Origin of the sequence: Paenarthrobacter sp. PPS72 (assembly GCF_048537125.1) — a bacterium.
GTDB classification, from domain to species: domain Bacteria; phylum Actinomycetota; class Actinomycetes; order Actinomycetales; family Micrococcaceae; genus Arthrobacter; species Arthrobacter nitroguajacolicus_E.
Window position 1 is genome coordinate 1 of record NZ_JBLYIE010000022.1, and the last position, 57,020, is coordinate 57,020.

A 57,020-nucleotide genomic window follows, 5' to 3' on the forward strand; every position below is an offset into this window, starting at 1 on the left:
AACGGAGTTCTAGACAAACCCCATCTTTCCCGATCCGACAGGCATTCTCTGTTTAAAACGCCGCTACAACCTCAACCCGACCGGTGGATCGAGGCTAAGTGCCGGTCGACTGGCTGCCCCCAGCCTGGATTTAGTGCAGCAGTGGAAGGAGTTGCTCCGATAACAGCACTGTCCCCAGCCCGATCATGATGATCCCGCTGACCAGCGTCACCACCCGGGCGGCACCGGGCCGGGAGGCCAGCAGCGTCCTGGAAGTCAACGCGACCGCGGTGTAGACCACGCCGGCGAGGATCACGAAGGTCAGGCCAAGCAAGCCTGACTGGACCGGAACAGGCAGTGCTGCCTCGGGGCTGACGAACTGCGGCACCAGCGCAACGAAGAAGAGCAATCCCTTCGGATTGATGCCGCTGGTGCCCATGCCCTGAAGGAAGGTGCGGAGCTGGTTTCCGGACTGCACGACGCCGCCTTCCGCACTGAAGCTCGCGCCTCGCCATGAGCGGAGGGTTGAGATGCCGAGCCACAGCAAGTAACCGGCGCCGGCGATGGTCAACCACCCCAAGAGTCCCGGGACGCCGGCGAGCAACGCGGCCAGACCGGCTGCCATCAGCACGGTATGGATGACATATCCGCTGCAGAGTCCGGCAACGGCAGGGACAAAACTGCGTTGGCGCAGGCCGGCGGAGATCGAGTAGGCTCAGTCGACGCCAGGGGTGCACGCCAAGCTGACGGCCACGAGAATGAAGGCGAGGAACAGCTGCGGATTCACGATCTCTCCAGAGTTAGTTGGTAGGAAAACTCTAGGGAAAAGTCCCCCATAAGTGTTCCCTGATTTCGCTCTGGAATCGCATTCGGGGGTAAGATTATTGCGTGATTGACGGGATCGACAAGACTATTTTGCGCCACCTCCAACAGGATGGGCGGATGACGGCCACGGCGCTCGCTTCCAAGGTCGGTTTGACGGTGGCTCCGTGCCACCGCCGGCTACGTGATCTGGAGTCATCGGGGGTGATTCGGGGTTACCGTGCCGACATTGACCCCGCGGCGGTGGGGCTGGGCTTCGAAGCCATTGTGTTCGTCACCCTCAAGCAGGTGGAACGCACCATCATGGCCGAGTTTGAGGAGCGCGTAACAGCGAGCCCGAACATCGTTGAGGCCCAACGGCTCTTCGGTTCTCCGGACTACCTGCTGAAGGTCATTGCCGCCGACCTGCCTGCCTATCAGCGCTTTTACGACGACGAACTGGCGGCTCTTCCCGCGGTGGAACGGCTGACGTCAACGCTGGTGATGAAGAACCTGAAGACCAACATCGGGCCGTCAGTCTGAAGCGTCCGTGAAGGCAGGGTCAGCTCGTGGGCCTTACGTGGACGATGATGACCTGGGAATCCTTGGAACCGTCGAAGCGAAGATCGTAGTTCACTTCCAGCCCGGTGCTGGTCCCCGAGGTGAGGGAGTAGTCGCTCTTGAAGTCCGGATCCTGTCCGGCAGAAGAAATCCAACGTTCGGCATCGTCGGAATCGATGCCGTAGTTGTCCACACCATCACGGATAAGAGTGGTGAACTCCTCCCGCGAACCGGCGGTGAGGAAGTAGGTGACCTCGGTGAAATCGGGCCTCGCAGCTGTGGTCTTGAAACGGATGCGGTCCGTTTGGGCGCTGATCTCTCCGCCGGGACCGACAATCGTCAGGTTGATCTTGCCGGACTCCTGCGTGTTGATCTCAGGACCGTAGCTGTCGCCGGAAACTCGGACAGCGGATTTCTGCAGTGAACCGCTGCTCATGTCCAACTTTGCCTGCTTGTCCGTCCTGATCCGGTCAACACCTGCGGCGTCTAGGGTGGAAAATTCCGAGGTGATCACTGTGCTCCCTTGGGAAGATGGGGACGTTTCTGACGACTGGGACTGTGGAAAGGTTCCCGGCACCTGGCATGCCGTGGTGCCTAGAATTCCGAGCGCCACAATTACCGGGACTGCGAGCTTCAGGAACCCGGGGGCCGGACGGAACGCAGGCAGGCTCATTGGTGGACCTCCGCGTCGAAGCCATCAAGGAAGCGGTCCATGATGCCGGGAATATTGTTGGTGGGCCGATACTGCTCAACGCGGTCGTTGAAGTCCGAGCCCACGATGTCCCTGGCCTGCTGGGGATCGTTGGCCAGCAGGTCCTGGTAAGCCGGGAGGGTGTCTTGCTGGATCAGGGCCCAGCGCTGGTCGGCATCGGCGATATTGCCGTCCGGGAACCCGGTGGTGAAGTCCGTGCGGAATTGCGTCGGGTTGTCCCAGTTGGTGAAGGGAAGGTTCTCCGGCCCCGGGCTTTCCACACTGAACTCGTAAGGGAAGACTTCGGGGTAGCTCTTGGCACCTGGAATGGATGGCTCACCGGCCAAGGTCACCATGTACGTTACGGCCTCGCCGCCGGGGTGGTTGCGCATGTCGGTGTAGTCATCGGCGATGACTTCGTTCTGCTCCCGGTACAGCAGGGCGGTGTTTCCCTCCTGGACCTGTTCCGGGTCCCCGGAATCGATCTGGGCCCAGGCCTCGGCCGTGCCGGGGTCGATGGCGCCGGAGTCCCGGAGCCGGTTGATCTCCTCAAGGCCACCATTCATGTACGCCTGGTGCTGGCGGGCCTGGTCCAGGAAAATCTCTTTGTTCATGTCCAACATGGACGTCTCGTAGAACTCGATTTCGGCGTCACTCATACCGGCCAGTTGCTCGATCTGGTCCAACACGGGCAGTGGGATGTCTGAGGCAGGATTGTCCGCTATTTGCTGGGCCAGATCGCGGAGCATGGCCATATCTTTGAAGCCTCCGGCGAAGGAGGGCCCAATCATGTTTGCCATGCCGGCCCATTGAAGATCCGGGTTGGCCAGGAAGGCCTGCCCGTAAAAGTCGTAGACCTTTTTGATGGTTTCCCAGTTGTACTCCGTGCCTTTGCTGGTGTCCCAGGTGGAGGGATCGATGCCCATCCGGGACATGGCCTGCTGGTTCCAGTAATCACTGAGGAATTGGGAGTATTCGGGTGACTTCTTGTCGATTAGCCCCGAATCGGCGGCCGCATCCATGGCGGCTTTTGCTGCCTCAGGATGTTCCAGCGCCCATTTCTTGAATTCGTTGCTACGGAGGTACCCGGCCCGTTCCTCAGGCGTCATGCCGTTCAGCAGGTCCGTTAATTCCTGTCCGTTCCCCCCGGATGAGCCTGGCCCGCCGCTTCCGGCTCCGCCGGATCCCCCGGTGCTGGCAGCGTCCTGTTCCTGGGCGTTCTTCAACAGGCTCTGCGACGCGGCGTTGATGCCGGACGCTGCGCTCTGGAGGGCCCGCAGGTGCGAGCCGTTCCACTCATGACGGAAGCGGTCGCCGTCGTTCCCTCGCCAAGGACTGTTGGTAATGGCGCCTGACAACTGTTGTCCCAGCTCGTTGAGCCGGTCCGCGCTGCGGGCCAGTTCCTTGGCCAACTGCCGCAACTGTGCGACGTCTGCGCCGTAGAAATTGCCCGCCACCATGCCCCCAGGATTGTCTGCCGTTGATCTGCCCCCATCCTAAGCTGGCCCGCGTCAGGGGCACATGGGCACAACTGCCCTATGTGGACAACGGCCTGTGACCAGCTACTCCGCGAGCAGGCCGGTTGTCCGATAGGGAATGACTTCCCGGAGGAACATGCTGGTGGATGTGCGGACGATCCCGGGGCACAGGCGAATCTCCTCGGACACGCGGTAGAGGTCGTCCGGGCTCTTGGCCACCACCCTGATGATGAGGTCGGTATCACCCGCCGGTGCGTGGCATTCAAGGACCTCGGGGATGTTCCGGAGGGCAGCAATGGCTTCATTCAGATGACTCTGGTCGAGTTCGGCGCTGACTGCGGCGGCAACACCGCGCCCAAGTGCCGAGGGCAGCACGCGGCTGCTGTTCGGGCGCAGGGCCCCGGCGGCCGTCATTCGCTCCAAGCGGGACTGCACAGTTCCGCGCGCCAGATGGAGCTTCTGTGCCAACACCATGATGGGCACGCGGGGATCTTCATCCAGCGCGGCAAGGATCCGCCGGTCTGTGGCGTCAAGTTCCTGCAAAGTGACCACTTCCTGTCCAAGTTTTCCTTGCAGACTGGTCAGATCGACCATTCCTTTTACTGTCCGTTGCACCAACTGTATGCGTACTGCTCAAATGGTGACAACGAAGCAGGGCGAGGCTACCGCCGGACCCCGCAGGCACCAGGCACCCGGAACACCACCCGGACCCCTGCATAGGTTTCCCGCAAGGAAGCAGCCGCTGATTGACTCTTGTTCACAGCATTGTCATTCTGCACTAGCCCGTTCGTGCGGGCAGCACAGTAAGAGCCCCTGAGCCACCGGATCGTTGCGGTAGCTGAGGGGCTCTTGCGTTGCCGGCTCGTCGCCGCCGCCCCGGCTCGTCGCCGCCTCCCCGGCTCGTCGCCGCCTCTGAGGTGCGGCCTCCGCAGCGCAGCGTGACGCAGCCCGTCGCGGCGGACCCGCATAGGCTTGGACCATGACTTCCGCTGGCCGTTTCGCCCCGAGCCCTTCCGGTGAACTGCACGTCGGCAACTTGCGCACCGCCATATTGGCCTGGTTGTTCGCGAAGTCGAGCGCGAGGAATTTCCTGTTGCGCGTGGAGGACCTGGACCGTGCCCGTTCCGGAGCCGAGGCGGAGCAGCTCCGCGACCTGCAGGCAATCGGCGTCAGCTGGGACGCCGCCGTCGTCCGCCAGACTGAACGCGCCGCGCTGTATGACGAAGCCATAAGTCACCTGGCCGCCGACGGCCGGACGTACGAATGCTTCTGCACACGCCGGGAAATTCAGGAGGCCCCGACAGCCCCGCATGCGCCCCAGGGCGCATATCCAGGGACGTGCCGGCGCCTTTCCCGCGCCGAACGAGAAATCCGGCGGGCGTCACGTCCAGCCTCAATCCGCCTGCGTTCGGACGTTTCGGAGTGGGCTGTTGAGGACCAGTTACACGGCAAATATGCAGGTGTGGTGGATGACTTTGTGCTGCGTCGAAATGACGGGGTGACGGCCTATAACCTGGCCGTCGTAGTAGACGACGCTGCCCAGGGAATCGACCAGGTGGTGCGCGGCGACGACCTCCTTCCGTCCACCCCGCGGCAGGCCTACCTGGCCACGCTGCTGGGCCTTGCGATCCCTGAATATGCGCACGTTCCGCTGGTGGTTAACCACGACGGCGCCAGGCTGGCAAAGCGGGACGGCGCCGTCACGCTGGGCGACCTTGCCGCCGTCGGAATTCCCCCGCAGCGGGTGCGGGACCTGATACTCGAATCCCTGGGGCTGCCTGCCGGGACCTTGGAAGATGTGCTGCCCCATTTCCACCCTGACGGCCTTCCAAAGGAACCATGGGTGTGGATAACGCCACGGCACTGAGCGTCCCAACGCATAGGCTGTCTGGATGCATTCACAGGTGATCGCCCCAGGTTTTGAGTCCGTCGCCGAGCTCTTCGGCCGTTTCCTCGACCAGGATCCGGACTATTCGCGGCCTACCATCGTGGCGTCAAGGTGCTGGACCTCAGCGGCGGACCACACATTCGCCCGGATTCGGTGACCGGCGTATTTTCATGTTCCAAGGGCATGGCGGGCCTGGTGATGGCCCTGCTTGTTCAAGACGGCATGCTCGACCTTGACGCTGAGGTGGTCAAGTACTGGCCGGAATTCGGCATAGAGGGCAAGGGCTCCATCACGGTAGCCCAGCTCCTGTCCCACCAGGCCGGTCTTCTGGGCGTGGAAGGCGGGTTGTCGCTCGAGGAAGTCAATAACTCAGAGCTCGCCGCGGCAAAGCTCGCTCAACTGGCACCGCTGTGGAAGCCGGGCGCTGCCTTCGGATATCACGCGTTGACCATAGCCATCTTCATGGAAGAGTTGTGCCGGCGCATCACCGGCTCCACGTTGCAGGAAGTTTTTGAAAGACGGATCAGGGCGGTGACAGGAGCCCACTTCTATCTCGGGCTGCCCCAGGAGGAAGAAGCCCGATTCGCGCCATTCCGTTGGACAGCCGACCCGTCGTGGCCATGGGTGGACCCGGCAAGCCATTTCGGCTTGGCGGCAAACTCTGCCGTGGGCGACATCCTGGATCTTCCGAACATCCGGGAAGTACGGGCCGCGGGGCTGAGCTCGGTGGCCGGCGTGGCCAGCGCGGAAGGCATGGCCAGGATTTACGCCGCCGCCCTGACCGGCGTGGTGGGCGAAGGGGCGGCTGGAGCGTCCGGTGACCGGGCCGGCGTCGTGCCTCTCCTGACCGAGGAGACCATCCGAAAGGTATCGGCGGAACAGGTGTTCGGGATCGACCGGGTCTTCGGCGAAACCGGCTGCTTTGGCACGGTGTTCATGAAGTCCCATGCCCGGATGCCGTTCGGCAGTTACCGCGCGTTCGGGCACGACGGCGCCAGCGCCTCTTTGGGGTTCGCGGACCCTGTGTATGACCTCGGCTTTGGGTACGTGCCGCAGCAGGCGGAGCCCGGGGGAGTGGGCTGCCGGAACTTCAAGTTGAGCTCGGCGGTGCGTGAAGCCGTTGACGGGTTGGCCGCCTAGCTGCGCTGGGTGGGCTGGTCGCGCTGCGCGGCCTAGCTGCGCTGGGCGGGCTGCATGGACTGCGCGGCCGGGACTCCGGCTGCCATCCCGGCCCACAGGGTGTCGGTGGTCGCGAGCGCTACATCGTCCACCGATGCTCCATCCAGGTGCTTGCCCGCGGCAAGGAGGGCCGCCCCATGAAGGCTCACGAAGCAGACCATGGCCAGTGTTTCGGGGTCGCCTGCGGCCAGAACGCCGGCCTCCTGTGCCTCAATAATCATGGCCTGGGCAACACGAATTCCTTCCCCGCCGGTGTTCCGCAGCTCGGTGCTGGAATCCGGGTGGTGCTTGGTGGAGTACATCACCGTCAGGAGGGCCGGGTGCGCGACGGCGAAGTCGACATAGGCCTTTCCGATACGAACGAAGCGGCTCCGGAGGTCACTGCCTGCCCGAGCGGCATCCATGATGAGGCCGTTCATTGACTCGAAGCCGGTCAGTGCCATGGCATCGATCAGCGCTTGCTTGTCGCGGAAGTGCTTGGCGGGGGCGCCGTGGCTGACGTTCACGTCGCGGGCCAGCTGCCGCAGGGAGAGTCCCTCCACGCCTGCTTCTTCGATGGTTTCCATGGCACGTTCCAGGAGGGCTTCCCGGAGTTTGCCATGATGGTAGGGCTGCTCACTCATGCGACAAGTCTAAGCCAATGTAGTCATTGACAACAATGTAGTCACTGCCTACGATGTTGACAGTGACTACATCACGTTGAGGCTCAAACCGATTGGATATCCCATGACCATGACTTACACCGGCACCACCGCACTGATCACCGGCGCCAGTTCCGGACTCGGTGCTGAGTTCGCTCGCCGGTTCGCTGCCCGTGGCTCCCACCTTGTCCTGGTTGCACGGCGCGGGGACCGCTTGGAGGAACTGGCCAGTGAACTGCGCTCCAACAAGGGAGTCACCGTGACGGTGCTGCCCATGGATCTGGGCCGCGCAGGGGTTGGCCGTGAACTTTTCGAGGAACTGGCCGGCCGTGGAATTACCGTGGACACGCTGATAAACAACGCAGGTTTCGCTACCCACAACCCTTTAGCCGAGGAAGATCCGGAGACCATTGCGGCGGAGATTTCCTTGAACGTCGCAGCCCTGGTGGATATCACCCGGGCCTTCCTGCCGAATTTGCTCGCCTCCGGCAAGGGCGCCTTGGTGAATGTCGCCAGCACAGCCGCTTTCCAACCAATTCCGGGCATGGCCGTGTATGGAGCCACCAAGGCCTTCGTCCTCAGCTTCACCGAGGCGGTGGCTCACGAGAACAAGGATTCCGGGCTCAACGTCCTCGCTCTATGCCCCGGGGCGACGCGAACCGAGTTCTTCGACGTCCTCGGCGGCGAATCCGCAGCTGTGGGCAAGATGCAGACCTCCGCACAGGTTGTGGGCACTGCACTGAAGGCCCTCGACCGCAAGGGAACACCTGGCAGCGTCGTCTCGGGCTGGACCAACCGAATTGCGGCCGGGTTCGCGCAGCGCCTGCCACGCGCCGTCACCGTCGCCATCGCTGCACGTGCGGTCCAGGACTGGTAGAGAGTTCCCGATCGGCAAAACGCGCTTTCTGTCACGTAACCGTGTTCGGTCACGTGGCAGCGGATAGCCTGAGCATGGGACCAATCCCCGTTGCTCCCATGCTCAACCCGGAGGCCAGCATGCCCGAACCACGCTTCACTGTAGAGACAGCCCAGGTCCTGGCGGAGGTGGCCCACAATCGGCAGAAGGACAAGCTTAAGCGTCCCTACCGGGAGCACGTTTTGGCCGTGGGTGATGCGCTCGCCGACTTTGACGAGGACATCCAGATCGCCGGCTATCTTCACGACATCGCCGAGGACACGCCTATCACCCGGCAGGCGTTGCTGGACATGGGAGTTACTGAACGGGCAGTAGACATCATCGAACGTCTCACCCGCCGCTTTCACGACGACCCCGATGATTACGACGCCGGCATCCGTTACGTCGCGGAGGACCACGACGCCACGTTGGTGAAGATCGCGGACAACGCCCACAACTCGCTCCCCGAGCGGGTTCAGGCCCTCGCCGAAAAGTGGCCGGACAAGCCGCCCGTCACGCGCTACGCGGATGCCCGCCCGGTGCTGTACACGGCCGTTCCCCGCGAAGAGGTCCGGATGATATTGGAGCGCGTCAACCCTTACCTGCTCCGGGAACTCGACGAGATCGTTCCCGAATAACCCGTACGGACCGTTGCGAGGCCTGTTCTGCGCGCCTGGAGTGGGAAATAGGGCGCAGAGCGGGCCTCGCAACCAGAGCGTGGTGAGTTGTGGGGCCTGTTCTGCGCGCCTGGAGTGGGAAATAGGGCGCAGAGCGGGCCTCGCAACCCGGGCCTCGCAACTCACGTTCCCGACTAGCAGCCCTTAGCCCGCAGCGGTTTCCAGCCGCCGGAGCGCCGCTGCCCGGCCCTTGTGCCCGCGTCGTTCGTCGTACGCAATCGACAGGCCCAGGACCAGCATCATGACCAGCATGCAAACCGGCACGGAGGCGCCCGCGGCCGCCAGGGCGATGCTTGCAGCCAGCCCAAGGACCACCAGCACGGAGCTCCACAGGTGTTCGCGGTCCAAGCCGAGCATGATCCCGTACAGAGAGCTGAGCGAGACCTTGAACAGAATGATGGGGATGGCGATCGAGGCGACGGCGGCCGCTGCCGGGATGCGGGCTTCGTCATCGATGAAGTATGCGGCAACGTGCAGTCCCGCACCTGTGGCGGCGATGGCAGCGAAGATGAAGATGTGCCCGTAGCCGAACACCCACGACCGGTGCCGCTGAACGTGCAGTGCCGGGCCTGAGGGCAGGATGAAATAGATCCACCACATGGCGAAGGCCAGCCCGGTCCCACTCAACCCCACCAAGGCAGCATCCATGGACCATTGGTGGTTGGCCACGATCGCGCGCAGGGTTTCAATGGCACCAATCAAACATTCACCCAGGGCGATGATGGCCAGGAGCCCGTACCTTTCCGCGATGTGGTGCGCATGCCACGGAGTGCGGATCTTACGTTCCGCGAAGTAAGGGGCCGCCATCTCCAGGATGAACAGCGGGGCTGCCATGAGGAAAGTGTTCAGGACGCTCGCATCGACCAGGAGGACCACAACCCAGCCTACTTGGACGATCGCCACGTACTTTGCGTAGCGCAAACACGTTTCCCGGCGTTCGGGATCCTGGCGGGCAGCGCGTAGCCACTGGAAGATCAGCGCCACACGCATCACGATGTAGCCGAGCACCATGGTGACGTTGTCCACGTGCCTGCCCTCGATGATGGACTGGAACACGGGCTCGATGCCCATGGCCAGGATGAGGACGCCCACCATCTGCACCATCGTGACCACGCGGAACACCCAGTCATCGGTGTCGTAGGCGCTGGCAAACCAGGTGAAGTTGATCCATGCCCAGATCACGGCAAACATGGCGAAGGAGAAGGCGAGGAGCCCCGGCCAGAAATGCGCTTCCGCCACCGCACGGGCGAACTGGTTGCCGGCAACACCGAAAGCGATGACGAAGGTCAGGTCGAAGAAGAGCTCCAACGGAGTTGCTGTGCGGTGCTTTTCATGGGGATCGCGGCCGCCCATGCGGGAAAGCGCATGGCGAAGGGGATTCGAGGACATGGCTCAAAGACTACCGTTGCCCTGCGTCCACACCGAGATCGCCGGAATGCGTCGAGATCCCCCGGAACATTCCGGCGACCCCGCAGCGTTCCGGCGAACTCGAGGAAGAAGCAGCCCTACACTCGGCCCAACACATCGATGTCTTCCAGGAAGTCCTGGTGCACCTCAGCGCTGACGGTGGTCCGGGTATCACCAATCGCGTCGAGGTAGTCCTGGGTGACCGGACCTTTACGCCCGTTGGAAGCGGGACCGGAGCCGCCGTCGTCGTACACTGCTTTTTCCAAGGCCCGCTGGGACGCGCTGCGGGCAGCGAACTCGATGTCGGCGGGTGAGAAGCCCTCGGTCCGCTCCACCAGCTGGGCGATGTCAACCGAGTCCACCACGGTGGCTGGGATGAACCGCTGCCACATCGCTTCGCGGGCATGGACGTCCGGAAGCCCGATGGGGATGACGTAGTCGAACCGGCCGTGCCGCAGGAACGCTGTGTCAAGGGCGCGGATGAAGTTGGTGGCGCACACCAGCAAGCGGCCCGGCTGTTCGCGGAAGGCCGGGATGATCTTGAGGAGTTCGTTGGTGACGCCCTGCAGTGGCGACGGCGGATCCCCGGCGCGCTGGGACGCGATCTCCTCCACTTCGTCGATGAACACCACAGCGTGTTCCAGCTCGGCGATTTCCAGGAAGGTCTGGCGCAATGCGCCGGCCAGGCCCTTGGGGTCAGAGGCCAAGCGCGACGGGAAGACCTCTACGAACGGCCACTCGAGCCTTGACGCGATGGCTTTGGCGAACGTCGTCTTGCCGGTACCCGGAGGGCCAAAAAGCACGACTGCCCGCGGCGGGACCACGCCGTATTCGTCGGCGAGGTCGGCCTCGGCCAGGGGAAGGACCAGGCGCCGTTCCAGCAGTTCCTTCTCGCGGCGCATGCCCGCCACGTTCTCCCACAGGTCCCGTGCCAGGATGCGCCCACCCAGCAACCCCAACGCGCCCAATTCCTGCCGCTGTACGGGAATGGTCCGCTCGAAATAGCGCAGGTTCTTCTTCACTACGAAGCCGCGCCCCAGGAACGCTTCGACACGGGTTTCGGTCTCGGGCATGAGCGCGGAGAGTTTGTTGAGGCCGTGCGGGGCCATGCGGTTCTCGACGGCGGACAGCAGCGAGGTGCCGATGCCGCGGCCGCGGAACTCCGTGAGCGTGGCCAGGAAAACAATCCAGCCTTGGTCGTGCGCGGCGCGTCCAACCGCGGCACCCACCACCTGGTCACCTTGGACGGCCACCACGGCGTGGTCCTTCTCGCAGGACGCCAGGACCTCGGACAACGCATAGACCGGCTCCACGCCGTCGGCTTTGAGTGACTCCCAGAGGTGCAGGATGCCGTCCAAATCGGACGAATGGAAGTCCCTGATGCGCCAGTTGCTCATGGCTGTATCTCCTGAGTCTGCTAAATGAGTCGCCGTTGATCTCTTGGAGTTGAGCATAGGCGAACCACCGCCGCAGGAGGTTGCGGGCCCGTTGCGTTACGAAACGCGGGTGCGTTACGGGAACCTAGTGAGTGGGGCGCAACCGCAGACCCTGCATGCCGCCGTCGACCGCCAGCGAGGTCCCGGACGTCGAACCCGACCGGGGGCTCGCCAGATAGGCGACGGCGCCGGCCACCTCGGCGGGATCCACCATCCGGCCGTGGGGCTGACGGGCATTGAGGGCGGCGCGCTCAGCTGCCGGGTCAGCGGCTGAGTCCAGCAGCCGGCCCACCCAGGGAGTATTCACGGTGCCGGGGTTCACGCAGTTCACACGGATTCCCTCGCGCACATGGTCAGCCGCCATGGCGAGGGTCAGCGACAAGACGGCTCCCTTCGACGCTGAGTACAGGGCACGCGCCGGAAGCCCGGCAGTGGCCGCGATGGAACAGGTGTTCACGATCGCGGCCGCCGGGGACTCGCGAAGGTACGGCAGGGCTGCCCGGCTGACACGGGCGATTCCCACCACGTTGACGTTGAGGACGCGCAGCCATTCGTCGTCGTCGTTAGCGGCGATGTCACCCTGCGCGCCGATGCCGGCGTTGTTGATCACAATGTCCAGGCGGCCGAACTGCTGAACAACGTGCTCGACGGCGGCACGCACCGACGCGTCATCGGCAACGTTGCACTGCACTCCAAAGTGCGGGCTGGTTTCGGGGGCAAGGTCCAGGACTGCGACCCGCGCACCTCCGGCAGCGAGACGGTCCGCGATGGCCGCCCCGATGCCGGAGGCGCCGCCGGTCACGAGTGCGGTCAGTCCTTCGAATTCGTTGCTTTCCAAGGGTGCCATGGCGGCGTCAGGCGTTGATGTGGGCGGGGGTGGTTGCGCCGGAGGCGGAAGCGGCCTGCGCGCGGACATACTCCTGCCGTTGGCGACCCAATCCCTCAATTTCCAACTCCACCACGTCACCGGGTTGGATGAAGGGGAACCGGCCGGACAACGCCACACCCTCGGGGGTGCCCGTGATGATCACGTCGCCCGGTTCCAGGACCATGTACTGGCTGAGGTGGTGGACGATCGTGGCGGGATCGAAGATCATGTCCGATGTACTCGAGTCCTGGCGGGCTTCGCCGTTGACCAAGGTCTGCAGGCGAAGATTGCCTGCATCGATGTCCGTGGCCGGAACCAGCCACGGGCCCAGGGGAGTGGAGCCGGGGAGCGACTTGCCCTTGGTCCACTGTCCGGCAGCACCGGGAATCTGGTACTCACGTTCGGAGAGGTCGTTGGCCACCGCGTAACCGGCGATGCACGCTTCGGCTTCAGCAACGGAGGAAAGGTATGACGCTTCGCGGCCGATGACGATGGCCAGTTCCACTTCCCAGTCGTATTTTTCTGACGACGGTGGGATGGGCGCGGCGTCGAACGGGCCGGCGATGGTGTTGGTGGGCTTGAGGAACACCACGGGAACCTCGGGCGGCGTCGCGCCGGATTCGGCAGCGTGCGCGGTGTAATTGAGGCCGATGGCCACCACTGCTCCCGGGCGTGCGACGGGCGCGCCGATGCGCAGGCCTTTGGGCGGGATTTCGGGGAGTTCCCCTCTATTCAAGGCTCCGCGGGTGCGTTCGATGCCATCCGAGGCGAGGAAACCGCCGTCGATGTCGTTGGTCAGGGCCGTGAGGCTGAAGTACTTCTCAGCGCCGTCGGCGTCGTGGGCGATGACGACCGGTTGTTCGTTTCCGGCCGTACCCAGCCTGGCGAATTTCAAGGTCATGGCTTCCTCCGTGCGTTCGGGACTAACATCCGAGCTCTAGTGTGGTGTTTCCACCCATAATACGGAAATGTGACCCATTGACAAGGCAGACATCGGATGTTTAGGCTCTGGGGAGAATCGTGACGCACCTCAGGAGCCACATGAGCATCATCACCGCAATGGATACCTTCGACATCCGCTTCCCAACATCCTTGGAACTTGACGGTTCCGACGCCATGAATCCGGACCCGGACTATTCCGCTGCGTACCTGATCATTCGCACGGACGCCCGTGACGGGCATGAGGGACACGGCTTTGTTTTCACCATTGGACGGGGGAACGAGGTGGAAACGGCGGCGATCAACGCCCTGAGGGACCACCTCGTGGGCCGCCCGGTGGAGGACCTTCTCAATGACATGGGGGCCACCTGGAAACTGCTGGCCCACGACTCGCAGCTGCGGTGGCTGGGGCCCGAGAAGGGCGTCATGCACATGGCCATCGGCGCCGTGGTCAATGCACTGTGGGATTTGAAGGCTAAACGAGCAGGACTGCCCCTTTGGGAATTACTTGCCGGAATGACACCGGAAGAGCTGGTGGCACTTGTGGAATTCCGCTACCTCACGGATGCCCTCACGCCAGATGAAGCCCTGGACATCCTCCGCGCCGCCCAACCCGGCAGGGAAGCCCGCAAAGCGGCGCTTCGCGTTGAGGGCTACCCCGCATACACCACGACGCCGGGCTGGCTGGGTTACAGCGACGAGAAACTGACACGGCTGGCCAAGGAAGCCGTGGCTGACGGATTTGCCCAGATCAAGCTCAAAGTGGGCGCCTCCTTGGAGGACGACATCCGCCGCGTGCGCACTGCGAGGGCTGCTGTTGGCCCGGACATCAAGATCGCCGTGGACGCCAACCAGCGCTGGGACGTCCAACAGGCCATCGACTGGATGGCCCACCTGGCCCCCTACGACATCGCCTGGATCGAGGAACCCACCAGCCCCGACGACATCCTGGGCCACGCCGCCATTGCCCGCGGCGTCGCACCGATTCCCGTGGCCACCGGTGAGCACGTCCAGAACCGGGTGGTATTCAAACAGCTGCTTCAAGCAGGGGCACTCCAAGTCCTGCAGATCGACGCCGCCCGCGTGGCCGGGGTCAATGAGAACCTCGCCATTCTCCTACTCGCTGCCAAGTTCGGTGTGAGGGTTTGTCCGCATGCCGGCGGCGTGGGCCTCTGTGAAGCCGTGCAGCACCTGTCCATGTTCGACTTCGTTGCGGTGTCCGGCACCAAGGAAGACAGGACCATCGAGTTCGTAGACCACCTCCACGAACACTTCGTCACTCCCGTGGCGGTTCACGACGGCGCGTATTGGCCGCCGTCGAATCCCGGCGCAGGAAACGAAATGCTCCGTGAAACACTGGCCGCGTACAGCTTTCCGAACGGCCCCGTATGGAAGGAATCCCGTTGATCCAGCACGCACCTTGGTTTGAAGAAGCCCGATTTGGGATGTTCGTCCACTGGGGCATCTACGCCCTGCCTGCCCGGCACGAGTGGGTGATGAATCAGGAAGAGATCACGGTGGAGGAGTACTCCAAGTACTTCCGGCGCTTCGATCCTGACCTCTACGATCCCCGTGAATGGGCACGGACGGCACGGGACGCCGGAATGAAGTACGTTGTCCTCACCACCAAGCACCATGACGGTTTCTGCCTGTGGGATTCCGCCCTGACAGACTACAAAGCCACCAACACGCCGGCAGGCCGGGATTTGATCGCGCCGTATGTGGAAGCGCTCCGGGCCGAAGGGCTGAGGGTCGGTTTCTACCACTCGCTCATCGACTGGCATCATCCGGACTTCACCGTGGACGGCGTACATCCCCAACGCAACGCCGCCGACGTCGAAAGCTTGAACGCCGGACGCGATATGGCGCGCTATCGCGAGTACCTGCATGGTCAGGTGCGTGAGCTCCTCACTAACTACGGCACCATCGACTACCTGTTCTTCGACTTCTCCTACACAAGTGGACACCAGGAAGAATTCTGGGGCGGCAAAGGCCGGAAAGACTGGGATTCGGAGGCCCTGCTCGCCATGGTGCGCGAGCTGCAGCCAAACATTGTGGTCAATGACCGGTTGGAAATCCCGGGGGACCTTGTCACCCCGGAGCAATACCAGCCCGCCGGCCCCATGATGGTGGACAGCGAACCTGTCACCTGGGAGGCCTGCCAGACCTTGAACGGCAGCTGGGGCTACGACAGGGACAACCTGAACTACAAGCCCGTGGACCTGCTCATCCGCATGCTGGTGGACGGCGTGTCCAAGGGTGGCAACCTGCTGCTCAACGTGGGCCCCACGGGCAGGGGAGGCCTTGATCCGCGGGCCCTGGCTTCGTTGGAGGGTATTGGTGAATGGATGAAGCTGCACTCGCGGTCCATCTACGGTGCAGGCGCTTCGTCATTCACCGCTCCAACGGATGTCCGCTACACCCAGCGTGGCCACCGGCTCTACGTTCACTTGTTCGCATGGCCGTTCGAGTACGTCCATTTGCCTGGCCTTGCTGGCAAGGTGGAATACGCCCAGCTGCTGAATGACGCTTCGGAGGTGTTCTTGAAAGAGGTGGATCCCGGGCAGCAGGCCATGAACATGACCCCGGGCGGACAGCCACCCGGAACACTCACCATCAAGCTGCCTGTCCAGCGGCCACACGTGGCCGTCCCCGTGCTGGAGCTGTTCCTGACGCCGTCGGCCGGCGAGACGGAGGCCGTGAATGGTTGAGAGCATCGCCCTGCACACCAAGCTCAAGCCAGGAACCGAAGAGGAGTACGCCGACGCGCACGCCCACATTCCCACGGAATTGGTGGCAGCGCTCAAGGATGCCGGCGTACGGAACTGGCGTATCTGGCGCAGCGGGCTGGATCTTTTCCACGTGGTGGACGTCCAGGACTACCAAGCAATGCGGCACGCGCTCGCCGATCACCCGGCCAACGTGCCGTGGCAAGCCCGAATGGCTGAACTTTTGGAGGTCCAGGACGATTACTCGGGGGAGGATGCGGGTATCCAGAAAGTATGGGAGCTGCCATGAATGCTGAATCACTGACGTCACTTGATCCGGGCATGCAGGGAAAACCGGGCAAACTCGGGAAACTGGGCTTCGGCGGAGCAGGCATCGGAAATCTCTACCGGGCCATCCCTGACGGCGAGGCGCTGGCTACCGTGCTTGCCGCCTGGGACGCCGGCATCCGCTACTTCGACACCGCTCCCCATTACGGCCTGGGCCTGTCCGAGCAGAGGCTGGGTGCCGTCCTCCGGGACAAGCCCCGCGACGAATTCATCATCTCCACCAAAGTTGGCCGCCTACTCGAACCCAACACCAGCGGCGGCCAGGACCCTGAAGGTTTCGAGGTCCCCGCCACCACGCGGCGAGTATGGGACTTCTCCGAGAAGGGTATCCGTCGCAGCATCGAGGACTCCCTGGAGCGCCTCGGTCTGGACCACGTGGACATCGCCTACCTCCACGACCCCGACGTCCACAATCTCCAGGCCGGAATCTCCCAGGGCCTTCCAGCACTCGAAAAGCTGCGCGCCGAGGGCATGGTCAAAGCCATTGGTGTGGGCATCAACTCGGCCGAGGCCGCCCTGGAGTGTGTCGAAGCCGCCCAGCTGGATCTCGTGATGCTCGCCGGTCGCTACACCCTGCTTGAGCAGCCCGGCGTACCGCTGCTCCAACGCTGTGTGGAGCGCCGCACCGGCGTCGTAAGCGTAGGGGCCTACAATTCGGGCCTTCTGGCCCGCCCCGACGTCCCGGAAGATGCGCACTACAACTACGATCAGGCACCGCCGGAGGTGCTGGAACGGGCGCGCGCGCTCGCGTCCCTCTGCCGCGACTTCGGCGTGGAACTTCCGACGGCGGCACTCCAGTTCCCGTTGCGGCATCCGGCCGTGGTGAACGTGACAGCCGGGGCCACTTCCCCTGAACAGGTAGCCACGAATGCGGCCCGCATGGAGGAGCCCGTGCCGGACGGGCTGTGGGACGCGTTGGAGGAACACCGCGCGTGATTGATTCGCACCTGCACCTGTGGACCTTGGACTCCTTTGTCACCGGGGGAGTGCGCCACTATTCATGGCTCGGCCCGCAGCACGGTCCCCTCTTCCGGAGCTTTGGCGAAGATGAGGCGCATGAGGCGTTGGACGCCGCCGGGGTTCGGGGTGCAGTGCTGGTCCAGGCCGACGATACCGTTGCCGACACCGAGAATATGTTGGCTGTTGCCTCGCGGAATCCTTGGGTCTTCGGGGTGGTGGGATGGGTCAAGCTGGATGCGCCGGCTGAAGCTGATGAGCAGCTGCACCGTTTCACGGCCCAGCCCGTCTTCAAGGGTGTCCGGCATCTGGTGCATGACGATCCCAGGGATGATTTCCTGGATCTTCCCGCTGTCCGGGAGTCCTTGGCGTTGGTGGCTCGCCACGGGCTCACCTTGGATATACCGGATGCTTTCCCCCGGCATCTGGCTTCCGCGGTTCGGCTTGCCCGCGAAATGCCGGAACTGACTGTTGTGCTGGATCATCTGGGTAAGCCGCCGTTGGCTGATGCTGGGCTTATGGACTCGTGGGGCGCTGACTTCCGTGCGCTGGGGCGGGAACCGAATTCGGTGGCCAAGCTCTCCGGGCTGCATTTGCCGGGCGTTGAGTACACCATGGATGCTTTGGTGCCCCTGTTCGAAACAGCACTGGAGGCTTTCGGGCCGGAGCGTTTGATGATCGGTTGCGACTGGCCGGTAAGTACGCTTGGGGCACCGTATGGCCGGACGCTGGATGTGTTGTTGGAACTCGTGTCCACCTTGAGCCCCTCGGAGCAGGACCTGTTGCTGGAGGAGACGGCCATCAGGACCTACGGCTTGGCTGTCACCCCTATCGCCGAAGGTTAGAGTGCCTGCCGCAGCCAGTTCTCCACGCCGCTGATGTGCACGGTGACCAGGGCCCGCACCAGTTCCGCGTCACCGCGTTCAAGGGCGTCCGCGATTGCGCGGTGCTCAGCCAAAGTGTGCGCAACGGCCTTTTCCTGAGTCAGGCCACGCCAGATCCGGGCACGCACGGTGCTGCTGGACAGGGCTTCCAACAGGCTCCCGAGGTAGTCATTTCCGGCGGCCTCGGTGATGATGCTGTGGAACTCCAGGTCATGGGCCACGAGCTCCTCGACGTCCGTGTTCTCGTCGATGCCGGCCATGGTGCCTCTCAGCGCCAGGAGCTCGTCCGAGGTGATTTTGCCTGCCGCCAAGTGTGCCGTGGCCGGTTCCAGAATTCGTCGGACCTCAAAGAGTTCAAGGATGGACCGGTCCTGGTGCAGGTCCACCACGAATGCCACCGCTTCGTTGAGCAGCTTCGCATCGAGGCTGGTCACGTAGGTGCCGTCGCCGCGGCGCACATCCAGCACGCGGATCAGCTCCAGAGCCTTCACTGCTTCGCGCAACGAACTCCTTGAAAGACCGAGCCTTTCGCTCAGTTCCTTTTCCGGCGGAAGTCGATCGCCGGCCTTGAGTTCACCGCGGATCAGCATGTCTTTGATCTTGCTGATCGCCTCGTCTGTGACAGCCATGGACCAATAGTAGCCACGAATGATCGGATGTCTGTGTCCGCCGCGTCCCCACCCAACTGAGTCGCAGCAGAACGCGTTTTGAACCCCCTAAACGCGCTTAGCTGCGACTCAGTTGGGGCGTTAATCGACGACGGCGGCACCTGGGTTCCGTTTGTTACGGAACCTGGGTGCCGCCGTCGTGAGCTGGCGCTTGTTACTTGCTACTTGTTACTTATCGCCGCCGGGCAGCGGGCGGTTGGCAATGACCGGCGCGCTGCCGGTGTAGCCGTCGCGGGTGGCAGCGAGTTCATGGATCTGCTTGCGGCACAGGAACCAGCCCCACACCATGAGCCCGCAGGCAATTCCTGTGACCAGCATGGTCAGCGGGGACTCGATGAACACCATGATCAGCACGGCAGCCAAGAAGATCAAGGACAACCAGCCGGTGTACGGGGCGCCGAACATCCGGAAGGACGGGCGCTTCAACCAGCCCTTGTCAGCCCAGCGTTTGAGCTGCATCTGGCAGAGGACGATGGTGGCCCACGTGACGATGATGCCCACGGAAGCGACGTTGAGGACGATCTCGAAAGCGTCGGCCGGAACAAGGTAGTTCAGAGGGACGCCCAGGAGCGAAACACCGGCGGTGATGGCGATGCCACCGTAGGGGACGCCTGCCTTGTTCATGCGCTGGGCGAACTTCGGAGCGGAGCCGGCCACCGACATGGAGCGGAGGATACGGCCGGTGGAGTAAAGGCCGGCGTTCAGCGAAGACAGGGCTGCGGTGAGGACCACGAGGTTCATGATGACGTCCACGCCCTCCACACCGATGGAGCCGAAGAACGTCACGAACGGGCTGACGCCCTTCTCGTAAGAGGTGTACGGCAACAGGAGAGCCAGCAGGATCACGGAGCCAACGTAGAAGAGGGCGATGCGGATGACCACGGAGTTGATGGCCTTGGGCATGATCTTCTCCGGGTTGGCGGTTTCGCCCGCGGCAGTGCCGATGAGTTCAATCGATGCGTAAGCGAAAAGCACGCCCTGCATGAGGATGATCATGGGAAGGACGCCGTTGGGGAAGACACCGCCATTGTCTGCGATGAGGCTGAAGCCGACTTCCTGGCCCTCCACCGGAGTGCCGAAGATGACGAAGTAGGTGCCCACCAGGAGGAAGGCCACGAGCGCTGCCACCTTGATCAGCGCGAACCAGAACTCCATTTCACCGAAGACCTTCACGGAGACCAGGTTGAGGCAGAGCACAACAACCAGTGCAATGAGGGCCCACGCCCACTGTGGAACGGCACCTATCCAAGCGACGTATTTACCGAAGAACTCCATGTAAAGCGCCGCTGCGGTGATGTCGACGATGGTGGTGGTGGCCCAGTTGATCCAGTAGAACCAGCCCGAAACGAACGCTGCCTTCTCGCCGTAGAACTCACGGGCGTAGGAGACGAAGGATCCCGACGACGGGCGGTGCAGAACCAGTTCGCCGAGTGCTCGGAGGATCAGGAAAGCGAAGAAGCCACAGACTGCGTAGGCGATGACGAGGGAGGGACCGGCTGCGTTGAGCCGGCCACCGGCGCCCAGGAACAGTCCGGTGCCGATTGCGCCGCCGATCGCGATCATCTGGATCTGGCGCGGCTTGAGGTCCTTGTGGTAGCCGGAGTCCTCCTTGTGGAGGGCTTTCTCGCTGGCGTGCGCTTGGGCCGGGACCGTGTGGTCCGTGATGGGGTTGGTCATTGGAATCCTTAGGGGTGTCCTGTTGGGGGTGTCCTGGGTGCGTCCGGTCGGGGGTCCGGGCATGCAGGACAAAGCCTCGTGGGGGCGTGCCTCATGGGGCGGATCGGCTGGGTGGAGCGTTTACAGGCCAGTTTCGGCCTATTTGCTGAGATTTGCCAGACGTTCGGGGCTAAGCAGTTCCTCAAGTTGGGTGGCGGTCAAGAGGCCGTGCTCCAACACAAGTTCCGCAACGCCCTTACCTGTTGCCAGCGCTTCCTGGGCGATAGCGGTAGCGGAGGCGTAACCGATATGGGGGTTCAATGCCGTGACGAGACCGATCGACTGCTCCACGGTAAGCCGTAGCCGTTCGGTGTTTGCAGTGATGCCCCGGACGCAGCGTGCCGTAAGGGTGCGGCACGCTGCTTCCAGGTGGGAGATGCTCTTGTGCAGGCTGTGCACAATGATCGGTTCGAAGGCGTTCAGCTGAAGCTGGCCGGCCTCCGCGGCCATGGTGACTGTGACATCGTTTCCGATGACTTCGTACGCCACCTGGCTGACCACTTCCGGGATCACCGGATTGATCTTGCCGGGCATGATCGACGAACCGGACTGCACGGCCGGAAGGTTGATCTCGCCCAAACCCGCACGCGGTCCGGAGGACAGCAGGCGGAGGTCGTTGCAAATCTTGGAGAGTTTCACTGCCACGCGCTTCAGCACGCCGGACAGGTGAACGAATGCTCCCACGTCCTGTGTGGCCTCAATGAGGTCGGCGGACGTGAGGAGGGGAAGGCCCGTGATTTCGGCCAAGTGCCGGCAGGCGGCTTCAGCGTAGCCGGCCGGGGCGTTCAAGCCCGTTCCGATCGCGGTGGCACCGAGGTTGATCTCGTGGATCAGCATGTGGGACTCGTCCAGGCGCGCGCGGTCCTCGCCGACAGTCACGGCGTAACCGCCGAACTCCTGGCCAAGGGTCATGGGAACCGCGTCCTGCAGCTGCGTGCGCCCCATCTTCACCACAGTCCGGAACTCCCGGCCCTTCTCAGCGAAGGCCAACTCGAGTTCTTCGAGGGCCTCCAGGAGTTCCTTGACGGAGAAGATCGTGGCGAGGTTTACCGCCGTCGGGTAAACATCGTTGGTGGACTGGCTCAGGTTCACGTGGTCATTCGGGTGCAGCTTGGAGTAGGCGCCCTTGGGGTGGCCCAGAATCTCCAGGGCACGGTTGGCGATCACCTCGTTGGCGTTCATGTTGGAACTGGTGCCCGCGCCGCCCTGGATCACGTCCACCATGAACTGCTCGTGGAGCATGCCATCCATGACGTCCTGGCAAGCCTGCTCAATGGCGCCGGCTTTCTCGGCATCCAGCAGGCCGAGCTCGTGGTTGGTGCGGGCCGCAGCCTGCTTCACTGCAGCCAAGCCCCGGACGAGGTGCTTATTGGTGGAGAGGGGCTGTCCGGTGATGGGGAAGTTCTCGATTGCGCGGAGGGTGTGAACGCCCCAGTAGGCATCCGCAGGCACATCGCGGTCGCCCAAAAGGTCGTGTTCGGAACGGAGGGGGATCGCCTGATCGACGGTGGTCATAGCTGTCCTTGGTTTAGTTGCTGAAAATTGAGGCTGCGCGGAGCTCGCCGACCGGGAGGCCGCCGCCCAGCACGGGTGGGCTCTGAAGCGTGTCCAAGCTGCCGCCGTCGACGCCCAACCGGCGGAGAACCTCAACGGTGACGGGCATGCGGGCGCGGTCGCCGCCGTCGGAAATCTTCACGGCCATGCCGGTTCCGTTCGGGAGGCCGACAAGCTGGAGGCCCTCAAAGCCGTCCTTCGCGAGGAGTCCCGGGACGGCCCGCATGAGGGCGGTGACATCGCGTCCTTCGCCGGCCACCATTTGGGGGTAGCGGCGCATGGCGTGGGCAACCTTGCCCTCGTAGGTGCTTTCGTCGGCAGCAGCGAGGCGACCATAGGCGCGCGCCATGCCGCGAAGGGAGTGGGCGAACAGCGGAGTGCCGCAGCCGTCCGTGCTGACTGCCGCAGCTTCCTCGCCGGTCAGTTCCGTGATGGTGTCGCGGACCAGGACCTGCAATGGGTGTTCGGGGTGCAAGTACCCCTCCACAGGCCAGCCGTTGATGACGCAGACGGCGGTCATGGAAGCGTGCTTGCCCGAGCAGTTCTGCGCAATTTGCGTCGGGCCGTTGCCTTGGCGGAGCCACTCTTCGCGTTCAGCCACGCCGTAGGGGAGGTCCGTGCTGTTGCCCAGGGCCGCTTCGGTGAGGCCATGCAGCTTCAGGATCTCGGTGGCGCCGTCGCGGTGCATTTGTGCACCGGAGTGGCTGGCAGCGGTCAGCGCGAGGAGGTCCTGCGGGATATCCAAACCGGCTTTGAGCAGTGCAACGGCTTGCAGCGGCTTCAGGCTTGAGCGCGGGTACATGGGGGCGTCCGGTTCGCCGGCCGCTACGGCTGTGCTGCCGTTTTCGTGCAGCGCGATCAAGGATCCATAGTGGATGCTCTCCACCAGGCCATCGCGGGTTACCTCTACAAGGGGGACGTGGTTTGGCGTTTTGAGGTGCTGGGCCGGCGCTTCGGGGGCTGGCATGGCGGCGGTTTCCTTTGAGTGGGTCATTTGCTGAGGATCCTGTCCAGTGCCACGCTGACGGCCTGCAGGTGAGCGGCCATTGCTTTGCTTGCGGCGTCGGAGTCTCCGGCTTCGATGGCGTTGAGCACGGCAACGTGCTCTTCATCAGAACGGTGTTGCCGGTCTGCAACGAGGTTCAAGGTTTCGGACTGGTGTGCCAAGGCTTCACGTATATCCGAGACGACGCTGGCGAACACCCGGTTTCCGCTGGCGCGGGCCACCGCTGAGTGGAAGCTCGCGTCCAGGTTCACCCAGGCTTCGGGGTCGTTCTCAGTGAGCATTTCCTGGACGATCTCCTTGAGGTGCTCCAGCTCTTCCTCAGTGCGGCGCTGCGCGGCAAGCCCGGCTGCCGGGATCTCAATGTGCGGGCGGGCTTCGTTAAGGTCACGCGCACTGTACTGACCCAAGGTAAGGTCGTTAGCAACCTTGTTGGCCACAATGAAGGTGCCCTTGCCGGTCTTGGTCACGGTAAGTCCCAAGGTGTTACAGGATCTCAGCGCTTCCCTGATGACCGAGCGGCTTACGCCATACTGCCCGGCGAGCGTGGCTTCCGAGCTGAGCTTGGTGCCGATGTCGAACTGCCCGCCTTCGATGGCACGCCGGAGTGCCGCAAAGACCGCCTCCGCTGCGGAAATGCGTGAGATAGGCGTATGCCCACCCTGGGGTCCTTGCTGTCCGGCTGTCCGGCTGTCTGACAGGTTCACGTTTCGAATATGGCACGGGTCACAAGTGCGTGTCAACGCTGAAAGGTTTGCTTCACGGTTTAGGGGTCGACGGCGGCGCTGGCCGCTGGCGTTCAGCTCACCTTCGCATGGTTCTCAATGGAGCGGAGGATGCTGATCAGCTGCCCGATCTTGTCGTCACCGAACAGCGCATCCGGGCCGGACGGGGCCAGCTCGTTATATGGGGAGTTGAACAAGGCTTTAGGGCTGACCTTTCCATTTTCTATCAGGTGATTGGTCAGAACCTTGAGGAAGTTGAGTTGCTGGGCCGTGAGCGTAGTACCAGCCACAAACTCTGACAACGCTTCCTCCACGGCTTCGCGGTCCAAGCCAATCAGGGAACGGACAAAGAGACCGAGCCCATCATTGGCGGCACGATTCAAATCTTCCAGCGAACCCAGCCCACTTTCGAGGAGAATGCGTTCAAGCTCGGCCAGGTCCAAGGCCGTGAGTTGCTTGTTACGCCGGAGCCGTTGGATGGTTGCGTGTTCCTCATATTGCGCCAAGTACGAACGCATTTTCTCTTTGTAACGAGGGAGGTCCACGAAGCCATTTGTTGCCCCCGCGAGTTCGACTTCTTCAAGTACGCCGAGCTCGTCCTGGAAGTTTGTGTAGACCACCTTGCGTTTCCGCTTCTCGATGAGATGGACCAATCCCCGGAGCCGGCGTCGGATTTCTTCCAGCCATTCCAACGAAACGGATTCCCATTCGTCGTCGTGGAGGATGGTATCCAGCAACGGCAATTGAGCGGCGATGGCCGGGATGCTCTGTTGGTCCTGCAGTGCGGAGGCAATTGTTTGGATCTTTATCCGGAATGGCCCGATCGACGATCCCTGCAGCGACGCCAACTCTGTTTGGAGCATGAGGTAGTCGAAGCGCTTGGCCTCTTCCGTGTCAGTGGGCGCACCGATGGAAGCGAGCCTGGCGATCTCGGTTTGCAAAGCTTGGTAGTCCTCAGCAGCCAGGGATGTCCACGCCGCTTCCTCGGTGAACCGGTCCACCCATTTGCGGGCCGGCTTGACGAGGAAATTGTCGAGCGGAAGCCGGTCAACTGTGTGCTTCAAAGTCTGCCGAAGGTCGGCAATGACAGGCGCGTGAGGATCCCATTGGAGGTCGGTGAAAGTTTGCAGGAGCTGCACGCGCGCCGCAAAAGTGGTCTCTGCGAGTGACTTGCCCAAAGACCCTTCGTTGCTGGGCATACCTGCATTGAAAAACTCGGCATTTCGGCAGAGGTCGAAGATGAAGAAGTCCTTTTTGTCTTCGCCCGGCCCGTACAGTTCCGGGCGAAGTCGGGTACCGCGCCCCACCATCTGCCAGAACTTGGTCTTGGATCTGACCATTTTGAAAAAGACCAGATTAACGACGTCCGGCACGTCCACGCCGGTGTCCAGCATGTCCACTGAGATGGCGATTTGGGGGTCGCTCTCGGTGGTCGAGAATTGGTCGATGAGATTCTGGGCGTAGTTCACTTGGTAGGTGATGACGCGAGCGAACTGGCCTTTGTAGGCCGGGTAGTTCTTGTCGAAGCGTTCTGCAATGTACTCGGCATGCCGGTTGTTCTTCGCGAAGATGATGGTTTTACCCAGTCGGTCCCCGCCGGCAACCTTGTGACCACGCGTCATGAGGACTTCCAACGCCTTATCCACTGTGTCTGCGTTGAAGAGCCAGGTGTTGATCGCGGTGGCGTCCACGGAATCCGGGATTTCGCCGTCTTCATCCCACTCGAGCTCGTCCCACTCTTCTTTGGCAGCTTCAGAAAGGTCCTCGTAGGAGATGCCTTGGTCGGGAAACTTCAACGGGACCGGCACAACTCGCGGCGGCACGAGATATCCGGCCTCGATGGCCTCACTGAGCTCATAGGCGAACGTGGGAACGTTGTCCTCGATGCCGAAAAGGCTGTAGGTGTTACGGTCTACCTCTGATTGTGGCGTGGCCGTCAGCCCGATGAGGAGTGAATCAAAGTACTGGAAGATGGCCCTGTACTTCTGGTAGACCGACCTGTGGGCTTCGTCGACGATGATGAGGTCATAGTGGCCTATGCCAAAGGTCCGCTGGCCCAGCTTTCCCTCAGTCCTGTTGATGAGGTTCATCATGGTCGGATAAGTAGCCACGTGGATGCGGCTGTCTGCCTCTTCGCCCGAGCCCAGGATGACCGGGCTCGAGCCCGGCAGGTGGGCCTTGAACGCATTGGCCGCTTGCTTGACCAAGGCAACGCGGTCCGCCAGGAACAGAACGCGCTTGGCCCAGTTGGCTTCCTGCAGGAGTTTTGCGAGTGCGACGACGGTGCGCGTCTTGCCCGTGCCGGTCGCCATGACTACAAGCGCCTTGCGTTCGAAGTCCTTCTCATAGGCTTCCGTGACGGCCCGAATGGCGTTGTGCTGGTAGGGGCGTTCGACGATTGAGTTGTCGATTGCCTGTTCAGCCAACGGCTTTCGGCTCTGCCTGCGGTTGACGAGCAGTTGCAGTTGATCGCGCGTGTGGAAACCCTGCAGCGCGCGCTCCGGGTACATGGTGTCGTCCCAAATCCACGTCTCGTAACCGGAGGTGTAGTAGATGATGGGGCGCCGCCCGTAGCGACGTTCCAGGCAGTCGGCGTACAGTTTGGCTTGTTGCTTCCCTACATGGGGATCCTTGGTGGTCCGCTTCGCTTCGACCACCGCGAGAGGCAGTCCGTCGGCACCCCACAACACGTAGTCCACGTAGCCGACGCCGCTGAGCGTGCCGCCTGCCGTGGGCATTGTGTCGACCTTGAACTCGCGGTCTTCTGTGTTGCTGAGCGGCCAGCCTGCCTCGTTCAGCTCAAGATCGATGAGGTGCCTGCGGGTCAGGGCCTCGTCATAGTCGTGGTGGTCGGGGACCGTCTGATTCTGCTTTTTGGCCTCAGCGACTTCGGCTTGCAGAATTTCCAGCTGGGCCTTGAGGTCCGCGGAGTCGGCAACTGCCTGGGCAAGGGCTTCGTCTTTGGTTTTGAGCTGGCTCTCGAGTGCCTGGAGTTCTTCAGGCGACTGCTGCTGGACCGGCGTTTTGGGCTTCGGGGCCAGAATGGCGGGATCAAATACCAACGACGGCGGCAACTGGCTACCGGTTTTGGCATAGTTTCTCGCGAGCCAATAGCAAACGTGGTGCAGCTCGCGAAGCACGAGTTCGGCACCTTGAATGGTTGGGCTGACCGAGTTGTGGACCGCGTTGTTGCCGGCCTTGCGAATGATGGTGAGCTTGTTGGCAATAGGACCGCCCACAAGATTCTTGAATGTGGGCTCGTTCAGGAGGGCGTTGAGGTCATCTTTGTAGGGGGTCACCAACCCTGGCTCCACTTGGTACAGCCACTCAACAATGCGTTCGATGGTGTAGCGGGCGTAGAACACGGAAGCGCGGGGATCGACCCGGGCGAATTGTTCGGCCCGGCGTGCTTGCTGGGCCAACTCCGGCCACTCGCCCAGCATGAACCCAAAGTTGCTGGTAACTGCCCCCATGCAGCCGTCTCCAATCCGTTGTTCCGATGTCCTGGAAGTAGTCAATCATGAGACTGTGACCGTTTAGGCTTCATTTCAAATTGGTGGCCTCGACCAGTGGCAGCAATTGTATTTTCGCAATGGTGTCATCGGCGATTTGCGGAAGGGATCCAAGCTGGGATTTCAGCTCTTCCCTGGCAGCTTCGAATGCTTCTACGATGCCCCCACAATAGTGTTCAACTATTTCCCGGGCAGCTTCTGTTTCAACGCTGAACTGCGTGCTCGTTGATACCAGCATCTGCTTGCTGATTTTCTGAAGCCTGTACTCGCCTTTCACGCTCATGGCCAAGTCGATGTTCGACTCCCCATCCCAATATGGGGCGTAGGTGGCGAGGTCATAGAGCGGGGACAGTCGGGCCCTGCTGCCGTTAAGGAGCGCGGAGTAGTTCTTGGCATGCGCGTCGGTGCAACCTGCCACTGTGTTGAAAACGAGGGCGCGGTACAGCCCTTCTCCTGCTGCCCGGCGGTCCGCTTCTAAAGGAAGTGACCGGACAAGGGTGGCCATATCGCTTGCCCCCGGCCCGCCATCACGGTGCTGATATTTCTTGGCTGGAGGAACACTCAACGCCTGGCAGAAGTCTTCTTGGTGGATGCGGCGCCATGTTCCGTCCACTTCCTGGCGGTCATAGCGGCGTGTCACAAATACGTCCCAGTCACCTATGCGGGCGAGCCCGGACTTGGCTACCTCGAGCCCCAGGAAAGCTGCTGCCCTCATGGTCAGCTGTTCCACCACATCCAGGCGACTGAAGTTGCCTGCTGCCGGTTTCAAGATGTGCGTCGTAGGAGTCGCGTCTTGGGGTACCGCCCAGCTGCCGTTCGGAAGTTGATGCAGGGCAATTTTTGGCTGTGCCCCGGCTAGGCTGAAACGTCCTGCAGAGTCATCGTAGGGCGTGCCGTCCTTGTATTCAGTCACAACATGATCCAGCATCTCTGCCACGTCTGCATCCGAAACCGGCCGCACAGTTTTTCTTGAGAGGGTGCCATCAGAAGAGCCGGTACCGGGCGTCATGAATTGCAGCGCACCAGCTACATCGGCACCAATATGTTCGAGGATTGCGAAGGGGTTGGATGGGGAGATCCGGAACCGTCTGGCAATGGTCTGCAGGGCGCCTTCACTGTCCGGCAGGAGTCCTTGCAGAAACGGGAGCACGCTGCGCTTTTTATGGAGGGTGGCTGCCAGCGGCATGGACAACGAAAGCGGCGTCGCGTTCGGGGCGGCTTGGTACTCCGGCTCATAGCGGAATGTCAGATTTCCCGACGGCGACTGTTCAACGCGGCCGCAAAGCGTCCCGTCCATGAAGACGTCAAGAGCGCGGGAACTCACCACCGTACCGCGCCCGTTTCGCTGTCGCGTATGGCAATTTCGAAGCCGAGGGCTTGAAAGACGTCCATGAACTTCGACGTTTCCACCGATGCTTTGCCGGATTCGAGATCGATGACAAAGGTGCGGGACACGCCGGCTCGCCGGGCCAACTCGGCCTGGGACCACGCTCGCTCTTCACGCAGCTCACGTACAAGGGGTCCAGCCTCGCGGACTGTGCGCAATGGAAGCTCCTGTCGCCGTACGGCAACTTCGGTAAATGTTGCCGTACGGCGACTTTAGCATTTGTTGCCGTACGGCGACAGGTCTGTTTTGTGGACTGGGCTCCGGCTTAAAGTTCGCCCTTGAACGCGCGGCTCTGCAGCGAAGTAAAGAGCGCATCCAATTCCACCAAGTGCTTGCGGTGGCTTTCCTTCAAACGCTCGACGGCGGCGACTCGGGTTGCGAAGACCTGCTGCAGTTCGATGGGTACGTCGAAGACCCATGTTTTCCCCAAGGTCTCCGTTGTCACTTTCTTTGTTCCATGCGCTGCTGTCTCGACGAGGCCGACCACATACTTTTGCTGCGCTTGAAGGCAGGCCAGCAAAAATTCTGGCACAACGTCCCTAGTCGGGATGATTGCTTTGAGGTCTTGGTTGATCGTTCCTTCGCACTCAAGCAATGCCACCGGAAAAGAATGTGCCAAGATCATTCCTCGGACAACAAAAACAACAGTTCCGGCCTGTAGAAGGCGCAGAGAAGTGTGGGCGGGAACGTTGGGTGAGATGTGGTCAATGGAGTCGCGGAGTCGAGCTCTCTTGAGGTCTTTCGGGCTAAACCAGGGCGTGGAACCATTCCAGTTCTCCGCGACTTCCTTCGAAGGAGTTCCCCCGCTGTAAAGGCGGCCGGCTTCGGTGAGTGAAACCCTTTCCAGGCCGTAGGGATTCCGAACTGGGTCGCCAAACATTGAGTGGAAGATCGACTGGGTGAGCGCGTCGAGGTGGGCGATGGCTTGGCGGCGCTTGGCGCGGAGATCGTCGGCCTTGTCCAAAATCGCCGCAATCCGCCTTTGTTCGGCATACGAGGGCGGTGTTGGGACTTCGAGGTTCAGGAAGTCCTTCACTGAAGACCTTCGCCGCCTTGGCACAGAACCAAACGCAATCGTGTCATAGGCGCTCACTAAGGCCTCACTCAAAACGAGCCGCTCTACGTATCCTGGCCAAAATTCAGGTCTCACTCTGAATGTGGGATAGAGGGGCGAGATGACGCCGTTATCGAAGTTACGGTTCCGGGCGATGGCTCCTGCCCAGAGGAGATAGGGATTGAAGGCGAAATCGTCGCGTCGTATGTACTTGTAATCGCTGACATCTTCGGTTGCCAAACGCTTGTTAAAGCGATCTGCCTGTCTTACGAAGCCGTTTCGCTCAGTCAGAGTGAGCACCTCGGGGGCGGAATCCAATGGCGGCTTGGCTTTGAATTCCTCCAGGATGGTGCTGATTTTTGTTCTCACTTCAGCAACTCCCGCAGCTCGTTCATGCCCTCCGTGATCTCGGCTTCGAACTCATAGAGCGCTGCCAGGATTTCCTCGGGGGCAGCATGCGCGACCTCCTCGTACTCGATCTCCTTGTACCTGTTGAGGGACAGGTCGTAGTCGTTCGCCTCGATCTCGGAAAGTGGAACACAGAAGGACTGTTCCGTGCGCGCCCGCTCAAGTTCCGCCGTCGTGCGCTGATTCCAACGCGAGAGGACGTCCTCAAGGTCGGAAGAGCCGAGCGGCGTGCGCTTGTCATCGAGGCTGAAGCCGTCCGACTTGACGTCGTAGAACCAGACGTTGTCCGTGCCGCCGGAGTTGGTCTTCGTGAAGAAGAGGATGGCGGTGGATACACCGGCGTAGGGCTTGAAGACGCCCGACGGGAGTTTGACGACGGCGTCGAGCTTGTGCCCCTCGACCAGTGTCTTGCGGAGGGACTTGTGGGCGCCGGTAGAGCCGAAGAGAACACCGTCGGGCACGATGACGGCAGCCCGCCCGCCTGGCTTGAGCAGCTTGAGGAAAAGTGCCAGGAACAGGAGTTCGGTTTTCTTCGTCTTGACGACGTTAAGGAGCTCCTTCGACACGTTCTCGTAGTCCAAGCTGCCAGCAAACGGCGGATTGGCGAGGATGACGTTGTACTTTTCTTCCTCTGCGGAATGTAGGTCGGCGAGTGAATCGCGGTAGGAGACATCCGGGTTCTCGACACCGTGGAGGAGCATGTTCATTGAACCGATGCGGAGCATGGTGGAGTCGAAGTCGAAGCCATGGAACTGCTCGTGATGGAAGAACTTGCTCATCTCATCATTGGTGAGGAGATTGCTGTTGTTCTTGCGGAGATATTCGCCGGCCTGAACAAGAAAGCCGCAGGTACCGGCGGCCGGATCGCAGATGGCTTCCAGCGGCTGGGGTGCTGTCATCGCTACCATGAGATCGATGATGTGCCGAGGGGTTCGGAACTGACCGTTGGTGCCCGCCGAAGCCAGCTTCGAGAGCATGTACTCGTAGAGATCGCCCTTAGTGTCGCGACCCTCCATGTTGATGGAGTCGATGACATCTACAACCTGCTTCAAGACGCCCGCGTTCGGAATCTTGAACTGCGCATCCTTCATGTGATGGCTGTAGGTGGAGTCCTCGCCGTTGGACTGCTTGGTCAGCTCAGTGCGAAGGAACGGGAAGATGCTCTGCTGGAAGAGCGTGAACATCTCAGTCTGACCAAAGTCCTTGAACTTCGACCAGCGGAGGTCGGAGTAGGGCCGGCCCTGAGGGTCAAGACCTTCCGGGAACACGGCGTTCTCAATCGGCTCGCCCAAGATATTGGCCTGCTTCTCCGCCCGGGTGTGGTTCTCGTCCAGGCGCTTGAGAAACAGAAGGTAAGTGATCTGCTCGATGACTTCCAACGGGTTCGAGATGCCGCCGCTCCAGAACGTATTCCAGACTTTGTCTACTTGGGCCTTGATTTCACCTGTGATCACTCATGCGAGTTTAGTGGCAGGGGCGAGCGCACATGGATTCTGATGCGAAGCAAACCCGGCACCGCAGATCTGCGGTGCCGGGCCTGCTTCCAAGGCTCAGCAGGGACGCCAGGTCTTTCCGCCGGGCGCGTAGCAGCGGGGACCCGTGTAGCCCGGCGCTGGGTTCGCCGGGGCTGCGGGTGCCGGTGGAAGGTACTGCTGTGCTGGCGGAACATACTGCTGGACAGGCGGCGCAGCCGGGGTGTTGCGGATCCGCCCAGCCTCGGCGGCCGCCGCGGCTGCCCGGGCCTGTTCTGCTGCGGCCGCCTCATCAGCAGCCTTCTTTTCAGCGGCAGCGGCTTCCTCGGCTGCCTTCTTCTCAGCCGCCGCACGCGCAGCGGCGGCCACCCGTTCCTCCTCAGCCTTCTTCTTCTCGGGGCTGCGGCGAGCGACTTTTCTTGGTCCTTAGCCTTGGCCAAGGCGCTTTCCCCGCGCGTGATCCTCGCTGTGAGGGCCGTCAATTTCCCCGCTGCTTCGGCAGGCTCGTACGCGGCCCAGACGATGGAGTGCTCCGTGTCCCGGGATGCCGACAGAAGATCCCGGGCGGCCTTCGCTGCAACCAAAGCAGCGGCCAAACCCGTGGCGTTGGCACCGGCACCCGCAGAGGTCGTGGCCGGTGCTGCATTCTCTGCCATGGTCAGTGCCTCCGATGCGGCCGCCAGCTGTGCCGGTAGCGTGCACTCAACTGTTTCGGAGAAGAGTCCGGCCTTCGCGGCCCGAGCTTCCTGGTAGGCGGCCTCGACAGGTGGAAGGAACTTGCGGTTTGGCTCGACCACCATGGGAACTCCGAGACCTCGTCGAGCGATTTCTGCGTTCACCAGTTGGTTGCTGGCGTTGAAGACTCCAGCCAGCGTTCTTTTGTACTTGTCGTGGCGTTCGACGTCGAACTCCAACCGGACCTTGCTGCCCACCGGTAGTACTTCCTCCAAGTGGTCCGTCGCTTCAGGGCCGAGGCACTCGGTGGGCTTATTCGGGTCCTTGGTTTCCGGCGTGTTGATGTTCAGCAGTCGGATCGTCTGGTCGTTGTTGTTGATCGACACAACCACGGTGTCGCCGTCGATGACCCTTACGACTGTTCCAGAGTCAGCGTTTGCAGCTGTGGCGACCGCCCAAGTGGTCGCGGCCAGCACTACTGACGTGGCTGCAGCAATTGCTAGCTTCCGCACGTGAGTGAACATCCCTGGGCGGAGAAGGTGAATGGACAAAGGCTGTGGGGCAGCTTGATGTGGGCGCGCAAATAGTCCCCCTATTATGCGAATGGAGTGATGACGTGGCTGTTGGGCAGCCGAGAACACTTTAAGCTACAAGTCAGATTTTGTGCGCGTCCCCCGTAGCTCGGCGATATTGTGACTTTACGTTGACACAATGGACCATGCTCTTCACCAAAAAGTCGCTCACCGAGGACGGGTTCACCGGATTTCGGCCTCTCGACGAACTCGATCCCATGAGGATTCCCCAAGGACCCGGCATCTTCATCATTCTCCGACCGGCGGATTTCGAGCCCACATTCCTTAACAAGAGCACTGCCGGCACCTTCAAGAAGAAGGATCCCTCCCTCAAGCGTGAAGTGTTGGAACCTGAATGGATCCCCGACGCTTCCGTGCTTTACATCGGTAAAGCAAGCGCCGGCAGCCAAGGCAATCGTGGTCTACGCAAGCAGCTCCAGGAGTTCCTTGATTACGGCCGTGGACGGCCTACCGTCGTCTGGGACGCCCGGCTCATCTGGCAGCTCCGCGATGCCCTGGACCTGATGGTTGCGTGGAAGGAACTTCCTGCTTCCGAAGTGAACGCCGCCGAGGCCGCCTATCACGCTGATTTTGTTGCCGCCTTCGGGAGGCTTCCGTTTGCGAACCTTGTGCAGGCCCGCTCCAGTAAGTGAAACGCGGCTAACGCCAAAGGCGGCACGACGGCGGAAGGGGAGTTCCGCCGTCGGCCTCCCGCTTGCTGCGCGTTCGGCGCATAATGGCAACCATGACGGCGCTTGTCTCCCCTGGAAGCAAACCTCCTGGAGCCCGCATCACTGTTGAGGTGCCCGTCCTTCGCATAGGGGCAGGGTCTTCGGATTACGAGGGACTGAACCGGTTTGTCGATTCCCTTCGCAAGCCGCAGGGCTTGCACCTGACGCTGCTGCATGTTGGGATCCTGGACGAGCTGGGCAGGGACATCGTCGCGTGGACGAAGGGTCTTTCGCCCCCGGAGAGGGTGCTTCCCGAGGTAGCCAGTTGGTTGACGGAACTGCCGGTGCTGCAGGGCTTTTTAGGGAAGTCGGACAGGTTGGTCCCCTTGGGCGGTGGTCGTCTCATGGGGCTCGAAGTGGATGCGCCCCAGGAGGTTCACGACTATCAAGCCCTTTTGGTGCAGGGGCTTCACGTACTCTTTGATGACCTCGGCCTCGACAATATTGACGACTTCATCCTGAGCTCGCCCGCCCTTGGTTACAGATCGCCCCGATGGCTGCCCCACATCGCAGTCGGAAAAGCCCGGACCAGGCACGAGCCATCCGTGGAGATCGCCCCCGTGGCTATAGAGTTCGGCGACTCGCGGATCCGGAACCGTGAAGCGCTTCCGCTGCCGTAACCTGCCGTTGCACGGATTGACGTAAGGGAAGTTCTACAGCCGGTAAAATAGGGTGTGTCTCCCGTTTTCTACCTGAGGACTTTCATGCAGCCCCGTACTTTGTTCCGTACCGTTGCTTTTGCCGAGGCCGTGACATGGACGCTGCTGTTGATCGGGCTGTTCCTCAAGTACGTAACGCGCACCACCGACGTTGGGGTGAGCATCGCCGGAGGCATCCACGGCTTCGTGTTCCTTTGCTACGCAGCAACAGCCGCGTTTACTTGGATCAACCAGAAGTGGGCAACCCGTACCGGCCTGCTTGCCATCGCTTCAGCAGTGATTCCTTATGCCACTATCCCCACGGAGAAGTCGCTCGACCGTCGCGGCCTCCTCGCCGGTGGCTGGCGTTTGGCTGCCGGGGGTGAGAAGCCTCAAGGGGGCTTCGAAAAAGCCCAGGCCTGGGTCCTGCGGAACCCGATCCTTGCCGTAGTTGTCACCCTTGTGGTTGTGGGCGCTGTCTTTAGCTTCCTGCTGATCATGGGCCCTCCAGGTACCTGGTTCTCCTAGCCCATTCGGCTCCTAGGCTCATGGCGTGGCCGCTGATTCCTTCCTGGGATGCGAGCTGCCTTAGGCATGGGGATCGTAGAAGCAGGTGGGGCCGCTTACCGGAACCCAGTCATGCCATCCGGGGCTGGCTATCGTTCGTAGTGCCCGCTTCCAGATGACCGGCCGCCCCTCCGCTGCACTCTCAGCCGTGGCTGGACACTCCAGCGTCAGGCATCTTGTGTCTTCAGAGTCCGGGCCGTCATCGCGGCAGTGAAAGTCCGGCATGAGTTGATACAACCCGTCGGCCGAAATGATGGAGGCCTGCGTCAGCTCATTAGGGTGCGACGTCGAATTGGCGGACGTCCCATCGCTGGATGTCGAAACGGGTGGGGTGCTGCTCCCCTCGCAAGCGCTCAAGAACAGCACGCCAGTGACGACCAGAATCGCCGATTTCAGTCGAGTAGAGCTGGAAAAACGGGCAGGGGAGACTCTGTTCATGTAAGGCTCTTTCCATGGTTCTTGGTGGGTTTCGAACAGCCTAGATTGCTCGGAAGAAGCCGTCGAAGTGACGATTTGGAGCCTGTGGAAAACGTGCGGATAGGCTCCGTTCCCGGGTTATTCAAGGCTTCTAAGTCACCGTGAACTGACCCGTTTTTGGGCACGGCGACTTAGAAGCCTGGTCAATTGTGAAGAGTGCCTGATCTTCCTCAGCGGGCAGTGCCGGGGCAGCCCCAGGAGTTGGGGTTTTCCTCGCAGGTGTCGGCGACGAGGGCTTTTTCTGTTTTCCAGACTTGGATGGTTTTGGTTGGTGTGGTGATGTCGAGTGTTCCGTTGATGGGTAGGGGTGGTCCGTTGTTGACGGAGTAGGTGCCGGCGAAGTTGGTGGTGACGGTTGCTTGGTAGTTTCCGGTTTCTGCGTAGCTGTGGCTGGTGCGGGTCTCGTTGGTGAGCCATTCGGCTTCGGGGATGGGGTAGCCGGCGGCTGGGGTTGGTCCGAGGGTGGTGCCGTCGCCGAAGGTGTAGGTGTAGTTGGTGGGTGTGGCGGTCAGGTGGACTGCTTGGCCGAGGATGGTGACGTCGAAGGCCTGTTGGCCGGGGGTGGCGTAGAAGTTGGTGGGTCCGCCTTTGAGGGTGTGGGGGAAGGGCTGGGCTTCGAGGTTTCCCGGGTTGACGGGGAGTTGGCGGAAGTCGTTCAGGATCCTTGCAGCGATGTTGGGCAGGACATTCTCGGGTTCGGGGTCGTAGAGGCAGGTCGGGCCAGTGATGGCGCGGTATTGCGTCCAGTCCGGATTAGTAATGGCCTTCGGAGCCTTCTTCCAGACCACTGGAGTTCCTTCAGGACCGCCCGGTGTAGTGGGAGGGCACTGAAGTCCCTGGCACCCCAAGCCTCCACCCCCGGCGCGGCACATGGTGTCGGGCTTGTATTGATAGGGGTCTTCAGCCGTGGGTTTTCCAAGGCTCGCGGTGGGCACCCCGGTATTGCTGTCAAGGATGTAGTGCGCGGTCAAAACTAAGCCCGTCTCACCCCTGTTGGCCCGAACCCCTGGTTCCTCAGCCGCTGCAGTCAGAGGCGAGCCGAGAATTGCGAGTACCGAGGCGCAAGCGAGGACCGTTGCCATAGCCCGTCGATAGGTGCGCATTATCAACCCAGAATCAATCCGTTGTCGATCACATGCCAATTTCCGCTCTTGAAAGTCACTTTCACAGCCTCCGCAGTGTTGGAAGCTTCCGATGCCTGCTGGCTGACTCTCGCGTTGGCGTCGAAGTACAGGATCTCCTCCTGAATGACCTGAATCTTCGCGACCTGGGAATCGGCTCCGTTCTGCCAAAGAACTTCAATCGAAGGGATGGATATTCTCCCTCCCACCAGCCAGCGGCCATCCGCATAGTTCACCTCGATGGCCTTCTTATAGGCGACACCCGATTCGGTGGTCAGATCCGTCGACTGACTCCACGGCTCGAGGTCACCTGTTTCTGTCGCATAGGAGTATGTTGCGTACCAGTACCCAATGAACGCTTCCAGCCCCTCCTTCGAGTTCTCCTTTGCCAGCTCGGGCATCACCGGAACGGGCACGTTCTGCGCCTTACCTGCTGCGTCCGCAGGCTTGTACACAGCGGGCGCCGGCGGAGTAGTCGAGGCCGCCGGAACCGAAACGCTCGAGGTGGGCGACGCCGTCGTCGAGCTGGTTTCTGAAGGTGAGCCGCCAGGCGCCGAGCCACCTTGGCAACCGCTCAGGAGCATCACAGCGGTGAGACCGAAGACCGCCGTTCGGACGCGAACGAAAGGAAAAGAAGCAAACGAAAGGCGTGACATGACAGGCTCCCCAGCAGCTGATTGGCGGTGTGCCGGTCAGTCTAGGCTGGGGACGGAGAAGGATTCATGTTGGAAAAGATGGCCTGTGGATAAGCGTCAGTTACGCTCCGCCACTCCAGCAGTACCCACCTACCCCCGCAGCTTCTCCATGTCCCGGCGGTCCTTCTTGGTGGGCCGGCCGGCACCGCGGTCACGCTGCGGGAGCCCGAGCTTTGGAGCAACCGGGCGCGGGGGTGTGTGATCGGTGAAGCAGTGTGACGCGGCCTCGGCTCCAACACGCTTCGCGATGAGTCGCCGCACTTCGAGGATGCGTTCCCAGCCTGATTCGCGGACCCGGATGGTGTCGCCGATGATCACGCTCTGGGACGCTTTGACCGGATTTCCGTTCACGCGGATGTGCCCGGCACGGCAGGCGGCGGTGGCGGCCGAGCGCGTCTTGTAGGCGCGGATCGCCCAGAGCCAGGCGTCGACGCGGACGTTTGCCGGGGAAGATGTCGGGATACTCATGATTGGGAAGAGTCTAACCGTGCCTCGCCAGACCCGCGAGAACGCCGGAAAGCAGCGAGACCACCGGGAAGCCATCGAATCCGCCGGAGAGTTCCGGCGATCCCGCAGCATTCCAGCGATCTCGGCGCGGCCGGCAAAGCCACCTACCGCACCGTCGCCTCGACCACCTGTGCCATGTTGTTCCCGATGCCTTGGTAGTTCCACACTTGCTCGGTGGGTTGCAGCGCGCCCGAGGTATCCATCGCCCTGCACCGCAGAACGTGTTCGCCGGGGCTTGCGACCCACACCATGGACCACGAGCGCCAGGCAAAGTCGCCCGGAGCCGGTTCGAGGTGAGCCGGCATCCATTCGCCGTCGATGCCCACCTCAACGCGTTCCACTTCACCATGCCCGGACCACGCGCGTCCGTGCAGCATCACCGGACCGGCATCAACCACGCGTCGCCGGGTGTAGAAGTCCGGGATTCCCGGAGGAATCATGAGGGAACGTACGCGAATATGGCTCACGGGTATGCCTGGCCCATCCGGACCTTGAAGATAGTGGTACGCCACCGCCTGCTGGAATCCCATGAATCGCGACTTCACGGCCTCGATCGACGTCAACCACTTCACACTTGCCATGCCATACCAGCCCGGCACCAGTAGCCTGAGCGGGAAACCGTGCTGGATGGGCAGCGGGTTGCCGTTCATGGCGTAGACCAGCATGACTTCCGGATGCATCGCTTCGGCCACCGAAAGGCTGCGCGCATAAGGCTCTTCGACGCCGCCCTGGATGCCGTTGTCGGCACCGGTAAAGACAAGTTCGACGGCGTCACTCGCCAAACCTGCTTCCTCCAGCAAGGGCGCCAACGGGGTTCCTGTCCACTCCGCAGTGCCCACAGCACCGAGAACCCAGGGTTGGCTGACGGGGCGGGGTTGCAGGAGCGACCTGCCGTTGCCTGCGCATTCAAGGGTGACGGGCATGGTGACGGCGGGCCGGGCCTTGATGTCCTCAAGACTCAACTCAAGGCTCCGACTAACTGCGCCGCCCAAGCGTAGTCGCCAAGTCTCGGCGGAAAGGTGCGGGATGTCGAAGTGGATCAGCAAGTAGTGAAGGCCGGCCGGCGTGATGTCGTCGTGCAGGGCCTCGAGTGGCATGGAGTGGTTCCGCCCGGAGAGCTGCAGTTCTTCGTGAGTCAGCGGACCTTGGGTCGGCTGCCCGGGGTTGGCGGCTTTCGTTGCTCTTTGTTTGACATGGTGCTTGGACATGGGACGGCGGCGTTCTACTGGAAGCTAAACGCTGCGGAGTGCCGCAGCACTTAGGTCAAGGATCACGCCGAGGCCGAACCGCGTCAATAGTTCATTGTGAGGCCTGCTCTGCGCGCCAACACAAGAACATAAGGCGCAAACCGGGCCTCACAACGGAAGGGGGCTACCGGCGTCGTAGTTCCGGATACTCAAGGTGCGGCGCAACCGTGCCTGCGTCGCGCTCCAGGAAGTTCACCGCTGGTGCCGCGATGTCGTCGATTTCATCTAGGATGGCTTCGCTGAGCACCACGTCTGCGGCCTTCAAATAGTCGGTGAGGTGGTCCTCGGTTCGCGGTCCGATGACCACGCTGGTGACTGCCGGGTGGTTCAGGGCGAAGCCGACGGCAAGTTGGATAAGGGTCAATCCGTGGCGGGCCGCAACTTGCGCCAGGGCATCTGCTGCGTGCAGTTTTCCTTGGTTATAAGGTGCGTTGACGTCGAATCGACCCGGGACCGCTGCCGATCGTGAACTTTCCGGCTGACCGCCACCCACGCGATAACCGCCGGCCAGCCACCCGCCGTCGAGCGGTCCGTAACTCAAAACCCCGACGCCGTACTGCTGGGTGATGGGGAAAACGTCGCGTTCGTTGGCGCGCACCAGAAGCGAATAAGGAACCTGGTCCACCACCGGCGGGGTCAGATGGTTGGTGTTCGCAATCCACTGGGCCTCCACCAGCTGGGCGGGGCTGAATACGGAGGTGCCGTAGTAGAGGATCTTGCCCTGACGGATGAGGTCGTTGAGCGCAGTGATGGTTTCCAACAGATCAGTGTTGTAGTCCGGGCGGTGCGCTTGGTAGAGGTCGATCCTATCCGTATTCAGTCGCCGCAAGCTGTCCTCCACAGCCCGGACAATCCACCGGCGCGAGTTGCCCGCGTGCGCAGGGTTGGAGCCCATCTGCCCGTGGAACTTGGTGGCAAGGAAGACGTCGTCGCGTCGGCTATGAATGGCTTGACCAACCACGGTCTCGGCCTCGCCCTGCGAGTAGATGTCGGCAGTGTCGACGCTGGTGATACCGGCGTCAAGGGCGGCCTTGATGATGCGGATGCTCTCGGCTGGACCTGTGGGTGCGGCGCCGGTGCCGAAGTTCAGGGTGCCCAGGGTGAGGGGGCTGATCAGGGCGCCAGTGCGTCCAAGCGTTCGTAGCTCGTTGAGGCTCATGTCGGCTTCCTGTGGTGGGACAGTGCTGGATGTTCAATCGAGGCTACACACGGCCGCCGGAGGCATAAACGCAAATGGTAGAAGTTCTTCGCTTTTCGTCTTCGGAGGTAATGAAAGCGGCCTTACTTCGCGACATTTCTTGACACGCGGCAACACAAATGTCTTTCGAATCAACAAATATTGCCGTTCGCCGATGCAGGTGAATTATGGGAAAGGAACTCAAGCCACGCACAAAGGGGACAGCGGAATGACACAGACCACAGTGGAAGAAACAGCGGCCATCAAGGCTGCATTTGCGCAGTTTCCGTCCGGAGTCGCGGCATTCAGCGCGATGGTGGACTTCACGCCTGAGGCTTTGGTGGCGTCGTCCTTCACTGTTGGCGTTTCCCTGGAACCGCCGTTGGTGATGTTCGCTGTGCAGAACTCCTCCACCACGTGGCCGAAGCTCCGCCAGGCTCAGCGCCTGGGAGTTTCGGTGCTCGCCGAGGGTCAAGAGGCGGCGGCCCTCCAGTTGGCCTCGAAGACGCGCGACCGCTTCGCCGGGCTGGACACCAGCGTGAGCGACTCAGGCGCGGTGCTGATCGACGGCGCGGTGTTGGGTTTCGAATGCGAAGTGGTTTCCGAGACGCCTGCTGGTGATCACGCAATCGTCGTTCTTGAAGTCAAGGCGACCACCATCAACCTTGAGTCCAAGCCCTTGATCTACCACGGCGCGATGTTCCGGCAGTTGGCAGCGTAGCCGGCAGTTTGCAGTTTGGCGTCGCCTACGAGTTGCGACTGACGCCGCTGAGCGAACCTTTTCGGATCGGGCTCGAAGACTTTCCACTCTTGGAAGTGTTCGGGCCCGGTTTCTTGGCCCCGTTGCCCGACATGGGGCTCTTGGAGTCGCCGGTTTGGGTGGGCCCGCTGTTCGGCCCTGTCGGCGGAAAGTCAGGGCGCTTGGGGCCAGGAGTTTTGCCATTGGACGACGGGGTTGGCTCGTCAAGATCGCGGACCGTCACCTTAATGGGTGGCGGCTGTTGGGCTTTGGCGCGGGCAGCCGCACGTTCGTCTGCCTCTGCCACTGCGTCCGCCCAGTCCTTGGCCAGCACAGGGGGTTCTTTGGCGGCTGCGACCACAATGGGATGGTGGGCTGTCTGATGCTCCACGACCGATTTAACCTCAGCCGGTTTCGGCAGGTTGCGGGGGTCCACCTTTGCCTTCCACGCACCTTCCTTGAGCGCGGAAGATGCACCCGAGAACCGCCGTCGGACATCTCCCATGAGGTTGCGCTTGGGCGCGGCAGGTGCGAGTGCAGCGGCAGGTGCGGCAGCGGCGGGTGCAGCGGCAGGTGCGGCAATGGCGGGTGCAGCGGCAGGTGCGAAAGCAGGCCCCGGCTCCGTTGCCGGCACCAAGCCCTCGGTAGCCGCGGGATCAGGCACGCGCCCCGGGTGCTGGGGGAGGTGAACGATGGGAGTGTTGGCCTTCTTGGGGAAGATCCCCACCATGGCCAAAAGGATGATCGACAGCAGCCGCCCAACTCCGGCGACAACCAGAGTGATGATGATGATCAACCCGAGCCCCAGGAACATCAGGACTGCGAGTCCCAATGTGCCCAAATACGTCAGATTGATGGCGAGAGTTGTCGGATCCTCCACGTTAGCCTCCCCTGGCCGTCGTTTTGTGATGCGCCCATTGCCCACCCAGCTTGCATGTATAGCCTAAGGTCCAGCACCGACGGAATCACGCCCCGCCCCACACTCTGGCAGGGTTGTTTCAAAGCTGTTATATGGCATGGGAAAATGTGTTGCCCAGCTCTCATTTTTAGCCTCAGATTGGGACTCCGTGACCCCTGATTCAGCCCGTCTCCGCAATGGCGCTTGCCCATGCCTCTCCGGTGAGCAGTACGACGATTGCTGTGGACGATTCCACCGGGGCGAGGCGGATGCGCCCACGGCCGAGCAACTCATGCGCTCCCGGTATTCGGCTTTCGTCGTCCTGGATCCCGTCTACCTCCTGCGCACCTGGCACGCCTCTACCCGCCCCACGTCCATGGACCTCGATTCAGACATGGAGTGGCGAAGATTGGACATTGTTTCCGCATCGAACGGCGGTCCCTTGGACTCGACGGGCACAGTGGAGTTTGCTGCCCATTACAGGCTCGACGGCGAACGCGGCGTCCAGCGCGAACTCAGCCGTTTCGTGCGGGAAGACAAGCGCTGGTTCTACGTGGACGGGGACGTCCGCTAGCGGCTCACCGGTAGTTGCGGTGCAGGTTCTCCTTGGTTGAGGCGCCCGGAGAGGCATCGCCGATCCACGGGCCGGTACCTTCGGACTGGTCCAGGATGCCTGCTTCCAACCAGGCGTAGTCGCCGGCGAGCACCTTGCGCGAAAGGTGGTGATCGGCGTCGTCAGTATTCCTCCACAGCTGATCGAAGTATTCGTCCACCCGCACCCGCGCCTGCTCACAGAAGGCCTCAGCCAGCTCGAAGGCGGCAGCGCCTTGTTCGGGGTGCGTCCGCAGCAACATTTCGGCCCGGGAGCAGCAAGCAGCCATGGCGAACAGTTCAGCGCCGATGTCCACGATCCTGCCCAGGAAAGCCTGCTTGTGCTCAAGCTTGGCCTGCCAGCGGCCCATGCCATAGAAAGTTTGCCTGGCAAGCCGCCGCGACGACCTTTCAACGAAGCGCAGTTGCTTGCCCAAGCGTCCGAACTCCGCGTAGGACCGCGGGTCCATGCCTGCTCCCGCAACAAGCTTGGGCAGCCAGCGGGCGTAGAAACCTGAAGCCCCGACGGCGGCCCTCGCCTTGTCCTGCAGGCTCGCATCCGCTGAGGCGAGGTCGCCCGCAGCGGCAAGGTGGGCATCCACGGCCTCGCGGGCAATGAGGAGTTTCATGATTTCGCTGGAGCCCTCGAAGATGCGGTTGATCCGGAGATCGCGGAGGAGTTGCTCGGCCGGTACTGCGCGTTCCCCCCGCGCTTCCAGTGAGTCGGCTGTTTCGAAGCCCCGGCCGCCGCGGATCTGCACGAGTTCGTCCGCGATCCGGCAGCTCAGCTCCGTGGACCACAGTTTGGCCAGCGCGGCTTCGATGCGAACGTCCTTTTGGCCGGCGTCGGCCATTTCGGCGGAGAGTTCGAAAACTGCTTCCAGCGCGAAGGTGGTGGCGGCGATGAAGGCGATCTTTTTGCCCACGGCCTCGTGTTTGCCCACCGGGCGACCCCACTGTGTCCGGGCGTTGGACCATTCGCGGGAAATCTTAAGGCTCCACTTTCCGGCAGCAACGCACAGGCCGGGGATGGAGAGCCGTCCGGTATTAAGGGTAGTGAGGGCGATCTTGAGCCCTTGCCCTTCGCGGCCAAGCCTGTTGGCCGCCGGGACGCGGACCTGGTGGAAGCGCGTCACCCCGTTCTCGATTCCGCGCAGGCCCATGAAGGTATTGCGGTTCTCCACGGTGATACCGGGGGAGTCCATCTCCACAACGAAAGCGGAGATGCCGCCTTTGTGCTCAGTGCCATCAGTATCGGTGTGCGAAGGCACCCTGGCCATGACCACCACGAGTTCAGCGATCACACCGTTGGTGGTCCACAGTTTCACGCCGTCCAAAAGGTAAGAGTCGCCGTCGTCGGACAGTACGGCAGTGGCGCCCATGCGCGCGGGGTCGCTGCCGACGTCGGGCTCTGTCAGGAGGAAAGCGGTGATGGCGCCGGCGGCGCAGCGCGGCAGGTATTCCTGCTTCTGCTCGGAGGTACCGAACTCCTTCACGGGTTCCGGCACGCCGATGGATTGGTGGGCGGAAATCAGTGCTCCGAGGCTGGGATGCACCGAACCCAGCAGGGCCAGGGCGCGACCGTAATAGACCAAGGAGAGGCCCAATCCGCCATATTCACGCGGAATTTTCATGCCGAAAACACCCAGGTCCGCGAGGCCCTTCAGGTATTCGTCCGGGATTTTGGCGTCGCGCTCGATCACGCGGCCGGACATGGTTTCGGCGAATGTCACCAAGCGGTCCATAAACTCTTCGCCCCGCTGAACATCGTCCGGTTTGGCTTGTGGCCATGGGTGAATCAGGCTGAGGTCGAAGCTGCCCAGATAGAGGCCCTTGGCGAAACTGGGCCGGTTCCATTCTGTTTCGCGGGCAGCCTCAGCGACTTCCCGGGCTTCTTCTGCGGTGGCATTGACGCTTGCGGCGGCGAGACTGTTGTCAGTGGCGGACGTCATGGGATAACTCCTCTAGCCGGTGGTGCCGGATGGAGCCAGGGTCCGCCTTGGGTGCGAACCCTTCAGCTGTCCCTCAATGCTACCCGCGAGTAGCTACCTGTGCTAGGGGAAACCTGCGGCTGGAATTCAGCGGGAATTTCCACTTGTCCGGCGTGGTGAACCACGCGGTCCCACGCAAGGTTAATGCCGTGGACAAGACCGCCAAGCACTGCCTTAATGGCGTACCAGGCAATTCCCATTGCTCCAATAAGAATAATTGTTGCCATTGCTGCTGCGGCGATAAATGCCACCAGAATTGCAGCGAAGACCAACGTTCCAATGAATACGTAAGTGGCTGTTTCAAGCGCAGTAAAGTCGAAATTCATGGTTCCCCCCGGGGCGACGGTGCGTGGGTTGACGCGGCGTGGCTGCGTCGATGCTCTGACACTAGGGGCGGGCGTACATTCCGGCCAGAGCAGAAACGCGTCGTGGCAGCGTTGATATGGGATCGAAACCATACCGGACGGTAGGTTACGGAATGGTTGCGACGGGCAAGCTTCAAACGGGCTCGACGGCGGCACCCGCCACCTGCTCCACCGTGGCGGTTCGGCCGGCGCTCCGGCCCGACGGGCGCCCCCCCTCGACGCTCTGCGTTAACCTTGTACGGGGCAGTTTTCGCTGCCAGCCAGGTTTCGCAGCAGCTGAAGGAGAGTAGTTGTCCCGTTCAGCCATGTCCTCCGCCGACGCCATCAGCGCCCGGCTCCGTGACCTCGAACAGTTGACCAAGGGCCCCGCGTGGGCTCTGACGCGGTCCGCGCCATGGGTGATCGCGGTGCTGCAAGCATCGTTTACCCGCACCCGGCCGCAGCTTCCGCTCGAAGAGTTCCATGCCGACGTCGACGCCTTCCTTGAGCAGCTCCGCCGTCAGGACCCGGCGCTGGGCGGCCAGCAGAACGGCAAGCTTTTCGGCGATGAATGGACCCGTAAGCAATTCCTGACGCGGCGCAACCAGGCAGGCCAGATCGTTTACGAAGTCACGGAACCCGCGGCCCGTGTGCTCGCGTTCTTGGACAGCCTCTCCAGCGAGCGGTCCACGTTGAACGGTTCGCGGCTCGGTACGCTGCTGGGCGACGTCGAGAAGCTCGCCAACGAAACCAACCCTGACCAGAGTGCACGATTGGAAGCCCTTGAAGAGGAAATCCAAGAGCGCCAGCAGTTGGTGGAGGACATCAGTTCAGGTGAGTTCGACGGGCTCCTTGATGATGAGGAAGCAGTAGAAGCTGCCGGGAACATCCTGGACCTCGCGGCCAGCTTGCCCGCGGACTACAAGAAAATGCGTGACCGCATCGAAGAACTGGTGGGCGAGCTCCGCAACCAGATCATCGAGGAGTCGCTGAGCAAGGGCGCCACCATGGCCCAGGTTTTGGAGGCGGACAAAAGGCTTCGGCAAAGTCCCGAAGGGCGAACTTTCCGCTCGTTCACTGCCTTCCTGGAGGATCCGCAGCAACAGCTGCGCTTCCGCTCGGCGATCGGCGAGGTGCTGAGCCGGCAATTCGCGGACGACCTCTCCCCTGAGGACCGCGAAACGCTGAAAAACCTGGTGGCTGAACTGCGCACGCAGCACAGCCAGATCCAGCGGATCTACGGAAAGCTCTCTGAAAGCCTGAACACCTACATCCAGAGCGACGACGTGAGGCAGTCCGTCAGCTTGCGGAAGGTGCTGGCCGAGGCCGAGCAAGCCATCCGATCCATGCCCTACGAACGCGACCGTCCCGGCCTGGTTCCGGGCCCCGTCCTGTTCAACGCCGGGTTCGAATCGTTGGCCATGGTCAAACTTTTCGACCCCGACGAATTTGCCGCACCCCCGCGCTTGGCCGATCCCATCGCCTTCAGCGACTCTGACCGGGTGCGGTCAGCGCGCACCGGCAAAGCGCGGCCTGAGCTTGTCCGGGCAGCCATGGCGGGTGCAGCCACACTGGGCGATGCCTGGGAAAACCTGCCCGCCGAAGAACGTCACATCAACACCGTGCGCACCCTGCTGTCCATGGCGCTGCAAACGGGCGCGGCCTTCGACCGGGCCGCCTGGGAACACATCGACTTCGAACAAATCGACGGCAGCATCCGTACCGCTTACCTGCCCGTCGTCTCGCTGAATAAGGACTCTGATGACTGAAGAAATCACGACGACGGACATCACCGAAGCGGACGATGTCACCGAAGAAGTGGCTGAGACCGCTGCTGAAATCACTCATGCGGATCCCTTCAGGGTTACACCGCGGGACACATTCGTGGACGGAGCCGCACTCTTCCCCGGCGACACCGGAGTGCTGCCCATGAAGGTGCGGCATGCGCTGGTGAAATTGCTGAAGGGACCGTACATTGACGGCAGCCGGGACGAGAAACTGTGGACCACGCTGTTGGACAACCAGCTGATCCTGCGCAGCCGCCTCTCGGAGCTGTTCCTCACCCTCCAGCTCGATCACGACCGCAAAATCGCGGTACTCCGACCCGTCGACCCCGAAGTCATCGGCGCCAGTTCCCGCTCCAGCATCCTGCGCCAGCAGCGTGCCCTGAGCCGGGTGGAAACCATCGTCCTGCTGCGCTTGCGCCTGCTGCTGGACCGGCACGTCACAGCCCAGACAGACCCAACCATTACCCGCGAAGAGATCTCGGACCTCGTCGCCAACTACACACCCGCCGGCCAACAAGATGCCCTCCGCGACTCCGACGTAGTCACACGAACCATCACCAAACTCCTGGCCCGCCAACTCATCCTCCCCACCCCGCTGGATGACACATACACCATCAGCAACGCCCTCCCACTGGCCCTCCCCTTCGAAAACATCGGCGACATCCCGGCACAAATCGAGGCCCTGGTAGCGGTCGCGGCCGACGAATCAGGAACAGAGCCCCTCCTGGACCTTGACCCCGACTCCTCCGACTCCGCAGCTGACGACGCGGACGACGATTCCGAAGGTGACGGCCGAGCCGAAGCCGGAGCGATGGATGCCGGACCGGGAGTGGCATCGGGCCTGTCGAAGCCGCGCGTCGAGCTGATCGAAGATCAGTCGCGCGGCGAAGGGGCGGGGCCGGCATTCATCGCGCAGGCGGACGCAACCACCGCTGAAGGGACCACAAAGTGACGATCGCAAGCATGCTCCCCCTCGGCGAGCTCACCAACCCGGGTCAGATGCGTTTGGCCCTCGTGCAGGTGGTCAACTGGGGCACCTTCCATGGAGCCCACACCATGCATGTTGACCGCAAGGGCACGCTCCTCACGGGTAACTCGGGCGTTGGCAAGTCGACTCTCTTTGATGCGATGCTCCGTGTGTTTGATGCCCGTCCTCGCTCGAACGAGGCTGCGGCCCAGCGTTCCGGGGGCGCTGTGGAGGACAGGAGGACCACGTTCACTTACATGCGCGGCAAGGTGGGTGATAAGGCAGTAGGGGATAGCTCAGCCAGTGCCTTCCAGCGCCCAGGTGCCACCTGGTCCGCCGTCGCACTGACGTTTGATAACGCCGCCGGCACAAAGGTGACGGTGTCGGCGCTGTTTGACTTGCCGAAGAACGGTACGGAGTCGAGCGTCGGGCGTTTTTATGTGATCGACAGCAAGCCGTTGGACCTTGAAGCGATCGAGGGCATTGCGCAGAAGCGGTTCACCAAGGGCGCGCTGGAGTCGATCTTCCCGGATGGCCAGGTTTTCGATGTCCACAAGGCGTTCGCCGAACGCTTCCGCAGGCTTCTTGGCATCAACTCGGACCAGGCGCTGCCGCTGCTGCGGGTGATCCAGGCCGGCAAGGGCTTGGGCGGGAGCGTGAATACGTTCTTCCGTGACCAGGTTCTTGATGCGCCGGCCACGTTGGCTGCCGCTGATGATGTGGTGGAGGAATTCAGCAATTTGATGTCCATTCGGCAGCGGCTGGAGGACGTCAGGCAGCAGCGGGACCAGTTGGCTCCCGTGCCGGGGCTGAACAAGGAGTATGCACAGGCGTTGCTGGACGCGAACCGTCTCCGGGAGTTGGCCGGCGAGGAGTTTGAGGCGTACAAGCAGCAGCTCGCGGTCACGGTTCATGCCAAGACGCTGGCCCGTTTCAAGGAGCTGGCTCAGTCCAAGGCTCAGGAACTGGCTGCTGAGCGGACTGTGCGTGACGCTTTGGCCAAGGAGCTCCGTGATCTCGAACTGGATTACAACAACCGTGGCGGCAACGCGATTTCGGCCATTGAGCAGTCATTGGACAATGCCAAGGTTGGACTCAAACTGCGTCAGCAAGTTGAGGATTCAGCCAGGAAGGCGTTGGCCGACGCCGGGCTGAACCTTGAGTGGTCCGCCGAGGGCTGGGATCAGGCGCATGAGCAGGCCGCTGCCCGCTCTGCCGAGTTGAAGGACGATTCCGAGGCGCTCAAGGAGCTTCGTTTTGAGGCCTTCGACGGCCACGCGACTAAGAAGCGTGAGCTTGCCGCGGCTCAGCAAGAGCTGCTTTCCCTGCGGTCGCGCAAGTCGCTGCTGCCGCCGTCGAGCATTGAGAACCGGGCTGCAATCGCAGCGGCAACCGGGGTTCCGGAAGAGCGCATGCCGTTCGGCGGTGAGCTGATCGATCTCGCCGAGGGCCAGGACCAGTGGCGTCCGGCCGCTGAGCGCGCGCTGCGTAACCTGGCCACCACGTTGCTGGTACCGGGAGAGCACTTCGCTGCAGTCACGCGCTATTTGAACGACAACACAGTCCGGGGTGCACTCCGCGCCGTCGATGTATCCAAGCCGCAGGCCGGTGGCGCGCTGGCTGTGGAGGACGTGTCCGACGGCGACCTCTTGACTAAGTTGAGCATCCTCACCTCGGGCGCCAACGCGGACGCCGGGGAATGGATCCGCGAACGGATTGCCCTGGACTTTGCGTACCCATGCGTCGAGAATCCGGACGAGCTTGCGTCAATGGACAAGGGCCTGAGCCTGGGTGGCGTGGTCAAACGCAACCGGCACACCGTGGAGAAGGACGACCGTTTCACGAGCCGGCAGGACTACGTCCTCGGTTTCGACAACGCCTCCAAACTAGAGCTGGTGGCAGCGCGCGTGAGTGAGCTGGAAAACGAGCTGGTGAAGGCCGCGGAACTCGCCCAGAGCCGCGAGGATTCACATCAGGGCATGGCCCGTCAGCTCGAAGCACTACGCCGGGTTGCTGAAGACGAACGGCCGTGGGAGCAGGTGTCCGCGGCCGTCGCTGCGGAAGAACTTGCCAGGATCGAACAGCGACTGGCGGATGCGTTGGCCGCGCAGGCAGACCTGGAGCCGTTGCGTGCCAACATCGAAGGTGTCAGGGAAAAGCACCAGTCCTCCACAGGTACCGCGGCCGTGCTGCAGAGCGAATACAAAGCGCTCGACCACAAGATGACCACGGCTGACAGCCTGCTCGATGCGGCGAGGCTGAAGCTGGAGCAAGCGCCGCCGTCGGCCTCTACCGTCACCGCGTTGGAGCCGTACTTCGAGGGTGTCGCCGATGTCTCCGAGCTGTACGAGCTGGACAACCTGGCCAACAGCGTCCGGAATAAGTTGCTCGACGAACTGCATGCGGCGGAGTCGCGCGGACAGGCCACTGCTGAGCGACTGACCCGCATTTTTGAGGCCTTCGTGCGGGACTGGGGGAGCGCAATCAGCGCGGACCACGGCACCTCGATCGGAGCCGCGGGGGACTTCGAATCCCGGTATCACGCCATTGTCAGCGACGGCCTGCCGGCTCAGGAGGCTGAGTTCCGGCTGTTCTTCAATCAGCGCACGCACGAATCGTTCAGCACACTCCTGCATCTGCTGGATGAGGAACGCCGCAGCATCACCAGCCGCATCCTGCCCCTCAACGGCATCCTGTCGCAGGTCAACTTCCATGAGGGCAGCTTCCTGGAGCTGGACATCAAACAGACGCTTCCAGCAACGGCCAAACAGTTCAAGGATGCGATCCAGAACGCCCTGAAGGCTAAGCACACTCGCCCCTCGCGTGGCGCTGCGGCCGGTGCTGCAGCTGCTTCAGCAACGGAAGTGGACGACGACGCCGAACTCACCGCGCGCTACAAGTCGTTGGAAACCCTGGTTAAGCGGCTGGGATCGCAGACGCCTGAGGATCGGCGCTGGCGGGCGGAGGTCCTGGATGTCCGCGGGCACTTGTTTATTCAGTGCAAGGAGCACCGTGAGGTTTCTTCGAAGTCCGGCAAAGCCGCCGGTGCTGGAAAGTCCGGCAAGAAGAAGACCGAGGTCTTCATGCACGCCGACACGGGTTCCATGTCCGGGGGTGAGCGCCAGCGTTTCACGGCCTTCATCATGGCGGCGGCGCTCAGCTACCAGTTGGGCATTGCCGAACAGGGTTTCACCACGTACGGCACCGTGATGATGGACGAAGCGTTCGTGCTGGCTTCCGAGGAATTCGCGGGTGCGGGCATCAAGGCGCTCCACGAGTTCGGGTTCCAGTTGCTCCTTGCGGCCCCGGAAAACGTCATCGACCTCTCGCGGCACCTCGGCTCCGTCACGGAAATCCTCCGGGACAAGCGCACCAACCGCTCAGGGGTGCTCACCGCTCCCGTCATTGCAGGGCCCGGCGAGCCAGGAGCATGGCGGTCCGAAGCCAACCCGGTGGACATAGTCCTGCGCTGACCGCAACGCGGGGTCAATTGTGGCCCCTTCCGGGAGCCCTAAGGGCCCTAAGTGACCCCGCGTTGCTCTTGGATCTACTTGGCGTCGCCGCGGACGCGATCCAGGAACTGTTCGGTCCTGGTTTCCAGCCCTGCGATTTGCCGAATAACGACGGCGGCCGGGTCCGGGTTGATCTCGTTGGCGGGGGGTTCCTTGCGCACATTGGCGCTGCAGCCGAACTCTGCGCAGATCAGTGTTCCCACCGTGTTACCGTCCTTGCCTGATTGTCCGGCTTTCTTGGCGACCCACAGGTAAACGTCGTCCTTGGAGAAAACGTCGCGGCAGAGTTCGCAGAGGACTACGCGCCTCTTCCCGGACCCACCTTCAGGCGCCCGGAGCATGATTCCGGTGAGCTTTCCCCGGTGCGGAACCACGAGGTATCCGCGCTGGGGCATTTTCTCGTCCCGCCAACCCAGGAATTCCAGGTTGTCCCAGTCGATGGTTTCGAAGTCGCGGGGCAGGTTCAGCCTGGCAGCCTCGGAACGGCTGGCGTTGATGAAGGACGAACGGATCTGTTGGGCAGTGATTTTCTGCATGGCAATGCTTCTTTCGGAAATGGTCGACGTCCGCGCGCTGAAGATGTTCGCGCGGGAAATAGCAGAAGGCGTCGGTCATCGGAAGAAGGGAGGCGCAGCTCTATAGCCCCTACCAGAGGGGTGTGCCTTGAAACCTAGGAAGATGCCGACGTGCGGGGGAGTGCCAAGCAGGCCAAAACGGCCACCTCGCCAACCATGGCTGCAGCAACTGGAACAGTGCGCACGCTCATCCCCTCGTCATCATCTTTGGAAGCGGTAGTCCGCTGCCGCTAATACTTTCAAAACTTTCGGGCAGATGTCCACTGAGAGAGGGATCGATTGAAGGGCTGGGGATGTGAGAGAGCGTGTGATCTGCATCCCATTTCGCTCATGCCTCGGATTACGTGACGCAAACGTTTCTTAATTACCGAGAGGCTAGGCTAGCCTTACTTAGGTTCGCATCACTTACTTAAGGAGTCCCGTGGCTTCCCTTCTTCCACGCCGCGCCCTGCTCAAAACAGCAGGAACCGCGACGGCCGCCCTGGCCGCCGTCGCTCTTTCCCTCACCGGCTGCTCCACTGGTCCGGCAACGTCCTCTCCGGCAACCGAGCAGGCAGCATCGGCAGCTTTCCCGGTGACCATCAAGAACGTCTTTGGTGAGACCATCATCAAGGAACAGCCCAAGCGTGTAGTCACCGTCTCGTGGGTCAATGACGACGTCGCGATCGCCCTCGGTGTAGTCCCGGTTGGCGTTCCGAAGAACGAGTGGGGCAACAACGAGCAAGGCTCAACTCCTTGGAAGGACGCAGCGCTGGAGAAGCTTGGCGCCGGCTTCGGCACCGACAAGGCTCCGGTCCAGTTCTCAGAGGCTGACGGCATCAACTTCACCGAGATCGCCAAGCTCAGCCCGGACGTTATCCTGGCTGCGTACTCGGGCCTGGAAGAGGCTGACTACAAGAAGCTCAGCGAAATCGCCCCTGTTGTGGCCCAGCCGGAGCTCGCCTACGGCACCCCGTGGCAGGAAAGCACCACGCTGATCGGCAAGGCGCTGGGCAAGGAAGCCGAAGCCAAGAAGCTGATCGAGGACACCGAAGCCACCGTCAAGGACAAGGTTTCCAAGTTCCCGCAGATCAAGGACAAGACTTTTATCTACGGCAACCTCGAGCCGGCCAAGGGTGACGGAGCCAACGTCTACACCGCTATCGACAACCGCCCCCGCTTCCTCTCCGAAATCGGCATGAAGCTGGCTCCTGTGGTCACCGAGAACACCAAGACCTCCACGGAGTTCTTCATCCCGTGGTCCGCTGAAAAGGCCAACGAGCTCGAGTCCGACATCTTCGTGACCTGGGTTCCGGATGCCAGCACAGCAGAAGCCATCAAGGCTGACCCGCTGCTCGGCCAGATTCCGGCCATCAAGAAGGGCGCTCTGGTTGCCGATTCGGACAACACCCTGACGCTGTCCATCTCCGCCTCTTCACCGCTGAGCCTGCCGTGGGCGCTGGACACGTTCCTGCCGCAGCTGGGTAAAGCAGCAGACGCAGCGGGCAAGTAACTGCAATGAAACTGAGTACGACGACGGCAGTCCAGGGGCGGGGCAACGGCACTTTGGTGTCGGCTGGCCGGGGAGGCATCACCCCTGAAACTGCAGGAACCGGAGGGGGAACCGGCTCCCGCAGCACTGCAGGCAAGCGCTCCGCTTGGTTGCTGGTGGCCGTCGTCGTACTCACCGCGGTGTGCGCTGCATCCTTGGCGATCGGTGCCCGCGGGCTTCCCCTTAATACGGTGTGGGAAGCACTCACCAACTTCAATCCGGCGGACGGCAACCATGCTGTGGTCATCGCCCGGATTCCCCGTACCGTGCTGGGTCTGCTTGCCGGAGCCGCGCTTGGCTTGGCCGGCGCCGCCATGCAAGGTGTAGCCCGCAACCCGCTGGCCGATCCCGGGATCCTGGGCCTCAACGCCGGAGCAGCTCTCGCTGTGGTTGTAGGAATCTACGTTTTCGGCATCGGTTCGCTGTCCGGCTACATCTGGTTCGCCTTCATCGGCGCCGCAGCGGCCGCCGTCGTGGTTTATGCCATCGCCTCCATAGGGCGCGACGGTGCGACGCCGGTCAAGCTCGCCCTCGCGGGTGCCGCCCTGAGCGCCGGACTGTTCTCCCTGATGAACGTCATCCTTGTTTCCAGCCAGGACACTTTTGATCGCTTCCGTTTCTGGCAGGTGGGCACCATTGGTGGCCGAGACTGGTCTGTCCTTCTTCCGGCGCTGCCGTTCCTTGCAGTCGGGGCGTTGATTGTCCTGGCCGGTGGTCGCATCCTGAACAGCCTGGCCCTCGGCGACGACATTGCCCGCGGCCTTGGCCAGAACGTCACGCTGGCCCGCAGCATCACCGGGCTGGGCATCGTCCTGCTTTGCGGATCCGCTACGGCAGTAGCTGGCCCCATTGCTTTCCTCGGCCTGGTCATACCCCATGCAGTCCGCTCTCTGACCGGGCCGGACTACCGGTGGATCCTGCCGTTTTCCGCAGTTGCGGCCCCTATCCTGCTGATCAGCGCCGACATCATCGGCCGCGTGGTCCTTCTCCCCGGTGAAGTCCCCGCAGGAATCATGACGGCCATCATCGGCGCCCCCGTCTTCGTTTGGCTCATCCGCCGCGGCAAGGGGGCCGGGCTATGACAACCGTTCACAAACTCCCCACCGAGTTGGCACTTAATGCCAATGATTCCCACAAACATGGGCATCATCTGCCACTTCGGCGAGTACTGAGCCGCACGTTCTTCCTCGGGCTGGCAGTCATCGCCATGTTCGCCGTGTACGTGCTCCTGGGCAGCTACACAGTGACCATCCCGGACTTCTTCACGATCGTCATCAACCACCTGACCGGCGGCGAGAAGATCCCCGGTGCCAGCTTCATCGTGATGGAACACAAACTTCCCCGCGCCGTGGTGGGAACCATGATCGGGATCGCGTTCGGCTTGGCCGGCGCACTGTTCCAGACCATGCTGCGCAACCCCCTCGCCAGCCCCGACATCATTGGGATCAGCTACGGTGCCAGTGCGGCAGCTGTAACGGCAATCGTGATTTTCGGCGCTTCAGGAGCCGTGGTTTCCGGCGCTGCCCTTGGTGGCGCACTCGGCGTCGCGGCCATCATCTACGCAATCTCCCGCGGTGGTTCCGGCGCGGGCGGTGGCAGCCGCGGCAACGCTGCAGGCAACCGCCTCATCCTTGCCGGCGTTGGCATCGCCGCTGCACTTCACGCTGTAGTCAACTTCCTCATGACCCGGGCCGACATCCGTACCGCCGCCGACGCCCTCATCTGGCTCAACGGTTCCCTGAACTCAGCCACGTGGGACCGCGCCGGCGTCCTCGCGGTCTCCTTGCTGATCCTGATCCCGGCTGTCATTGCCCTTGCCGGCCCGTTGCGCATCCTCGAACTCGGCGATGACGCCGCTGCCGGCCTGGGGATCAAGGTCAGCGCCGCCCGGCTGGGACTGGTGCTGACCGCCGTCGGGCTTGCCGCCGTCGCAACTGCCGCTGCCGGTCCGGTGGCCTTCGTCGCTTTCCTCGCCGGGCCGATCGCCCGCCGCCTCGTCCGTAAGCCCAGCCTCCCGGCGTCGGCCCTCACCGGTGCCCTGATTGTGTTGCTCGCAGACTTCTTCGCTTCCAACATCGCCCCCGTCATCCTGGACGGAACCGTCCTTCCGGTCGGCGTCATTACCGGCGCCCTCGGTGCCCCCTTCCTGCTGTGGCTGCTGGTCACGTCGAACCGAAAGGAGGCCTGACATGGCCATCCTTAATGCCAAGGACCTCACGCTCCAGTACGAGGCACGCAAGGTGGTGGAAGGACTCACCACCGAGATTCCCGAAGGCAAAGTGACCATGATCGTGGGCGCCAACGCCTGCGGGAAGTCCACCCTCCTGCGTGGCTTGTCGCGCCTCCTCAAGCCGGCCGGGGGCGCCGTGACCTTGGACGGCAAGGACATCCACACCCGTCCCGCCCGCGAACTGGCGCGCACCCTTGGCCTGCTCCCGCAGCACCCCACCGCTCCCGACGGCATCACCGTCAGGGACCTCGTGGGCCGCGGGCGTTACCCTCACCAAGGCTTCTTCCGCAGCTGGAGCGCCGGGGACGACGCCGCGGTGGGGGGGGGGGTGCCCCCCCCCCCCCGCCACCGACACGCTTGGACTGGCCGAACGCAGCATCGACGAACTGTCCGGCGGGCAACGCCAGCGCGTCTGGATCGCCATGGCCCTCGCGCAGGAAACCGAAGTCCTGCTGCTGGACGAGCCCACCACCTACCTTGACCTCGCACACCAGGTTGAAGTCCTGGACCTCATCACGGACCTCAACCGCAGCCGCGGCACTACCGTGGCGATCGTGCTCCACGACCTCAATCTCGCAGCGCGCTACGCCGATCACGTCATCGCCATGAAGGGCGGGTGCATCGTGGCCGAAGGGCCGGCGCCGGTGGTCGTGACGGAAGAACTGGTCTTCAACGTTTTCGGCCTGGAATCCCGAGTAGTCCCGGACCCCATCTCAGGCACACCGCTGATCGTCCCCATCGGACGCCACCACGCACGCCCCGCTTCAACCAACGAACTGGAGATCGCCTCATGAGTGCACAACCGACACAGGCAAAAGCAAGTGCCGCCGTGGAGCCCATGACCCTCGCCTTCGACGTCACCGTGACGGCCGTGCAGGAGCTCAGCCCCAACTTCCGCCGCATCACGTTTGGCGGCTACTCACTGCGCGACTTCGGTGTTGCTGGGGACACCCTGGACCTCCGCGTGAAGCTGATGATCCCGTCCTTCGATGCCTCCGGTCAGCAGATTCCGCTGCCTCCCTTCAAGATGGAGGAGGCCGGCTGGTATCAGGAATGGTTGGCCATGGACCCCTCTGTCCGCGGTGACATGCGCACTTACACCGTCCGGTCCGAACGCCTCGACGCCGTGTATCCGGAGATCGACATTGACTTCGTCATGCACTTCGACGACGCCGGCCACGGTGGACCCGCTGCCAACTGGGCTGTTGCCGCGAAGCCAGGGGATGCCATCACCATCATTGGCCCCAACAACCGTGCAGCGCAGTGCACCACTGCCGGCGCCTACGGTGGCATCGAATGGCGCCCGGGCCTGGCTCAGCGCGTGCTCCTGGCCGGCGACGAAACAGCTGTCCCCGCCATCAGCGCCATCCTCGAAAGCCTGCCCGCCGACATGACCGGCCACGCCTTCCTCGAAGTACCCGAAGCGGGAGACTTCCAGGACATCTCCACCGAAGCCGACATCGAAATCACCTGGCTCGCGCGCGGTGCAGCCATCGGACGCTCACGTCCCCACGGCGAACTGCTCAAAGAAGCCGTTGCCAAGGCTGTTCCCGTCCCGGGCTGGGTAGGCATCAAGGGTGCCGGCACCGCCGCCGGACCCGAGCCGGAAGAC

49 protein-coding genes and 3 pseudogenes (1 of these 52 running past the window's edge) are annotated in these 57,020 nt (G+C 62.3%); 23 read left to right on the top strand and 29 right to left on the bottom strand.

Annotated elements, in window-relative coordinates; all coding sequences use genetic code 11:
* Positions 1–130 precede the first annotated feature (130 nt).
* Positions 131–766, bottom strand: a pseudogene (locus ACLRGI_RS11560) (LysE family translocator).
* 101 nt (positions 767–867) lie between these two features.
* On the opposite strand from ACLRGI_RS11560, the gene ACLRGI_RS11565 reads away from it, so the two are divergent.
* Positions 868–1,323, top strand: coding sequence for an Lrp/AsnC family transcriptional regulator (locus tag ACLRGI_RS11565; protein WP_419201794.1), 456 nt, complete (start codon positions 868–870; stop codon positions 1,321–1,323).
* 19 nt (positions 1,324–1,342) lie between these two features.
* Here ACLRGI_RS11565 and ACLRGI_RS11570 read toward each other — a convergent pair whose 3' ends face one another.
* The 3 genes from ACLRGI_RS11570 to ACLRGI_RS11580 all read right to left on the bottom strand — a co-directional run bounded on the left by ACLRGI_RS11570 (position 1,343) and on the right by ACLRGI_RS11580 (position 4,104).
* Positions 1,343–1,855: a hypothetical protein gene (locus ACLRGI_RS11570; RefSeq protein WP_419201795.1), complete on the bottom strand. Its 513-nt coding sequence runs from the start codon at positions 1,853–1,855 to the stop codon at positions 1,343–1,345.
* Positions 1,856–2,010: 155 nt separating this feature from the next.
* Positions 2,011–3,489, bottom strand: coding sequence for a WXG100 family type VII secretion target (locus ACLRGI_RS11575; protein ID WP_419201847.1), 1,479 nt, complete (start codon positions 3,487–3,489; stop codon positions 2,011–2,013).
* A 105-nt stretch (positions 3,490–3,594) separates the two neighbouring features.
* Entirely contained in the window at positions 3,595–4,104 is a 510-nt protein-coding gene (locus ACLRGI_RS11580) for an Lrp/AsnC family transcriptional regulator (protein WP_419201796.1), read from the bottom strand.
* A 385-nt stretch (positions 4,105–4,489) separates the two neighbouring features.
* On the opposite strand from ACLRGI_RS11580, the gene gluQRS reads away from it, so the two are divergent.
* Positions 4,490–5,377 (top strand): tRNA glutamyl-Q(34) synthetase GluQRS, encoded by an 888-nt coding sequence (gene gluQRS / locus ACLRGI_RS11585; protein WP_419201797.1) that lies wholly within the window; start codon positions 4,490–4,492, stop codon positions 5,375–5,377.
* Between the two features lie 25 nt (positions 5,378–5,402).
* Positions 5,403–6,538, top strand: a pseudogene (locus ACLRGI_RS11590) (serine hydrolase domain-containing protein).
* Between the two features lie 32 nt (positions 6,539–6,570).
* Here ACLRGI_RS11590 and ACLRGI_RS11595 read toward each other — a convergent pair.
* A complete protein-coding gene (locus tag ACLRGI_RS11595) occupies positions 6,571–7,200 on the bottom strand; it encodes a TetR/AcrR family transcriptional regulator (protein WP_419201798.1) in 630 nt (209 codons plus the stop codon).
* A 103-nt stretch (positions 7,201–7,303) separates the two neighbouring features.
* Here ACLRGI_RS11595 and ACLRGI_RS11600 point away from each other — a divergent pair, with 103 nt between their 5' ends.
* Together ACLRGI_RS11600 and ACLRGI_RS11605 are read left to right on the top strand one after the other, a co-directional pair.
* A complete protein-coding gene (locus tag ACLRGI_RS11600) occupies positions 7,304–8,095 on the top strand; it encodes an SDR family NAD(P)-dependent oxidoreductase (protein WP_419201799.1) in 792 nt (263 codons plus the stop codon).
* Between the two features lie 74 nt (positions 8,096–8,169).
* Positions 8,170–8,751, top strand: coding sequence for a phosphohydrolase (locus ACLRGI_RS11605; RefSeq protein ID WP_419201800.1), 582 nt, complete (start codon positions 8,170–8,172; stop codon positions 8,749–8,751).
* Positions 8,752–8,934: 183 nt separating this feature from the next.
* Here the strand turns inward: ACLRGI_RS11605 and ACLRGI_RS11610 are convergent, their stop codons facing one another.
* The 4 genes from ACLRGI_RS11610 to ACLRGI_RS11625 all read right to left on the bottom strand — a co-directional run bounded on the left by ACLRGI_RS11610 (position 8,935) and on the right by ACLRGI_RS11625 (position 13,402).
* Positions 8,935–10,179 carry a low temperature requirement protein A gene (locus ACLRGI_RS11610; RefSeq protein WP_419201801.1) on the bottom strand — a complete coding sequence of 415 codons (1,245 nt, stop codon included), beginning with the start codon at positions 10,177–10,179 and terminating at the stop codon, positions 8,935–8,937.
* Between the two features lie 116 nt (positions 10,180–10,295).
* Positions 10,296–11,594 (bottom strand): ATP-binding protein, encoded by a 1,299-nt coding sequence (locus ACLRGI_RS11615; RefSeq protein ID WP_419201802.1) that lies wholly within the window; start codon positions 11,592–11,594, stop codon positions 10,296–10,298.
* Between the two features lie 124 nt (positions 11,595–11,718).
* A complete protein-coding gene (locus ACLRGI_RS11620; RefSeq protein ID WP_419201803.1) occupies positions 11,719–12,480 on the bottom strand; it encodes an SDR family NAD(P)-dependent oxidoreductase in 762 nt (253 codons plus the stop codon).
* Between the two features lie 7 nt (positions 12,481–12,487).
* Positions 12,488–13,402 (bottom strand): fumarylacetoacetate hydrolase family protein, encoded by a 915-nt coding sequence (locus ACLRGI_RS11625; protein ID WP_419201804.1) that lies wholly within the window; start codon positions 13,400–13,402, stop codon positions 12,488–12,490.
* 140 nt (positions 13,403–13,542) lie between these two features.
* On the opposite strand from ACLRGI_RS11625, the gene ACLRGI_RS11630 reads away from it, so the two are divergent.
* From ACLRGI_RS11630 to ACLRGI_RS11650, 5 genes are read left to right on the top strand one after another with little or no spacing between them, the layout of a single operon-like run.
* Positions 13,543–14,847: an L-fuconate dehydratase gene (locus ACLRGI_RS11630; RefSeq protein ID WP_419201805.1), complete on the top strand. Its 1,305-nt coding sequence runs from the start codon at positions 13,543–13,545 to the stop codon at positions 14,845–14,847.
* Complete coding sequence (locus ACLRGI_RS11635) at positions 14,844–16,151, top strand: alpha-L-fucosidase (RefSeq protein ID WP_419201806.1); 1,308 nt, start codon at positions 14,844–14,846, stop codon at positions 16,149–16,151. The genes ACLRGI_RS11630 and ACLRGI_RS11635 overlap by 4 nt, the downstream gene beginning before the upstream one ends.
* Complete coding sequence (locus ACLRGI_RS11640; RefSeq protein ID WP_419201807.1) at positions 16,144–16,458, top strand: L-rhamnose mutarotase; 315 nt, start codon at positions 16,144–16,146, stop codon at positions 16,456–16,458. The genes ACLRGI_RS11635 and ACLRGI_RS11640 overlap by 8 nt, the downstream gene beginning before the upstream one ends.
* A complete protein-coding gene (locus ACLRGI_RS11645; RefSeq protein ID WP_419201808.1) occupies positions 16,455–17,432 on the top strand; it encodes an aldo/keto reductase in 978 nt (325 codons plus the stop codon). Before ACLRGI_RS11640 ends, ACLRGI_RS11645 begins: the two co-directional genes overlap by 4 nt.
* Positions 17,429–18,298, top strand: coding sequence for an amidohydrolase family protein (locus tag ACLRGI_RS11650; RefSeq protein WP_419201809.1), 870 nt, complete (start codon positions 17,429–17,431; stop codon positions 18,296–18,298). Before ACLRGI_RS11645 ends, ACLRGI_RS11650 begins: the two co-directional genes overlap by 4 nt.
* Here the strand turns inward: ACLRGI_RS11650 and ACLRGI_RS11655 are convergent.
* The 11 genes from ACLRGI_RS11655 to ACLRGI_RS11705 form a co-directional block, all read right to left on the bottom strand.
* A complete protein-coding gene (locus ACLRGI_RS11655) occupies positions 18,295–18,966 on the bottom strand; it encodes a FadR/GntR family transcriptional regulator (RefSeq protein ID WP_419201810.1) in 672 nt (223 codons plus the stop codon). The two genes, ACLRGI_RS11650 and ACLRGI_RS11655, sit on opposite strands and share 4 nt — an antisense overlap.
* 207 nt (positions 18,967–19,173) lie before the next feature.
* The gene (locus tag ACLRGI_RS11660) at positions 19,174–20,682 is read right to left on the bottom strand and encodes an amino acid permease (protein ID WP_419201811.1); all 1,509 of its coding nucleotides are present in this window, start codon (positions 20,680–20,682) and stop codon (positions 19,174–19,176) included.
* Positions 20,683–20,820: 138 nt separating this feature from the next.
* On the bottom strand, positions 20,821–22,236 hold the full coding sequence (locus ACLRGI_RS11665; protein ID WP_419201812.1) for an aspartate ammonia-lyase: 1,416 nt from the start codon (positions 22,234–22,236) through the stop codon (positions 20,821–20,823).
* A gap of 13 nt (positions 22,237–22,249) precedes the next feature.
* The gene (locus ACLRGI_RS11670) at positions 22,250–23,269 is read right to left on the bottom strand and encodes an asparaginase (protein WP_419201813.1); all 1,020 of its coding nucleotides are present in this window, start codon (positions 23,267–23,269) and stop codon (positions 22,250–22,252) included.
* A complete protein-coding gene (locus tag ACLRGI_RS11675) occupies positions 23,266–23,985 on the bottom strand; it encodes a FadR/GntR family transcriptional regulator (protein ID WP_419201814.1) in 720 nt (239 codons plus the stop codon). Before ACLRGI_RS11675 ends, ACLRGI_RS11670 begins: the two co-directional genes overlap by 4 nt.
* Positions 23,986–24,077: 92 nt before the next feature.
* Positions 24,078–27,476, bottom strand: a complete 3,399-nt coding sequence (locus ACLRGI_RS11680; protein WP_419201815.1) for a DEAD/DEAH box helicase family protein — start codon at positions 27,474–27,476, stop codon at positions 24,078–24,080.
* 70 nt (positions 27,477–27,546) lie between these two features.
* The gene (locus ACLRGI_RS11685) at positions 27,547–28,839 is read right to left on the bottom strand and encodes a HipA domain-containing protein (protein WP_419201816.1); all 1,293 of its coding nucleotides are present in this window, start codon (positions 28,837–28,839) and stop codon (positions 27,547–27,549) included.
* On the bottom strand, positions 28,836–29,060 hold the full coding sequence (locus ACLRGI_RS11690; protein WP_419201817.1) for a helix-turn-helix domain-containing protein: 225 nt from the start codon (positions 29,058–29,060) through the stop codon (positions 28,836–28,838). Before ACLRGI_RS11690 ends, ACLRGI_RS11685 begins: the two co-directional genes overlap by 4 nt.
* 107 nt (positions 29,061–29,167) lie before the next feature.
* Positions 29,168–30,325 carry a restriction endonuclease subunit S gene (locus tag ACLRGI_RS11695; RefSeq protein WP_419201818.1) on the bottom strand — a complete coding sequence of 386 codons (1,158 nt, stop codon included), beginning with the start codon at positions 30,323–30,325 and terminating at the stop codon, positions 29,168–29,170.
* Positions 30,322–31,818: a type I restriction-modification system subunit M gene (locus ACLRGI_RS11700; RefSeq protein WP_419201819.1), complete on the bottom strand. Its 1,497-nt coding sequence runs from the start codon at positions 31,816–31,818 to the stop codon at positions 30,322–30,324. Before ACLRGI_RS11700 ends, ACLRGI_RS11695 begins: the two co-directional genes overlap by 4 nt.
* Entirely contained in the window at positions 31,815–33,023 is a 1,209-nt protein-coding gene (locus ACLRGI_RS11705; RefSeq protein ID WP_419201820.1) for a thermonuclease family protein, read from the bottom strand. The genes ACLRGI_RS11700 and ACLRGI_RS11705 overlap by 4 nt, the downstream gene beginning before the upstream one ends.
* Positions 33,024–33,229: 206 nt before the next feature.
* On the opposite strand from ACLRGI_RS11705, the gene ACLRGI_RS11710 reads away from it, so the two are divergent.
* The 3 genes from ACLRGI_RS11710 to ACLRGI_RS11720 all read left to right on the top strand — a co-directional run bounded on the left by ACLRGI_RS11710 (position 33,230) and on the right by ACLRGI_RS11720 (position 34,980).
* A complete protein-coding gene (locus ACLRGI_RS11710; protein WP_419201821.1) occupies positions 33,230–33,736 on the top strand; it encodes a hypothetical protein in 507 nt (168 codons plus the stop codon).
* 92 nt (positions 33,737–33,828) lie between these two features.
* Positions 33,829–34,434: a hypothetical protein gene (locus ACLRGI_RS11715; protein WP_419201822.1), complete on the top strand. Its 606-nt coding sequence runs from the start codon at positions 33,829–33,831 to the stop codon at positions 34,432–34,434.
* Positions 34,435–34,518: 84 nt separating this feature from the next.
* Positions 34,519–34,980, top strand: coding sequence for a DUF3817 domain-containing protein (locus ACLRGI_RS11720; protein WP_419201823.1), 462 nt, complete (start codon positions 34,519–34,521; stop codon positions 34,978–34,980).
* Positions 34,981–35,666: 686 nt separating this feature from the next.
* Here ACLRGI_RS11720 and ACLRGI_RS11725 read toward each other — a convergent pair.
* From ACLRGI_RS11725 to ACLRGI_RS11745, 5 genes are all read right to left on the bottom strand, one after another.
* Entirely contained in the window at positions 35,667–36,578 is a 912-nt protein-coding gene (locus ACLRGI_RS11725) for a hypothetical protein (protein WP_419201824.1), read from the bottom strand.
* Between the two features lie 23 nt (positions 36,579–36,601).
* Positions 36,602–37,273 (bottom strand): DUF6318 family protein, encoded by a 672-nt coding sequence (locus ACLRGI_RS11730; protein ID WP_419201825.1) that lies wholly within the window; start codon positions 37,271–37,273, stop codon positions 36,602–36,604.
* Positions 37,274–37,402: 129 nt separating this feature from the next.
* Positions 37,403–37,780, bottom strand: coding sequence for an RNA-binding S4 domain-containing protein (locus tag ACLRGI_RS11735; RefSeq protein WP_419201826.1), 378 nt, complete (start codon positions 37,778–37,780; stop codon positions 37,403–37,405).
* 143 nt (positions 37,781–37,923) lie between these two features.
* The gene (locus ACLRGI_RS11740) at positions 37,924–39,027 is read right to left on the bottom strand and encodes a sulfite oxidase (protein ID WP_419201827.1); all 1,104 of its coding nucleotides are present in this window, start codon (positions 39,025–39,027) and stop codon (positions 37,924–37,926) included.
* A gap of 163 nt (positions 39,028–39,190) precedes the next feature.
* On the bottom strand, positions 39,191–40,225 hold the full coding sequence (locus ACLRGI_RS11745; RefSeq protein ID WP_419201828.1) for an aldo/keto reductase: 1,035 nt from the start codon (positions 40,223–40,225) through the stop codon (positions 39,191–39,193).
* Between the two features lie 247 nt (positions 40,226–40,472).
* On the opposite strand from ACLRGI_RS11745, the gene ACLRGI_RS11750 reads away from it, so the two are divergent.
* Positions 40,473–40,964, top strand: a complete 492-nt coding sequence (locus ACLRGI_RS11750; protein ID WP_419201829.1) for a flavin reductase family protein — start codon at positions 40,473–40,475, stop codon at positions 40,962–40,964.
* Positions 40,965–40,989: 25 nt separating this feature from the next.
* Here the strand turns inward: ACLRGI_RS11750 and ACLRGI_RS11755 are convergent, their stop codons facing one another.
* Positions 40,990–41,862, bottom strand: a complete 873-nt coding sequence (locus tag ACLRGI_RS11755) for a hypothetical protein (protein ID WP_419201830.1) — start codon at positions 41,860–41,862, stop codon at positions 40,990–40,992.
* A 136-nt stretch (positions 41,863–41,998) separates the two neighbouring features.
* On the opposite strand from ACLRGI_RS11755, the gene ACLRGI_RS11760 reads away from it, so the two are divergent.
* Positions 41,999–42,454 (top strand): YchJ family metal-binding protein, encoded by a 456-nt coding sequence (locus ACLRGI_RS11760; RefSeq protein ID WP_419201831.1) that lies wholly within the window; start codon positions 41,999–42,001, stop codon positions 42,452–42,454.
* Positions 42,455–42,458: 4 nt separating this feature from the next.
* Here the strand turns inward: ACLRGI_RS11760 and ACLRGI_RS11765 are convergent, their stop codons facing one another.
* Entirely contained in the window at positions 42,459–44,423 is a 1,965-nt protein-coding gene (locus ACLRGI_RS11765; protein ID WP_419201832.1) for an acyl-CoA dehydrogenase family protein, read from the bottom strand.
* Between the two features lie 62 nt (positions 44,424–44,485).
* Entirely contained in the window at positions 44,486–44,788 is a 303-nt protein-coding gene (locus tag ACLRGI_RS11770; RefSeq protein WP_419201833.1) for a hypothetical protein, read from the bottom strand.
* Positions 44,789–45,117: 329 nt separating this feature from the next.
* Between ACLRGI_RS11770 and ACLRGI_RS11775 the strand changes: the two genes are divergently transcribed.
* From ACLRGI_RS11775 to ACLRGI_RS11785, 3 genes are read left to right on the top strand one after another with little or no spacing between them, the layout of a single operon-like run.
* The gene (locus ACLRGI_RS11775; RefSeq protein WP_419201834.1) at positions 45,118–46,575 is read left to right on the top strand and encodes a DUF3375 family protein; all 1,458 of its coding nucleotides are present in this window, start codon (positions 45,118–45,120) and stop codon (positions 46,573–46,575) included.
* The gene (locus ACLRGI_RS11780) at positions 46,568–47,545 is read left to right on the top strand and encodes a DUF4194 domain-containing protein (RefSeq protein ID WP_419201835.1); all 978 of its coding nucleotides are present in this window, start codon (positions 46,568–46,570) and stop codon (positions 47,543–47,545) included. The genes ACLRGI_RS11775 and ACLRGI_RS11780 overlap by 8 nt, the downstream gene beginning before the upstream one ends.
* The gene (locus ACLRGI_RS11785) at positions 47,542–51,033 is read left to right on the top strand and encodes an ATP-binding protein (RefSeq protein WP_419201836.1); all 3,492 of its coding nucleotides are present in this window, start codon (positions 47,542–47,544) and stop codon (positions 51,031–51,033) included. The genes ACLRGI_RS11780 and ACLRGI_RS11785 overlap by 4 nt, the downstream gene beginning before the upstream one ends.
* 74 nt (positions 51,034–51,107) lie before the next feature.
* Here ACLRGI_RS11785 and ACLRGI_RS11790 read toward each other — a convergent pair whose 3' ends face one another.
* On the bottom strand, positions 51,108–51,608 hold the full coding sequence (locus ACLRGI_RS11790; RefSeq protein ID WP_419201837.1) for an FBP domain-containing protein: 501 nt from the start codon (positions 51,606–51,608) through the stop codon (positions 51,108–51,110).
* Positions 51,609–52,068: 460 nt separating this feature from the next.
* On the opposite strand from ACLRGI_RS11790, the gene ACLRGI_RS11795 reads away from it, so the two are divergent.
* From ACLRGI_RS11795 to ACLRGI_RS11815, 5 genes and pseudogenes are all read left to right on the top strand, one after another.
* Complete coding sequence (locus tag ACLRGI_RS11795) at positions 52,069–53,139, top strand: iron-siderophore ABC transporter substrate-binding protein (RefSeq protein ID WP_419201838.1); 1,071 nt, start codon at positions 52,069–52,071, stop codon at positions 53,137–53,139.
* A 5-nt stretch (positions 53,140–53,144) separates the two neighbouring features.
* A complete protein-coding gene (locus tag ACLRGI_RS11800) occupies positions 53,145–54,260 on the top strand; it encodes a FecCD family ABC transporter permease (RefSeq protein ID WP_419201839.1) in 1,116 nt (371 codons plus the stop codon).
* Positions 54,257–55,366, top strand: a complete 1,110-nt coding sequence (locus ACLRGI_RS11805; protein WP_419201840.1) for a FecCD family ABC transporter permease — start codon at positions 54,257–54,259, stop codon at positions 55,364–55,366. Before ACLRGI_RS11800 ends, ACLRGI_RS11805 begins: the two co-directional genes overlap by 4 nt.
* 1 nt (position 55,367) lies before the next feature.
* Positions 55,368–56,202: pseudogene (locus tag ACLRGI_RS11810) on the top strand (ABC transporter ATP-binding protein).
* Positions 56,199–57,020: the 5' portion of a siderophore-interacting protein gene (locus ACLRGI_RS11815; protein WP_419201841.1), read on the top strand. Its footprint extends 234 nt past the window's final position; the window shows 822 of its 1,056 coding nt (coding positions 1–822); the start codon lies at positions 56,199–56,201; its stop codon lies beyond the right edge, outside the window. The pseudogene ACLRGI_RS11810 and the gene ACLRGI_RS11815 overlap by 4 nt, the downstream one beginning before the upstream one ends.

Excerpts from the sequence above, each read along its gene's own strand:
- ACLRGI_RS11580 (WP_419201796.1), bottom strand. The coding sequence starts at position 4,104 with ATGGTCGATCTGACCAGTCTGCAAGGAAAACTTGGACAGGAAGTGGTC.
- gluQRS (WP_419201797.1), top strand. The coding sequence starts at position 4,490 with ATGACTTCCGCTGGCCGTTTCGCCCCGAGCCCTTCCGGTGAACTGCAC.
- ACLRGI_RS11595 (WP_419201798.1), bottom strand. The coding sequence starts at position 7,200 with ATGAGTGAGCAGCCCTACCATCATGGCAAACTCCGGGAAGCCCTCCTG.
- ACLRGI_RS11600 (WP_419201799.1), top strand. The coding sequence starts at position 7,304 with ATGACCATGACTTACACCGGCACCACCGCACTGATCACCGGCGCCAGT.
- ACLRGI_RS11605 (WP_419201800.1), top strand. The coding sequence starts at position 8,170 with ATGGGACCAATCCCCGTTGCTCCCATGCTCAACCCGGAGGCCAGCATG.
- ACLRGI_RS11610 (WP_419201801.1), bottom strand. The coding sequence starts at position 10,179 with ATGTCCTCGAATCCCCTTCGCCATGCGCTTTCCCGCATGGGCGGCCGC.
- ACLRGI_RS11615 (WP_419201802.1), bottom strand. The coding sequence starts at position 11,594 with ATGAGCAACTGGCGCATCAGGGACTTCCATTCGTCCGATTTGGACGGC.
- ACLRGI_RS11620 (WP_419201803.1), bottom strand. The coding sequence starts at position 12,480 with ATGGCACCCTTGGAAAGCAACGAATTCGAAGGACTGACCGCACTCGTG.
- ACLRGI_RS11625 (WP_419201804.1), bottom strand. The coding sequence starts at position 13,402 with ATGACCTTGAAATTCGCCAGGCTGGGTACGGCCGGAAACGAACAACCG.
- ACLRGI_RS11630 (WP_419201805.1), top strand. The coding sequence starts at position 13,543 with ATGAGCATCATCACCGCAATGGATACCTTCGACATCCGCTTCCCAACA.
- ACLRGI_RS11640 (WP_419201807.1), top strand. The coding sequence starts at position 16,144 with ATGGTTGAGAGCATCGCCCTGCACACCAAGCTCAAGCCAGGAACCGAA.
- ACLRGI_RS11645 (WP_419201808.1), top strand. The coding sequence starts at position 16,455 with ATGAATGCTGAATCACTGACGTCACTTGATCCGGGCATGCAGGGAAAA.
- ACLRGI_RS11655 (WP_419201810.1), bottom strand. The coding sequence starts at position 18,966 with ATGGCTGTCACAGACGAGGCGATCAGCAAGATCAAAGACATGCTGATC.
- ACLRGI_RS11660 (WP_419201811.1), bottom strand. The coding sequence starts at position 20,682 with ATGACCAACCCCATCACGGACCACACGGTCCCGGCCCAAGCGCACGCC.
- ACLRGI_RS11665 (WP_419201812.1), bottom strand. The coding sequence starts at position 22,236 with ATGACCACCGTCGATCAGGCGATCCCCCTCCGTTCCGAACACGACCTT.
- ACLRGI_RS11670 (WP_419201813.1), bottom strand. The coding sequence starts at position 23,269 with ATGACCCACTCAAAGGAAACCGCCGCCATGCCAGCCCCCGAAGCGCCG.
- ACLRGI_RS11680 (WP_419201815.1), bottom strand. The coding sequence starts at position 27,476 with ATGGGGGCAGTTACCAGCAACTTTGGGTTCATGCTGGGCGAGTGGCCG.
- ACLRGI_RS11710 (WP_419201821.1), top strand. The coding sequence starts at position 33,230 with ATGCTCTTCACCAAAAAGTCGCTCACCGAGGACGGGTTCACCGGATTT.
- ACLRGI_RS11715 (WP_419201822.1), top strand. The coding sequence starts at position 33,829 with ATGACGGCGCTTGTCTCCCCTGGAAGCAAACCTCCTGGAGCCCGCATC.
- ACLRGI_RS11720 (WP_419201823.1), top strand. The coding sequence starts at position 34,519 with ATGCAGCCCCGTACTTTGTTCCGTACCGTTGCTTTTGCCGAGGCCGTG.
- ACLRGI_RS11725 (WP_419201824.1), bottom strand. The coding sequence starts at position 36,578 with ATGGCAACGGTCCTCGCTTGCGCCTCGGTACTCGCAATTCTCGGCTCG.
- ACLRGI_RS11730 (WP_419201825.1), bottom strand. The coding sequence starts at position 37,273 with ATGTCACGCCTTTCGTTTGCTTCTTTTCCTTTCGTTCGCGTCCGAACG.
- ACLRGI_RS11735 (WP_419201826.1), bottom strand. The coding sequence starts at position 37,780 with ATGAGTATCCCGACATCTTCCCCGGCAAACGTCCGCGTCGACGCCTGG.
- ACLRGI_RS11740 (WP_419201827.1), bottom strand. The coding sequence starts at position 39,027 with ATGTCCAAGCACCATGTCAAACAAAGAGCAACGAAAGCCGCCAACCCC.
- ACLRGI_RS11745 (WP_419201828.1), bottom strand. The coding sequence starts at position 40,225 with ATGAGCCTCAACGAGCTACGAACGCTTGGACGCACTGGCGCCCTGATC.
- ACLRGI_RS11750 (WP_419201829.1), top strand. The coding sequence starts at position 40,473 with ATGACACAGACCACAGTGGAAGAAACAGCGGCCATCAAGGCTGCATTT.
- ACLRGI_RS11760 (WP_419201831.1), top strand. The coding sequence starts at position 41,999 with ATGGGAAAATGTGTTGCCCAGCTCTCATTTTTAGCCTCAGATTGGGAC.
- ACLRGI_RS11765 (WP_419201832.1), bottom strand. The coding sequence starts at position 44,423 with ATGACGTCCGCCACTGACAACAGTCTCGCCGCCGCAAGCGTCAATGCC.
- ACLRGI_RS11770 (WP_419201833.1), bottom strand. The coding sequence starts at position 44,788 with ATGAATTTCGACTTTACTGCGCTTGAAACAGCCACTTACGTATTCATT.
- ACLRGI_RS11780 (WP_419201835.1), top strand. The coding sequence starts at position 46,568 with ATGACTGAAGAAATCACGACGACGGACATCACCGAAGCGGACGATGTC.
- ACLRGI_RS11790 (WP_419201837.1), bottom strand. The coding sequence starts at position 51,608 with ATGCAGAAAATCACTGCCCAACAGATCCGTTCGTCCTTCATCAACGCC.
- ACLRGI_RS11800 (WP_419201839.1), top strand. The coding sequence starts at position 53,145 with ATGAAACTGAGTACGACGACGGCAGTCCAGGGGCGGGGCAACGGCACT.
- ACLRGI_RS11805 (WP_419201840.1), top strand. The coding sequence starts at position 54,257 with ATGACAACCGTTCACAAACTCCCCACCGAGTTGGCACTTAATGCCAAT.